44 protein-coding genes, 4 pseudogenes and 1 riboswitch are annotated in these 52,328 nt (G+C 70.9%); of the genes and pseudogenes, 34 read left to right on the plus strand and 14 right to left on the minus strand.

Annotation, left to right across the window (positions count from 1 at the left end; translation table 11 throughout):
• Nucleotides 1-660 precede the first annotated feature (660 nt).
• Nucleotides 661-942 (minus strand): hypothetical protein, encoded by a 282-nt coding sequence (locus tag FPZ41_RS12585; protein ID WP_152862083.1) that lies wholly within the window; start codon nt 940-942, stop codon nt 661-663.
• A gap of 158 nt (nt 943-1,100) precedes the next feature.
• Between FPZ41_RS12585 and FPZ41_RS12590 the strand changes: the two genes are divergently transcribed.
• Nucleotides 1,101-2,288: a CobW family GTP-binding protein gene (locus tag FPZ41_RS12590; protein ID WP_152862121.1), complete on the plus strand. Its 1,188-nt coding sequence runs from the start codon at nt 1,101-1,103 to the stop codon at nt 2,286-2,288.
• Nucleotides 2,289-2,331: 43 nt separating this feature from the next.
• Here FPZ41_RS12590 and FPZ41_RS12595 read toward each other — a convergent pair whose 3' ends face one another.
• On the minus strand, nt 2,332-4,785 hold the full coding sequence (locus FPZ41_RS12595) for a DNA gyrase/topoisomerase IV subunit A (protein ID WP_152862085.1): 2,454 nt from the start codon (nt 4,783-4,785) through the stop codon (nt 2,332-2,334).
• Between the two features lie 763 nt (nt 4,786-5,548).
• On the opposite strand from FPZ41_RS12595, the gene FPZ41_RS12600 reads away from it, so the two are divergent.
• From FPZ41_RS12600 to FPZ41_RS12615, 4 genes are all read left to right on the plus strand, one after another.
• A complete protein-coding gene (locus FPZ41_RS12600) occupies nt 5,549-6,925 on the plus strand; it encodes a M16 family metallopeptidase (protein ID WP_152862123.1) in 1,377 nt (458 codons plus the stop codon).
• Nucleotides 6,922-8,325, plus strand: coding sequence for a M16 family metallopeptidase (locus FPZ41_RS12605; protein ID WP_322620152.1), 1,404 nt, complete (start codon nt 6,922-6,924; stop codon nt 8,323-8,325). Before FPZ41_RS12600 ends, FPZ41_RS12605 begins: the two co-directional genes overlap by 4 nt.
• Nucleotides 8,326-8,536: 211 nt before the next feature.
• A riboswitch (cyclic di-AMP (ydaO/yuaA leader) is annotated at nt 8,537-8,703 on the plus strand.
• A 12-nt stretch (nt 8,704-8,715) separates the two neighbouring features.
• Nucleotides 8,716-9,489: a M23 family metallopeptidase gene (locus FPZ41_RS12610; RefSeq protein ID WP_152862087.1), complete on the plus strand. Its 774-nt coding sequence runs from the start codon at nt 8,716-8,718 to the stop codon at nt 9,487-9,489.
• A gap of 197 nt (nt 9,490-9,686) precedes the next feature.
• The gene (locus FPZ41_RS12615; protein ID WP_152862089.1) at nt 9,687-10,382 is read left to right on the plus strand and encodes a GntR family transcriptional regulator; all 696 of its coding nucleotides are present in this window, start codon (nt 9,687-9,689) and stop codon (nt 10,380-10,382) included.
• Nucleotides 10,383-10,539: 157 nt separating this feature from the next.
• Here the strand turns inward: FPZ41_RS12615 and FPZ41_RS12620 are convergent, their stop codons facing one another.
• Entirely contained in the window at nt 10,540-10,821 is a 282-nt protein-coding gene (locus FPZ41_RS12620) for an HPr family phosphocarrier protein (RefSeq protein ID WP_131564890.1), read from the minus strand.
• Nucleotides 10,822-11,030: 209 nt separating this feature from the next.
• Here FPZ41_RS12620 and FPZ41_RS12630 point away from each other — a divergent pair, with 209 nt between their 5' ends.
• The 7 genes and pseudogenes from FPZ41_RS12630 (at nt 11,031) to FPZ41_RS12660 (ending at nt 19,477) form a co-directional block, all read left to right on the plus strand.
• Nucleotides 11,031-13,865 carry a bifunctional acetate--CoA ligase family protein/GNAT family N-acetyltransferase gene (locus tag FPZ41_RS12630; protein ID WP_152862091.1) on the plus strand — a complete coding sequence of 945 codons (2,835 nt, stop codon included), beginning with the start codon at nt 11,031-11,033 and terminating at the stop codon, nt 13,863-13,865.
• 56 nt (nt 13,866-13,921) lie between these two features.
• Nucleotides 13,922-14,518 (plus strand): DUF5998 family protein, encoded by a 597-nt coding sequence (locus tag FPZ41_RS12635; protein ID WP_131564886.1) that lies wholly within the window; start codon nt 13,922-13,924, stop codon nt 14,516-14,518.
• Complete coding sequence (locus FPZ41_RS12640; protein WP_152862093.1) at nt 14,518-15,750, plus strand: alkaline phosphatase family protein; 1,233 nt, start codon at nt 14,518-14,520, stop codon at nt 15,748-15,750. The genes FPZ41_RS12635 and FPZ41_RS12640 overlap by 1 nt, the downstream gene beginning before the upstream one ends.
• A 79-nt stretch (nt 15,751-15,829) precedes the next feature.
• A complete protein-coding gene (locus FPZ41_RS12645; RefSeq protein WP_152862095.1) occupies nt 15,830-16,474 on the plus strand; it encodes a thymidine kinase in 645 nt (214 codons plus the stop codon).
• A gap of 115 nt (nt 16,475-16,589) precedes the next feature.
• Nucleotides 16,590-16,732, plus strand: a pseudogene (locus FPZ41_RS12650) (SDR family NAD(P)-dependent oxidoreductase); the annotation flags it as partial.
• A 128-nt stretch (nt 16,733-16,860) separates the two neighbouring features.
• Complete coding sequence (locus tag FPZ41_RS12655; RefSeq protein WP_152862097.1) at nt 16,861-17,688, plus strand: Rossmann-fold NAD(P)-binding domain-containing protein; 828 nt, start codon at nt 16,861-16,863, stop codon at nt 17,686-17,688.
• A 796-nt stretch (nt 17,689-18,484) separates the two neighbouring features.
• Nucleotides 18,485-19,477, plus strand: a complete 993-nt coding sequence (locus tag FPZ41_RS12660; protein WP_152862099.1) for an AraC family transcriptional regulator — start codon at nt 18,485-18,487, stop codon at nt 19,475-19,477.
• Nucleotides 19,478-19,775: 298 nt separating this feature from the next.
• Here the strand turns inward: FPZ41_RS12660 and FPZ41_RS12665 are convergent, their stop codons facing one another.
• Nucleotides 19,776-20,594 (minus strand): VOC family protein, encoded by an 819-nt coding sequence (locus FPZ41_RS12665; protein WP_152862101.1) that lies wholly within the window; start codon nt 20,592-20,594, stop codon nt 19,776-19,778.
• A 325-nt stretch (nt 20,595-20,919) separates the two neighbouring features.
• On the opposite strand from FPZ41_RS12665, the gene FPZ41_RS12670 reads away from it, so the two are divergent.
• The gene (locus FPZ41_RS12670) at nt 20,920-21,747 is read left to right on the plus strand and encodes a sulfurtransferase (protein ID WP_152862103.1); all 828 of its coding nucleotides are present in this window, start codon (nt 20,920-20,922) and stop codon (nt 21,745-21,747) included.
• A 217-nt stretch (nt 21,748-21,964) separates the two neighbouring features.
• On the opposite strand, the gene sepH is transcribed toward FPZ41_RS12670, so the two are convergent.
• From sepH to FPZ41_RS12685, 3 genes are all read right to left on the minus strand, one after another.
• Nucleotides 21,965-22,993 (minus strand): septation protein SepH, encoded by a 1,029-nt coding sequence (sepH, locus tag FPZ41_RS12675; protein ID WP_152862105.1) that lies wholly within the window; start codon nt 22,991-22,993, stop codon nt 21,965-21,967.
• Nucleotides 22,994-23,445: 452 nt separating this feature from the next.
• On the minus strand, nt 23,446-24,786 hold the full coding sequence (locus FPZ41_RS12680) for a D-arabinono-1,4-lactone oxidase (protein WP_152862107.1): 1,341 nt from the start codon (nt 24,784-24,786) through the stop codon (nt 23,446-23,448).
• Nucleotides 24,734-25,990 carry an MFS transporter gene (locus FPZ41_RS12685; RefSeq protein ID WP_322620153.1) on the minus strand — a complete coding sequence of 419 codons (1,257 nt, stop codon included), beginning with the start codon at nt 25,988-25,990 and terminating at the stop codon, nt 24,734-24,736. The genes FPZ41_RS12680 and FPZ41_RS12685 overlap by 53 nt, the downstream gene beginning before the upstream one ends.
• Before the next feature lie 170 nt (nt 25,991-26,160).
• Here FPZ41_RS12685 and FPZ41_RS12690 point away from each other — a divergent pair, with 170 nt between their 5' ends.
• A complete protein-coding gene (locus FPZ41_RS12690; RefSeq protein WP_152862109.1) occupies nt 26,161-27,288 on the plus strand; it encodes a ferrochelatase in 1,128 nt (375 codons plus the stop codon).
• 8 nt (nt 27,289-27,296) lie between these two features.
• Nucleotides 27,297-28,118 carry an inositol monophosphatase family protein gene (locus FPZ41_RS12695; RefSeq protein ID WP_322620154.1) on the plus strand — a complete coding sequence of 274 codons (822 nt, stop codon included), beginning with the start codon at nt 27,297-27,299 and terminating at the stop codon, nt 28,116-28,118.
• Nucleotides 28,119-28,228: 110 nt separating this feature from the next.
• Here FPZ41_RS12695 and FPZ41_RS47040 read toward each other — a convergent pair whose 3' ends face one another.
• Nucleotides 28,229-28,393, minus strand: a complete 165-nt coding sequence (locus FPZ41_RS47040) for a hypothetical protein (protein WP_165934996.1) — start codon at nt 28,391-28,393, stop codon at nt 28,229-28,231.
• 416 nt (nt 28,394-28,809) lie between these two features.
• Between FPZ41_RS47040 and FPZ41_RS12700 the strand changes: the two genes are divergently transcribed.
• The 4 genes from FPZ41_RS12700 (at nt 28,810) to FPZ41_RS12715 (ending at nt 32,446) form a co-directional block, all read left to right on the plus strand.
• On the plus strand, nt 28,810-29,463 hold the full coding sequence (locus tag FPZ41_RS12700) for a response regulator transcription factor (protein WP_322620155.1): 654 nt from the start codon (nt 28,810-28,812) through the stop codon (nt 29,461-29,463).
• Nucleotides 29,464-29,468: 5 nt separating this feature from the next.
• Nucleotides 29,469-30,710 carry a sensor histidine kinase gene (locus FPZ41_RS12705; protein ID WP_152862110.1) on the plus strand — a complete coding sequence of 414 codons (1,242 nt, stop codon included), beginning with the start codon at nt 29,469-29,471 and terminating at the stop codon, nt 30,708-30,710.
• A gap of 469 nt (nt 30,711-31,179) precedes the next feature.
• Nucleotides 31,180-31,476, plus strand: a complete 297-nt coding sequence (locus FPZ41_RS12710) for a DUF4193 domain-containing protein (protein WP_005481602.1) — start codon at nt 31,180-31,182, stop codon at nt 31,474-31,476.
• 13 nt (nt 31,477-31,489) lie between these two features.
• On the plus strand, nt 31,490-32,446 hold the full coding sequence (locus FPZ41_RS12715; RefSeq protein ID WP_322620156.1) for a hypothetical protein: 957 nt from the start codon (nt 31,490-31,492) through the stop codon (nt 32,444-32,446).
• A 128-nt stretch (nt 32,447-32,574) separates the two neighbouring features.
• Here FPZ41_RS12715 and FPZ41_RS12720 read toward each other — a convergent pair whose 3' ends face one another.
• On the minus strand, nt 32,575-33,036 hold the full coding sequence (locus FPZ41_RS12720; RefSeq protein WP_131563523.1) for a DUF3093 domain-containing protein: 462 nt from the start codon (nt 33,034-33,036) through the stop codon (nt 32,575-32,577).
• 170 nt (nt 33,037-33,206) lie between these two features.
• Between FPZ41_RS12720 and FPZ41_RS12725 the strand changes: the two genes are divergently transcribed.
• The 8 genes from FPZ41_RS12725 to FPZ41_RS12760 all read left to right on the plus strand — a co-directional run bounded on the left by FPZ41_RS12725 (nt 33,207) and on the right by FPZ41_RS12760 (nt 40,536).
• Nucleotides 33,207-33,791: a PaaI family thioesterase gene (locus FPZ41_RS12725; RefSeq protein WP_322620157.1), complete on the plus strand. Its 585-nt coding sequence runs from the start codon at nt 33,207-33,209 to the stop codon at nt 33,789-33,791.
• Nucleotides 33,788-34,303: a dUTP diphosphatase gene (gene dut / locus FPZ41_RS12730; protein WP_322620158.1), complete on the plus strand. Its 516-nt coding sequence runs from the start codon at nt 33,788-33,790 to the stop codon at nt 34,301-34,303. The genes FPZ41_RS12725 and dut overlap by 4 nt, the downstream gene beginning before the upstream one ends.
• A gap of 1 nt (nt 34,304) precedes the next feature.
• Nucleotides 34,305-35,066, plus strand: a complete 762-nt coding sequence (locus FPZ41_RS12735; protein ID WP_131563526.1) for a DUF3710 domain-containing protein — start codon at nt 34,305-34,307, stop codon at nt 35,064-35,066.
• Nucleotides 35,067-35,264: 198 nt separating this feature from the next.
• Nucleotides 35,265-35,945, plus strand: coding sequence for an ABC transporter ATP-binding protein (locus FPZ41_RS12740; protein ID WP_152862112.1), 681 nt, complete (start codon nt 35,265-35,267; stop codon nt 35,943-35,945).
• Nucleotides 35,946-36,074: 129 nt separating this feature from the next.
• Entirely contained in the window at nt 36,075-38,618 is a 2,544-nt protein-coding gene (locus tag FPZ41_RS12745; RefSeq protein ID WP_152862113.1) for a sensor histidine kinase, read from the plus strand.
• Nucleotides 38,615-39,325, plus strand: a complete 711-nt coding sequence (locus FPZ41_RS12750; RefSeq protein ID WP_152862114.1) for a response regulator — start codon at nt 38,615-38,617, stop codon at nt 39,323-39,325. Before FPZ41_RS12745 ends, FPZ41_RS12750 begins: the two co-directional genes overlap by 4 nt.
• A 56-nt stretch (nt 39,326-39,381) precedes the next feature.
• Nucleotides 39,382-39,780, plus strand: a complete 399-nt coding sequence (locus tag FPZ41_RS12755; protein ID WP_131563530.1) for an OB-fold nucleic acid binding domain-containing protein — start codon at nt 39,382-39,384, stop codon at nt 39,778-39,780.
• A 3-nt stretch (nt 39,781-39,783) separates the two neighbouring features.
• A complete protein-coding gene (locus FPZ41_RS12760) occupies nt 39,784-40,536 on the plus strand; it encodes a DUF3159 domain-containing protein (protein ID WP_322620159.1) in 753 nt (250 codons plus the stop codon).
• Between the two features lie 104 nt (nt 40,537-40,640).
• Here the strand turns inward: FPZ41_RS12760 and FPZ41_RS12765 are convergent, their stop codons facing one another.
• Complete coding sequence (locus tag FPZ41_RS12765) at nt 40,641-41,321, minus strand: potassium channel family protein (protein WP_152862115.1); 681 nt, start codon at nt 41,319-41,321, stop codon at nt 40,641-40,643.
• On the minus strand, nt 41,321-41,992 hold the full coding sequence (locus FPZ41_RS12770) for a potassium channel family protein (protein ID WP_131563533.1): 672 nt from the start codon (nt 41,990-41,992) through the stop codon (nt 41,321-41,323). The genes FPZ41_RS12765 and FPZ41_RS12770 overlap by 1 nt, the downstream gene beginning before the upstream one ends.
• A 724-nt stretch (nt 41,993-42,716) precedes the next feature.
• On the opposite strand from FPZ41_RS12770, the gene FPZ41_RS12775 reads away from it, so the two are divergent.
• From FPZ41_RS12775 to FPZ41_RS50225, 5 genes and pseudogenes are all read left to right on the plus strand, one after another.
• Nucleotides 42,717-44,771, plus strand: coding sequence for an APC family permease (locus FPZ41_RS12775; RefSeq protein ID WP_322620160.1), 2,055 nt, complete (start codon nt 42,717-42,719; stop codon nt 44,769-44,771).
• A gap of 157 nt (nt 44,772-44,928) precedes the next feature.
• Nucleotides 44,929-46,257: a class I SAM-dependent RNA methyltransferase gene (locus FPZ41_RS12780; RefSeq protein WP_152862116.1), complete on the plus strand. Its 1,329-nt coding sequence runs from the start codon at nt 44,929-44,931 to the stop codon at nt 46,255-46,257.
• Nucleotides 46,258-46,522: 265 nt separating this feature from the next.
• Nucleotides 46,523-46,579, plus strand: a pseudogene (locus tag FPZ41_RS50215) (hypothetical protein); the annotation flags it as partial.
• A gap of 168 nt (nt 46,580-46,747) precedes the next feature.
• On the plus strand, nt 46,748-46,975 hold the full coding sequence (locus tag FPZ41_RS50220; RefSeq protein WP_407698777.1) for an MmyB family transcriptional regulator: 228 nt from the start codon (nt 46,748-46,750) through the stop codon (nt 46,973-46,975).
• Nucleotides 46,927-47,237: pseudogene (locus FPZ41_RS50225) on the plus strand (MmyB family transcriptional regulator). The gene FPZ41_RS50220 and the pseudogene FPZ41_RS50225 overlap by 49 nt, the downstream one beginning before the upstream one ends.
• A 164-nt stretch (nt 47,238-47,401) precedes the next feature.
• Here FPZ41_RS50225 and FPZ41_RS12790 read toward each other — a convergent pair.
• Nucleotides 47,402-48,496, minus strand: coding sequence for a sensor histidine kinase (locus FPZ41_RS12790; RefSeq protein WP_152862117.1), 1,095 nt, complete (start codon nt 48,494-48,496; stop codon nt 47,402-47,404).
• 10 nt (nt 48,497-48,506) lie between these two features.
• Nucleotides 48,507-49,202, minus strand: a complete 696-nt coding sequence (locus FPZ41_RS12795) for a response regulator transcription factor (RefSeq protein WP_131570337.1) — start codon at nt 49,200-49,202, stop codon at nt 48,507-48,509.
• A 129-nt stretch (nt 49,203-49,331) separates the two neighbouring features.
• Here FPZ41_RS12795 and FPZ41_RS12800 point away from each other — a divergent pair, with 129 nt between their 5' ends.
• Both FPZ41_RS12800 and FPZ41_RS12805 read left to right on the plus strand, forming a co-directional pair.
• Nucleotides 49,332-49,988: a M15 family metallopeptidase gene (locus tag FPZ41_RS12800; protein ID WP_152862119.1), complete on the plus strand. Its 657-nt coding sequence runs from the start codon at nt 49,332-49,334 to the stop codon at nt 49,986-49,988.
• A 140-nt stretch (nt 49,989-50,128) separates the two neighbouring features.
• On the plus strand, nt 50,129-51,115 hold the full coding sequence (locus tag FPZ41_RS12805) for an endonuclease/exonuclease/phosphatase family protein (protein WP_152862141.1): 987 nt from the start codon (nt 50,129-50,131) through the stop codon (nt 51,113-51,115).
• Nucleotides 51,116-51,332: 217 nt separating this feature from the next.
• On the opposite strand, the pseudogene FPZ41_RS47045 reads toward FPZ41_RS12805, so the two are convergent.
• A pseudogene (locus tag FPZ41_RS47045) lies at nt 51,333-52,328 on the minus strand (hypothetical protein); the annotation flags it as partial.

Here is a 52,328-nt window from a genome sequence, read left to right on the forward strand (position 1 = left end):
CCGCGGCCCCCTGCGCCCCGCCCCGCGTCCCGTTGGCGGAACGGCCGCGTTTGAGTAGTTCTCCCGTGTGCCGCCCGTCTGTGTGACGTAAAAATTCGGGGCAACGCTGATCGTCGAAGGGAGTGGGCGTGCTCCATTGCAGGTCTGCAGTGGTCGGGCTGGTCGGACTGGCCGTTCTGGGGGCGGCCGGGTGCGGCGGCGGAGACCCGGGGCCGTCGGCGGCGATGGAGAAGGTGGTACTCAAGGAGTGCGGGCACTACCTCAGGCCCGAGACGGTCGCCGCCACCCTGGGCAGCAGATCGGACTACCGGAGCGATCGTGCGGGGCATCGGACCGCCCAGGCCGAACCGGTGGCCCCAGGGTGTGAGGCTCTGCCCATCAGCGGCCTCCGGCCGCGGGCCGCCCCCGCATTCCCGGACCACGGACACGATCCGTGCGCGCCGGACGCGGAGCGAACGCGGGGAACCAGGACGCCCAACACCGTTCGGGGCGTCCGGCTGAGCATGAGTCCCGGCAACGGGACTCACTCTCGCTCAGTCTCCAGGAACGGTCCGGGACAACATGGACCCCAAGCTCACTCTGAAGGCCGACCGCACCCATGGTTTCGAGCTCCTGGCCGATGTGCTGGCCGCTGCCGACACGTGAGCCAACGCCGCCCGCTCACAGCACGCCGTGCTCAACGGCACGCTGCAGCTGGGGGTCCGGCAGGCTCGCCGGTTCCGCGACATGGACTCCGTCCGGGAACTGCCGGGCGGCCGTGCCCGCCACCCGCAGCGCCAGCCGGGACTCGCCCACGCCGCCGACCACGGTCAACGTGACCAGGCGCGACACCGAGAGCATGCCTCGGACCTTCGTGACCTCCGTCCGCCCGCCGACCAGCGCGGTGAGCTCGGCCGGAACGGCGGTGGCCGGACCGACGGCCGCGTCCCTTTGCATGGTCACAACATAGTGATCCTCGCCCTTGTGGGGCCGACGCACGTGTGGTCGCGAACCATCGTTCACTTCGCGGGGATTCGGCCCGCTCGTATCCTGGGGCGACATTCATGTGGTGGGAGAGAGGGCGCGCGTTGAGCCAGTCGAACCGGGCCGACCAGTCGGACATGTCGTCGAGTCCGGATCCCCGGCAGATCACGGTGCCCGAGGGGTCACAGATCCCGGTCGTCGTCCTCGCAGGGTTCCTGGGCTCGGGCAAGACCACGTTGCTCAATCATCTGCTCCACCGGAGCGGGGGCAGCCGTATCGGGGCCATCGTGAACGACTTCGGTGCCATCGAGATCGACGCGATGGCCGTGGCCGGGGCGCTCGGAGACTCCACCGTCTCCCTCGGTAACGGCTGCCTGTGCTGTGCTGTCGACGTCAGCGAGCTCGATCTGTACCTTGAGCGGCTCGCCCGTCCCTCCGCCCGCATCGACGTCATCGTCATCGAGGCCAGCGGGCTCGCGGAACCGCAGGAACTCGTGCGCATGGTGCTCGCCAGTGAGAACCCGCGGGTCGTGTACGGCGGGCTCGTCGAGGTCGTCGACGCCGCCGAGTTCGAAGCGACCCGTGAGAAGCACCCCGAGATCGACCGGCACCTCTCGCTCGCCGACCTCGTCGTCGTCAACAAGCTCGACCGGGCCGCGGACGGCGAGCGTGAGCGGGTTCTGGGGCTCGTTCGTTCCCTCGGCGACGGCGCCGCCGTCGTGCCCGCCACGTACGGCCGCATCGACCCGGAGTTCCTCTTCGACCGCAGGCCGAACGAGGAGAGGATCGGGCAACTGTCCTTCGACGACCTCCACCGGCAGGCGGTGGGGGAGGGAGACGGAAGCGATGCGGGCCACCGGGACGGCGAGCACGGGCACGGTGAGCACTCCGGGCATCTCCACACCGCCTATGAATCGCTCTCCTTCACCTCCGAAGTGCCCCTCGGCCCGCGCCGGTTGATGAAGTTCCTCGACAGCCGGCCCGACGGGCTCTACCGCATCAAGGGGTACGTCGACTTCGGTGCCCACGACCGGGACAACCGGTATGCCGTGCATGCCGTGGGGCGGTTCCTGCGGTTCTACCCCGAGCCGTGGGCGCCCGGCGACCCTCGCCGCACCCAGCTCGTCCTCATCGGGTCCGGCATCGACACGCCGACCCTCGGCAAGGAGCTTCGGACCTGCGAGGACGGCGCCCCACACGCCGACGAGACGAGCATGTGGGGCGTCCTCCGGTACGTACAGGACCCCGATGAGGCTCAGGACCTCGATGAGCTTCGGGACACTGATGGGGTTCAGGACCCCGTCGAGCCGGGCTCCGAGGCCTAGAGACGAGCCGGGCTCCCGGCCTCAGAGCGGTCCGGCCGGCCGGTCAGACGGGTCCCGCGATCACCGACACCGTCTTCTGCAGCGACACACCCGAACCATCGCGGCGCGGGTCGGCCTCGGGCAGCTCGGCCGGGGTGCCGTTCTTCTGGGCGGCCCGTGCCGGGATCGGGCCCGCCCAGGCGAAGGACAGACAGTCCTCGCCCTTCAGGAACCGCTGACAGCGCACACCGCCGGTGGCGCGGCCCTTGCGCGGATACTGGTCGAACGGGGTCAGCTTGGCGGTCGTCTGGACCGAGTCGTCCAGGGTGCCCCGCGAGCCCGCCACGGTGAAGACGATCGCGTCCGCCGCCGGGTCCACGGCCGTGAACGAGATGACCTTCGCGCCCTCGGTGAGCTTGATGCCGGCCATACCGCCCGCCGGACGGCCCTGCGCGCGCACCTGTGAGGCCTGATAGCGCAGCAGCTGGGCGTCGTCCGTGATGAAGACCAGGTCCTCCTCGCCCGTGCGCAGCTCGACGGCGCCGACGATCCGGTCGCCCTCCTTGAGCGTGATGACCTCCAACTCCTCCTTGTTGACCGGGTAGTCGGGGACCACACGCTTGACGACGCCCTGCGCGGTGCCGAGCGCCAGGCCCGGCGAGGACTCGTCGAGCGTCGTCAGGCAGACCACCGTCTCGCCGTCCTCCAGGGAGAGGAACTCCGACAGCGGTGCGCCGCCCGAGAGGTTCGGCGCCGCCGCCGTCTCCGGGAGCTGGGGGAGGTCGATGACGTTCAGCCGCAGCAGGCGGCCCGAGGACGTCACGGCGCCCACCTCGCCCCGGGCCGTCGCCGGGACCGCGGAGACGATCACGTCGTGCTTGGTCCGCCGCTCGTCCTCGTCCGGTGCGAAGGGCTCGCTGTTCGCCGTACGCGCCAGCAGGCCCGTCGAGGAAAGCAGGACGCGGCACGGGGCGTCCTCCACCTGGAGCGGGACCGTGGGCGCGGGGGTGCCGGAGGACTCGAGGAGCACCGTGCGACGGGACGTGCCGAACTTCTTGGCCACCGCGGCCAGTTCGCCCGAGACCAGCTTGCGCAGCTCCGCGTCCGACTCCAGGATGCGGGTCAGCTCCGCGATCTCCGCGTTCAGCCTGTCCCGCTCCGACTCCAGCTCGATACGGTCGAACCTGGTCAGACGGCGCAGCGGCGTGTCCAGGATGTACTGCGTCTGGATGTCGCTCAGCGAGAAGCGCTCCATCAGGCGCTGCTTCGCCTCCGCCGAGTTGTCGCTGGAGCGGATCAGGCGGATCACCTCGTCGATGTCCACCAGTGCCGTGAGCAGGCCCTCGACCAGATGGAGCCGGTCGCGCCTCTTGCCGCGGCGGAACTCGGAGCGACGCCGTACCACGTTGAAGCGGTGGTCGAGGTAGACCTCCAGGAGCTCCTTCAGGCCCAGCGTGAGCGGCTGGCCGTCGACCAGCGCAACGTTGTTGATGCCGAAGCTCTCCTCCATCGGCGTCAGCTTGTAGAGCTGCTCCAGGACCGCCTCCGGCACGAAGCCGTTCTTGATCTCGATGACCAGGCGCAGGCCGTGCTGGCGGTCGGTGAGGTCCTTGACGTCGGCGATGCCCTGCAGCTTCTTGGAGCCGACCAGGTCCTTGATCTTGGCGATCACCTTCTCCGGACCGACGCTGAAGGGCAGCTCGGTGACGACCAGGCCCTTGCGCCGTGCCGTCACGCTCTCCACGGACACCGTGGCGCGGATCTTGAAGGTGCCGCGGCCCGTCTCGTACGCGTCCCTGATCCCGGAGAGGCCGACGATCCGGCCGCCCGTGGGGAGGTCGGGGCCCGGCACGTGCTTCATCAACGTGTCGAGGTCGGCGTTGGGGTGGCGGATCAGGTGGCGGGCCGCGGCGATGACCTCGCTCAGGTTGTGCGGCGGCATGTTCGTCGCCATGCCGACGGCGATGCCCGACGCGCCGTTCACCAGCAGGTTCGGGAACGCGGCGGGCAGCGCCACCGGCTCCTGCTCCTGGCCGTCGTAGTTGGGTGCGAAGTCCACCGTGTTCTCGTCGATGGACTCGGTCATCAGGCTGGTCGCGTCGGCCATCCGGCACTCGGTGTACCGCATGGCGGCCGGAGGGTCGTCGTTGCCCAGAGAGCCGAAGTTGCCGTGGCCGTCGACCAGCGGCACGCGCATGGAGAAGGGCTGGGCCAGGCGCACCAGGGCGTCGTAGATCGACGCGTCGCCGTGCGGGTGCAACTTACCCATGACCTCGCCGACGACGCGGGCGCACTTCACGTAGCCGCGGTCGGGGCGCAGGCCCATCTCGCTCATCTGGTAGACGATCCGGCGGTGCACCGGCTTGAGGCCGTCGCGGGCGTCCGGCAGGGCTCGGGAGTAGATGACCGAGTACGCGTACTCCAGGAAGGAGCCCTGCATCTCGTCGACGACGTCGATGTCGAGGATCCTCTCCTCGTACGCGTCGTCGGGCGGAGTCTTCGTGCTGCGGCGGGCCATCGCTGCTGCGGCTCCTTCACAGTCTTGCCGGGGCATGAACGGGATCTGACGGGCTCCATTGTGGCCCGACCCACCGACAACCCGGACCACGCCCCTTCCACAGGGGCCCCTCTCCGCCCCTCCCAACACGGCGGCGGAACGCCCGGAGCGCACGTTGGGGCGGGGGAGGAGGAAGTACGCCGGCACGGCGGAGAGGCGTCGCCGGGCGCTCACGTCAACATAGCGCCGTTCCCGCTCCCCCGGCCCGTACCCGGCCATGGTGCCGCACCCGCGCGCGGGACGGGGCGCGGGCTCTGGCCTGTTCCACCCGCGTGCGCAGGAGTGCGTTGGCCGGGCGCCCGGAGGTGTCCGAGCCCGTGCTCGTTCCCGGCACGCGGCGGTCCGGGTCCGCGCTCTTCCCCGGCTTCCGGCCCGTCCGGAGGAGGGCGCCCGCCCCAGGCGCGAGACGGCCTTCCCGCTGTTCCCGGAGTCGGCGGCGGGCGGCGCGGGACCGAGCCCGCCCGCGGTGCGGCGGTCCCGGAGCTGTCCTCGGAGCGGACATGCGACGGCGAAGGACCCGAGTTCCTCCCTGGCGTGCGACGGGCCCGGAGCCCGGTCGGCCCCGGCCTACGCGAGTCCCCGCTCTCCCGTCCGGGAGTCTCGCTCTGGGCGTACGGGAACCGGGAACTTCGCCAGCCGTCCGCACGCTTGCATACAGTGGCAGGACCGGCAGGAAGACGCGGTTTTCCACGACAGCTTCCGCGATGAAGGGACGTACATGCCCATGGGTCACACGGCCACAGCCGAGGCAGGCACCGGGGGCCTGACAGCGACCGAGCACCGCCTGGCCAATGGGCTGCGCGTGGTGCTCTCCGAGGACCACCTGACCCCGGTCGCGGCGGTGTGCCTCTGGTACGACGTCGGCTCCCGTCACGAGGTCAAGGGCCGTACCGGCCTCGCCCACCTCTTCGAGCACCTGATGTTCCAGGGCTCGGCCCAGGTGAAGGGCAACGGCCACTTCGAGCTGGTCCAGGGCGCGGGCGGCTCGCTGAACGGTACGACGAGCTTCGAGCGCACCAACTACTTCGAGACCATGCCCGCCCACCAGCTGGAGCTCGCCCTCTGGCTGGAGGCCGACCGCATGGGCTCGCTGCTCACGGCGCTGGACGACGAGTCCATGGAGAACCAGCGGGACGTCGTCAAGAACGAGCGCCGCCAGCGCTACGACAACGTCCCCTACGGCACCGCCTTCGAGAAGCTGACCGCCCTCTCCTACCCGGACGGCCACCCGTACCACCACACCCCGATCGGTTCGATGGCCGACCTGGACGCGGCCACGCTGGAGGACGCGCGCGCGTTCTTCCGCACCTACTACGCGCCCAACAACGCCGTGCTCTCCGTGGTCGGCGACATCGACGCGGAGCAGACGCTCGCCTGGATCGAGAAGTACTTCGGGTCCATCCCCGGGCACGACGGGAAGCCCGCCCCGCGGGACGGTTCGCTGCCGGAGACCATCGGCGAACAGCTGCGTGAGGTCGTGGAGGAAGAGGTCCCCGCGCGCGCGTTGATGGCCGCCTACCGGCTCCCGGAGGACGGCACGCGCGAGGCCGACGCGGCCGACCTGGCGCTGACGGTCCTCGGCGGCGGCGAGTCGTCCCGCCTCTACAACCGGCTCGTACGGCGCGACCGTACGGCCGTCGCCGCCGGGTTCGGCCTGCTGCGGCTGGCCGGGGCGCCCTCCCTGGGATGGCTCGACGTGAAGACCTCCGGCGACGTCGAGGTCCCGGTCATCGAGGCCGCCGTCGACGAGGAGCTCGCCCGGTTCGCCGCCGATGGCCCCACGGCCGAGGAAATGGAGCGCGCCCAGGCCCAGTTGGAGCGCGAGTGGCTGGACCGGCTCGGCACGGTCGCGGGCCGCGCCGACGAACTGTGCCGGTACGCCGTCCTGTTCGGCGACCCGCAGCTCGCCCTCACCGCCGTCCAGCGGGTGCTCGACGTGACCGCGGAGGAGGTCCAGGCCGTCGCCCAGGCCCGGCTGCGGCCCGACAACCGCGCGGTGCTCGTGTACGAGCCGATCACGGCCGGGAGCGGGGACGCCGACGAAGCCGACGAGACCGCCGAAGCCGCGGTGACCGACGAGAACGAGGAGTCGGCCAAGTGACCGAGCTCGCGACCATGGACTTCCACCCGCAGCCCCAGGCCGGCGACGCCAGGCCCTGGGCGTTCCCGGCGCCCGAGCGCGGCACGCTCGACAACGGGCTGACCGTGCTGCGCTGCCACCGCCCCGGCCAGCAGGTCGTCGCTGTCGAGGTGCTCCTCGACGCCCCCCTGGACGCCGAGCCCGCGGGCCTCGACGGCGTCGCCACGATCATGGCGCGTGCCTTCTCCGAGGGCACCGACAAGCACTCCGCGGAGGAGTTCGCCGCCGAGCTGGAGCGCTGCGGCGCCACCCTCGACGCGCACGCCGACCACCCCGGCGTACGTCTCAGCCTCGAAGTCCCCGTCTCGCGGCTTCCCAAGGCGCTCGGTCTGCTCGCCGACGCCCTGAGGGCCCCCGCGTTCGCGGACAGCGAGGTCGAGCGGCTGGTGCGGAACCGGCTCGACGAGATCCCGCACGAGACCGCCAACCCGGCCCGCCGTGCCGCGAAGGAGCTCTCCAAGGAGCTGTTCCCGGCGACCTCGCGCATGTCGCGTCCGCGCCAGGGCACCGAGGAGACGGTCGAGGGCATCGACTCGGCGGCCGTGCGTGCCTTCTACGAGAAGCACGTGCGGCCCGCCACGGCCACCGCGGTCGTCGTCGGCGACCTCACCGGCGTCGACCTGGACGCGCTGCTCGGCGACACCCTGGGCGCCTGGACCGGCTCCTCGGCCCAGCCGCGCCCCGTGCCCGCGGTGACCGCCGACGACACCGGCCGCGTCGTCATCGTGGACCGCCCCGGAGCCGTCCAGACGCAGCTGCTCATCGGCCGCGTCGGCGCCGACCGCCACGACCGTGTGTGGGCGGCCCAGGTGCTCGGCACGTACTGCCTCGGCGGCACCCTCACCTCCCGCCTGGACCGTGTCCTGCGCGAGGAGAAGGGCTACACCTACGGTGTGCGGGCGTTCGGCCAGGTGCTGCGCTCCGCGGCCCCTTCGTCCCCGGGAGGGGCTTCGGGCGCCGCGATGCTCGCCATCAGCGGCTCCGTCGACACGCCGAACACGGGCCCGGCCCTCGACGACCTGTGGACCGTGCTGCGTACCCTCGCCGCCGAGGGTCTCAACGACGCCGAGCGTGACGTCGCCGTGCAGAACCTCGTCGGGGTCGCCCCCCTCAAGTACGAGACGGCCGGCGCCGTCGCGAGCACCCTTGCCGACCAGGTCGAGCAGCACCTGCCGGACGACTACCAGGCGACGCTGTACCGGCAGCTCGCCGCGACCGGCACCGTGGAGGCCACCGCGGCCGTGGTGAACGCCTTCCCGGTGGACCGCCTCGTGACCGTCCTCGTCGGTGACGCCGCGCAGATCGAGGAGCCCGTCAAGGCGCTCGGCATCGGCGAAGTCTCCGTCGTACGCGCCGAGTAGAGCGCCCCCACGGGCCCAGCCGGGCCCACCCGCATCCGGGGTCCAGGTGACGAAAGAGTCACTGGGGCCCCGGATGTCCGTATTGCGGGGGAGGTTGCCTGTCTGCCCTGTGGTGTGCGCTACAAAACCCCTGCTTCGTTTGTGATTTCAAAGAGGGCCCGCTTAGCGTCTGTTCGGCTGTTCGTCAGCAGTGCGCCGCACCCGCGGCACCGGACAGTCATCGCCGAGTCCCCGAAACGGCGCGAGCCAGGGGAGCCGGGGACCCAATCGCAGTCCCTGGGGTGAATCGGGCGCCCTTCTCATGGTGAAGGGGGACCGTAGGAGACCTTCCTGCTCCGAACCCGTCAGCTAACCCGGTAGGCGAGAAGGAAGGAAAGGACCAGCCACTTCATGGCGTTCACCTGCGCCACCGGGAAGCACCGCCGCGCCGGCCGGATGAAGAACGCGACCACGAAGGTCGTCGGAGCCGCCGCGCTCACCACCACCGGCGTCATCGGCGCGCTGGCCGCCCCCGCCTTCGCCGCGGACGCCTCCGCCGGACAGACCGGGCTCACCCAGGCCATCGAGATCGGCGACGCGGTGGCCGAACAGATCGACGCCCAGGCCGTCGCCCAGCAGCAGGCCGCCGAGGAGGCCGCCGCGCAGAAGAAGGCCGAGGCCCTCGCGAAGCAGCGCGCGGAGGAGGCGGCCAAGGCGGCCAAGAAGGAGCGCGAGGCCAAGGCGCGTGCCGCCCGTGAGGCCGAGCGCAAGCGCCTCAACACCTTCGTCGCCCCGGTCAGCGGCTCGTACGTCTCGACCGGCTACAAGTCCGGCGGCGCCGCCTGGTCCTCCGGCAGCCACACCGGCATCGACTTCCACGCCTCCTCGGGCACGGTCGTCCGCGCGGTCGGCTCCGGCACCGTCGTCGAGGCGGGCTGGGGCGGCGCCTACGGCAACAACATCGTCATCAAGATGCACGACGGCACGTACACGCAGTACGGCCATCTGTCGTCCATCGGGGTCTCCGTCGGCCAGACGGTCACCCCGGGCCGGCAGATAGGCCTGTCCGGGGCGACCGGCAACGTCACGGGCCCGCACCTGCACTTCGAGGCCCGCACGACGGCCGAGTACGGCTCGGACATGGACCCCGTCGCGTATCTGCGCTCGCACGGAGTGAACGTCTGACCCCGCCAGGCCGCTGCTCACAGCGCGCGAGGCCCCGGCTCACCGAGCCGGGGCTTTCGTCGTTGTGACGTGCCTCCTGTCCAAAAAATATCCCTGGATTCCGGCCCGGCATCGGAATTTCCGGCCAACTGCAATAGAGTCGCTTGAGCGCACGTCAATCAATGGCGTTTCACGGGGATTAAGGCGGAGGTCCGGTCATGCGTATTCCGGCGCACTCGGTATGCACGGCGATCCGTGATGACATCGTCGCGGGTGTCTACGAGCGCGGCAGCCGGCTCACCGAGGAACTCCTCGCCCGCCGGTACGGCGTCAGCCGAGTCCCCGTCCGTGAGGCGCTGCGCACGCTGGAGGCCGAGGGCTTCGTCGTCACCCGACGGCACGCGGGCGCGTGTGTCGCGGAGCCCACCGAGCAGGAGGCCTCCGACCTGCTGGAGATGCGCATGCTGCTGGAGCCGCTGGGCGCCGCGCGCGCCGCCCAGCGCCGTACCGAGGCGCACCTGAAGGTGCTGCGGGGCCTGGTCAGGCTGGGGCAGGAGCGGGCCAGGCGGGGCAACAGCGATGACCTGCGCTCACTCGGCGGCTGGTTCCACGAGACGCTCGCCCAGGCCTCCGGCAGCCCCGCGCTGACCTCGACGCTCGCCCAGCTGCGCCACAAGATCGCCTGGATGTACGCGGTGGAGGCGCCCGCCGGCCCCGTCGAGTCCTGGGCCGAGCACGGCGGCATCGTCGACGCCGTGGCGCGCGGCGACAGCGAGCGGGCCCGCACGATCACGGCCCTGCACACCGAGCGCGCGACCGCCGCGCACCGTCTGCGATTTCCCGGGCAGGCCGACCGCGCCGAGCGTGTGAGGACTTCGCAACATCCCGTAAACATCACGGGCCTGCGGCATTAACAAGAGAGCCGTATACAAAGAGGGTCGAATTCGCCGGGGATTCGCGGGGGATTATTTCTGCTGCCCGCGAAGAGGAAATGCGAAGGGCCCGCCCGATAATTCGGACGAGCCCTTCGATGTGTGCGCGGGTGGCCTTTCGGGCCTATTGCCGCGTCACTCAGACGGTTTCGGGAAGCTCTTCGAGTCCCTCGGCGACCAGCTTCGCCAGGCGGTCGAGCGCGGCGTCCGCGCCCTCGGCCTCGGAGGCGAGCACTATCTCCTCGCCGCCCTTGGCGCCCAGGCCCAGCACACCCAGCATGGAGGCCGCGTTGACGGGGGTGCCGTCGGCCTTGGCGATCGTCACGGGGATACCGGAGGCCGTGGCGGCCCGGACGAAGATGGAGGCGGGACGGGCGTGGAGGCCCTCGGCCCAGCCGACGTTGACGCGGCGCTCAGCCATGTGTTGCTGCCCTTCAGGTGTCATCAGGTGTCTCAACCGGTCTGGACGGGGTTGTCCAGGCCGGTCTCCCGCTTTGTGAAGCGGGTCCGGATCGGGCCCACGGCCTGACCGCGATCCGGCTGTTGTGCGTCCCCCAGACTGCCCGGCGCCGTGTTCGTGCGCGAGACCGCCCCGCGCCGTTGTCGTACGCGGGTCCTACTCTGGGGCCCATGCAGACCTCGTCGGACCGGCGCGAGTACCCCGCCCACTGGGAGGCTGACGTGGTGCTGCGCGACGGCGGCACCGCGCGCGTGAGGCCCATCACCGTTGATGACGCCGAGCGCCTGGTCAGCTTCTACGAGCAGGTCTCCGACGAGTCGAAGTACTACCGCTTCTTCGCGCCGTACCCTCGCCTGTCCGCCAAGGACGTCCACCGCTTCACGCACCACGACTTTGTGGACCGGGTGGGACTCGCGGCCACGGTCGGCGGCGAGTTCATCGCCACCGTACGCTATGACCGCATCGACGCAGCGGGCATGCCCGCGTCAACGCCGGCGGACGAGGCCGAGGTCGCCTTCCTCGTGCAGGACGCCCACCAGGGGCGGGGCGTCGCGTCCGCCCTCCTCGAACACATCGCGGCCGTCGCCCGCGAGCGCGGCATCCGCCGCTTCGCCGCCGAGGTGCTCCCCGCCAACACCAAGATGATCAAGGTGTTCACGGACGCGGGGTACCAGCAGCAGCGCAGCTTCGAGGACGGCGTCGTCCGCCTGGAGCTCGACCTGGAGCCCACCGACCGCTCCCTCGCCGTGCAGCGCGCGCGGGAGCAGCGCGCCGAGGCCCGGTCCGTGCAGCGGCTGCTCGCGCCCGGCTCGGTCGCCGTCATCGGCGCGGGACGCGCGCCCGGAGGCGTGGGCCGTAACGTGCTCGCCAACCTCCTGGAGGCGGGATTCACCGGGCGCCTGTATGCCGTGAACAGGGCCGTTCAGGGCGAGGAGCTCGGCTCAGTCCCGGCGTACCGCTCCATCCGCGAGATCGCCGAGCCCGTCGACCTCGCGGTCGTCGCCGTCCCGGCCGAGCACGTCCCCGAGGTCGTCGCCGAGTGCGGCGAGCACGGCGTCCAGGGCCTCGTGGTCCTCTCCGCCGGGTACGCCGAGAGCGGCCCCCAAGGGCGCGAGCGCCAGCGCGGACTGGTGCGCCAGGCCCGCACCCACGGCATGCGCATCGTCGGGCCCAACGCCTTCGGGATCATCAACACCTCGCCCGGCATCAGGCTCAACGCCTCCCTCGCCCCCGAGATGCCGCGCCCCGGACGGATCGGCCTCTTCGCCCAGTCCGGAGCCATCGGCATCGCCCTGCTGTCCCGGCTCCACCGGCGCGGGGGAGGAGTCACCGGCGTCACGGGCGTGTCCACCTTCGTGTCGTCGGGCAACCGCGCGGACGTCTCCGGCAACGACGTGCTCCAGTACTGGTACGACGACCCGGACACCGACGTTGCCCTCATGTACTTGGAGTCCATCGGCAATCCGCGCAAGTTCACCCGCCTCGCGCGCCGCACGGCCGCGGCCAAGCCGCTGGTCGTGGTCCAGGGTGCGCGCCACGGCGGTGCGCCACCCCAGGGGCACCCCGTACGCGCCACGCGGCTGCCGCAGGCCACCGTCTCCGACCTGCTGCGACAGGCCGGCGTGATCCGCGTGGACACGATCACCGAGCTCGTCGACACGGGCCTGCTGCTGGCCCGCCAGCCCCTGCCCGCCGGTCCGCGCGTGGCGATCCTCGGCAACTCGGAGTCGCTGGGACTTCTGACGTACGACGCGTGCCTCGCCCAGGGGCTCGGCCCCCTGCCGCCGCTGGACCTCACGACCGGGGCATCGGCGGGGGACTTCCACGCGGCCCTGGCGCGAGCGCTGGCGGACGACGCGTGCGACGCCGTGGTCGTGACGGCCATACCGGCGGTGGGTGAGACGCCCGCCGCCGACGAGGCCCTCGCCGACGCGCTCCGCTCGGCGGCGGCCGCCGCCCCGGCCAAGCCGGTCCTCGTGGTCCACGTGGAGCTGGGCGGACTCGCGGACGCCCTCTCCCGGGCCGCCGGCACGGCACCCCACGCCGTACCGCTCCCCGACGAACGGCCGGCACGCGCGCGCGTGGAGGACGTCCCGCCCCCGGATGACGCTCTGCCCCCGGACGCACTGCCCCCGGAGGACGCCCGCCTCATCCCCGCCTACCCCGCCGCCGAGCGCGCCGTCCGGGCCCTCGCCGAAACCGTGCGGTACGCACAGTGGCGCCGCGACGCCACGGACCCCGGGAAGGTGCCGGAGTACGAGGACATCGACGAGAAGGGCGCCGCCGACCAGATCGAGGCGCTCCTCGCGCGCGGGGAGGGGCTCACGCTCGGCACCGATCAGACGTGTGCGCTCCTCGCCCGGTACGGCATCCCGGTGCGCGAGGCCCGGCCCGCGCCCACCCCGGACGAGGCCGTCGCGGCGGCGCGCGCCCTCGGCTACCCCGTGGCCCTCAAGGCCACCGCCCCGCACCTGCGGCACCGCGCCGACCTGGGCGGCGTACGGCTCGACCTGACGGACGAGGGGCAACTGCGCCGCGCGTACGCGGAGTTGACCGGCCTCTTCGGGAAGCCCGAGGAGCTGCGGCCCGTCGTGCAGGCCATGGCCCCACGCGGTGTCGACACGGTCGTACGGGCCGTGATCGACCCGGCGGCCGGAGCCGTGGTCTCCTTCGGGCTCGCGGGGGCCGCCTCGCAGCTGCTCGGCGACACGGCGCACCGACTGATTCCGGTCACAGACCGGGACGCGGCCTCACTGGTCCGGTCGATCCGGACGGCACCGCTCCTCTTCGGCTGGCGCGGCTCGGCACCGGTCGATGTCGCCGCCCTCGAAGAGCTGCTCCTGCGGGTGTCCCGACTGGTCGACGACCATCCGAAGGTTGTCGCGGTCTCCCTGGAGCCGGTCGTCGTCGCTCGGTACGGCCTGAGCGTCCTCGGCGCCACCGTACGGCTGGCGCGCCCGCCCGCCCGCGACGACCTCGGCCCCCGTACGCTTCCGGTGTACTGATCCGACCACGACAGTCACGGCAGAGCGGTCCCTCGCAGTCAGTGTGCCCCCGTAGGATGGACGTCATGGCCAAGACCAGTACGACGACTCAGGGGCTGCGGGCGGCGATCGAGCGCAGCGGCTACTACCCGGCCCTCGTGGCCGAGGCGGTGGAGGCCGCCGTCGGCGGCGACGCCGTCCGGTCGTACCTGGTCCATCAGGAGACGACGTTCGACGCCAACGAGGTGCGTCGGCACGTCACGGTGCTCGTCCTCACCGGCAACCGCTTCATCGTGAGCCACACCGACGAGCAGACCGCGGACAGCACGTCCCCGACGCCGTACGCCACGACGTCCACCGAGTCCGTGAAGCTCGGCCGGATCTCGTCGGTCGTCGTCAGCCGGGTGGTCGCCAACCCGGAGTCGTACTCGCCGGGCACACTGCCCCGCGAGGTGGTCCTGACCATCGGCTGGGGCGCCGTCTCCCGTATCGACCTGGAGCCCGCGGCCTGCGGCGACCCCAACTGCGAGGCGGACCACGGCTACACGGGCAACTCGACGGCGGACGACCTCAGCCTGCGTGTCAGCGAGGCCGGGGACGGCCCGGAGACGGTGCGCCAGGCCCTCGCCTTCGCCCAGTCCCTCTCCGAGGCGACCGCGGACACCGCCCGCTGATGTCCCACGCGTCCCCGCCCACCGCCCCCGACCCGGGGCGCTCGGTGCCCGCGCCTCTCTGGGACGAGCCCGAATCCCTCGATGTGAGCTCGGCCCCCGTGCCCGAGTACGGCACCGGCTCGCTGGCCGACCTCCTGCCGACCCTCGCGGCGGGCATGGAGGTCCCCGGCACGACCGCCGCCATGACGGAACTGACCGCGGCCGACCGGAACTGCGTCTTCCTGATCGACGGGCTGGGCTGGCAGCAGCTGAAGGAGCACCCGGACGAGGCCCCCTTCATGACCTCGCTGCTCGCGTCGTCGCGGGGCGGCACCGGCCGCCCGATCACCGCGGGCTACCCGGCGACCACCGCGACCTCCCTCACGTCCGTCGGCACGGGCCTGCCCCCGGGCGCGCACGGGCTGCCCGGTTACACGGTCCGCAACCCCGAGACCGACGAGCTGATGAACCAGCTCCGCTGGACCCCCTGGACCGCACCGCGGGCGTGGCAGCCGTACCCCACGGTCTTCCAGCTGGCCGCCGCGGCCGGCGTTCACACCGCCCAGGTCTCCTCGCCGGCCTTCGAGACCACCCCGCTCACCCAGATCGCACTCAGCGGCGGAACCTTCCACGGACGGCTCTCCGGCGAGGAGCGCATGGACCTGGCGGCCGAGCAACTGGCCGCCGGAGACCGCTCGCTGGTGTACACCTACTACTCCGAGGTGGACGGCAAGGGCCACCGCTTCGGTATCGACTCCGACGCCTGGCGCGGGCAGCTGATGTACGTCGACCGGCTGGTCCAGCGCCTGGCGGAGCAACTCCCGCCGCGTACCGCCCTGTACATCACCGCCGACCACGGCATGATCGACATCCCGTTCGACGAGCAGCACCGCATCGACTTCGACGAGGACTGGGAACTGCGCGCCGGGGTCGCCCTGTTGGGCGGCGAGGGGCGGGCCCGCCACGTGTACGCGGTGCCGGGTGCCGAGGCGGACGTCCTGACCTGCTGGCGCGAGGTACTGGGCGAGCAGTTCTGGGTGGCGTCCCGCGACGAGGCCATCGCGGCGGGCTGGTTCGGCCCGACGGTCGACGAACGCGTGTACGCGCGCATCGGTGATGTCGTGGCCGCGGCCCGCGACGACGTACTGATCATCGCGTCCGAACGGGAACCGAAGGAGTCCGCGATGGTCGGCAACCACGGCTCGATGACGCCCGTGGAACAACTCATCCCGCTCCTGGAAGTACGCACCTGAAGCCTCCCGTCCGCAGCGCGGCGTCCGTGCCGGGCGCCCGGTCCTGCCCCGAACCCCTCTGAAAGGTCCTCGCCCTCCCATGCCCGAGCTGGTGTTCTTCTCCGGAACGATGGACTGTGGGAAGTCGACTCTGGCGCTTCAGATCGCGCACAACCGTTCGGCTCGCGGTCTGCAGAGCCTGATCTTCACGCGGGACGACCGCGCGGGGGAGGGCAAGCTGTCCTCGCGCCTGGGCCTGGTGACCGAGGCGGTGGAGGCCACGCCCGAGCTGGATCTCTACGTCTTCGTGGTGGAGCGCATGTCGCGGGGCGGCAAGGTCGACTACATCGTCGTGGACGAGGCCCAGTTCCTGTTGACCGAGCAGATCGACCAGCTGGCCCGGATCGTGGACGACCTGGACCTCGACGTGTTCGCGTTCGGCATCACCACGGACTTCCGGACCAGGCTCTTCCCCGGTTCGCAGCGGCTGATCGAGCTGGCGGACAGGGTGGAGACGCTCCAGGTCGAGGCGATGTGCTGGTGCGGGGCACGGGCCACCCACAACGCCCGCACGGTGGGTGGCGAGATGGTCGTCGAGGGTGAGCAGGTCGTGGTGGGGGACGTGGGCATGGGGACCGTCGGGTACGAGGTTCTGTGCCGTCGCCATCATCGCAAGCGGATGACGAGCGCGACGGCGCACGCGGCGGCACTGTCTCCCGACGTGCTGCCGGTCACGTCGGGGTGACCTACCAATGCCGCGGTGACGCCGGGGAGTTCGGGGTTGGTCCGGTGTCGCTGGTGGTCCGTCAGGATTGTTCCAGCGCCAAGTCGTGTGATTGGTACGTCAGTTCGGGGACGGGATCATCAGCATCGCCTCCACTGCCGGGAAGCAGGGCGTCCTCATGGGGGCGCCGTTCACCGCGTCCAAGCACGCTGTCGTCGGTTTCACCCGGGCACTGGCAAGGAACTGGCCCCGGCCGGGGCCACGGTGAACGCCGTCTGCCTCGCGGATGAGGTGGCGGCGATGGTCGTCCACCTGGCCGGGCCGCCCCGGCATTCTTGAGACGATTGCGTATGGAACTGAGCTTGGAAGCTATGTTCCGTCCAGGGTGATCGCGCTTCACTGGAGCCATGACCCACAGCACGAAGAACGACAACCTGACCCTCGTCATCGGCGGCACGGGCAAGACCGGTCGCCGGGTGGCGGACCGGCTCACCTCACAGGGGCGCCCGGTCCGCATCGGCTCCCGCAAGGGCGAGCGGCCCTTTGTCTGGGAGGACCCCGGCACCTGGGGACCGGCCCTGGACGGTGTCGGCTCGGCTTACGTCACCTACTACCCCGACCTCGCCTTCCCTGGCGCGAGCGAGACCATCGCGGAGTTCTCGCAGTTCGCCGTCGCCCACGGCACGCGCCGGCTCGTCCTGCTCTCCGGCCGGGGCGAGGAGGGCGCCGTCGCCTCCGAGGACTCACTGAAGAAGTCAGGCGCCGACTGGACCGTCGTGCGGTGCGACTGGTTCAACCAGAACTTCAGCGAGAGCTTCTTCCTGGAGCCGGTTCTGGCCGGGGAGCTCGCCCTCCCCACCGGCGAGTGCGTGGAGCCCTTCGTCGACGCCGACGACATCGCCGACGTGGCGGTCGCCGCGCTCACCGACGACCGGCACATCCACGCCACATACGAACTGTCCGGACCCCGCCTGCTCAGCTTCCGCGATGTGGCGGACGAGCTGTCCGCGGCCACCGGCCGCACCATCACCCACATCCCCGTCTCCAGCGACGACTACCGAGCGGCTCTCGTCGAGGCGGGCCAGCCGGCGGAGTTCGCCGACCTCTTCGCGATCATCCTGGACGGCCGCAACGCCAGCCTGGTGAACGGCGTCCAGGAAGTACTGGACCGCGAACCGCGCGACTTCTCCGCCTACGCGCGGGACACCGCCGCCACCGGCGTGTGGAACGCATAGAGCCTGTCCGGCGCACCGCCGGCGGACAGGTCCCGGACACCCGGCGCAAGCGGTCAGGGGCCATGCGGGACCTGGGCATCTGCCGGGTCCGGACTCGGGGCACCGCGCGTCGGGGCACCAGACGAAAACAGTGGGAAGAGATGGACGCGCCGCTGACGACCGAGGGTGGTCTGGCCCCGCTGCCCCCGTCATCTGCACGGCTTCGCCCTCACACGCATCGCGATGCGGCGGGGTTCCGGGAGAATCGTGTCGGTTGTTCCCCTGTTGACCACCGCCGGTTTGCCCGCCGCGGCCGACTGGTGGCGGCAACTGTGCAGCATCATCGACTGGCACCACAACACCGAGGACGACATTCTGTGGCCCTGCCTGGTCGAGTGGCTGCCGAGCTTCGCCGCCCACTCCCACCGGAGGGTCCAGGAGCAGGTGTGCCTGCCGGTCTTCACCCAGGTGCCCGCCGACGCCATGCAGGCCCCGGTCCGTCTCCTCGGCCGCACGGCTCCGCGGCATCACCCGGCCGCGCTGACGGCGCGCCCGGGCTGCCGCCCGCCACCGAACCGCACATCAGCCGTACTCTCGCCACCGGCCTCGCCGCCACCCTGCTGCGCGCGGCGAGTTCGAACGCCTGTGGCGCACCGCCAACGTCCTGCGCACCGTCAGCTGCGCCGCCGCGCTCGGCGTACTCGCCCGGACCGTCCTGTCGCGTGCCCGCACCTCCCCGGAGCCTGTCCGGCCGCCCAAGTGATCATGTGGCCGTGTGGTCTGCTGCGAGGGGACGGACACCTTGTACTTTGACGGGATGGACACCTTGACCGGTCTGCTGGAGAGCCCCAAGGCCCGTGGTGCGTTCCTGCTGAAGTCCGTCTTCCAGCCCCCCTGGGGGATGCGCATCGAGGACCGGGCGCCCCTGTCGGTCGTGACGATGCTGCACGGTGACGCCTGGGTGCTGCCCGACCGCGGCCGTCCGCTCCTCCTGCGCCCCGGTGACGTGGCCGTGCTGCGCGGCCCCGACGCCTACACCATCGCCGACCACCCGGACACCGAACCGCGCATCGTCGTCGGCCCGGAACAGCGCTGCCAGACCACCGACGGCCAGGACGTCACCGAACGCATGGCCCTGGGCGTGCGCACCTGGGGGCAACCCCACCGCGCCGGCTCCTCCGTGATGCTCAGCGGCACCTACCAGGCCCCCAGCGAGATCGGCGCCCGCATCCTGTCCGCCCTGCCCGTGCTGCTGGTCCGGCCCGCCTCCGCCGGGCCCGACCCGCTCGTCGGAGTGCTCGCCGAGGAGATCGACAAGGACGAGGTCGGCCAGGAGATCGTCCTGGACCGGCTGCTCGACCTGCTGCTCATCAACGTCCTGCGCACCTGGCTCGCGGACCCGGAGTCCGGAGCGCCGCCCTGGTTCAGGGCACAGAGCGACCCGGTCGTGGGTCCCGCCCTGCGGCGGCTGCACGAACAGCCCCACCTGCCCTGGACGGTGGCCTCGCTCGCCGACTCGGTGGGCGTCTCGCGCGCCGGTCTCGCCCGGCACTTCACCCAGCTGGTCGGGGAGCCCCCGATGTCGTATCTGACGGGCTGGCGGCTCACGCTCGCCGCGGACATGCTGCGCGATCCGGACGCGACCGTGGCCAGTGTCGCCCGGCGGGTCGGATACAGCGGGGCCTTCGCTCTGAGCGCGGCCTTCAAGCGGGTCCGCGGCGTCAGCCCGCAGGAGTTCCGCAAGGGCGCCGGAAGGCGGACGGTGCGCCCGACCGGGCTGTCACCCCAGACCGTGGTCCTCGAGCGCTGATCGCACCCCGTCACCGGCCCGGCGGGTCACCGGCCCGCGAGGGGTCACTCCCGGCGGGCCGGTACGGTGACCGCCGCGAGCAGCAGCCCGTCCCGCGCGACCCAGTGCCCGGTGTACTGCGTCCGTGCCGCGGCAGTCTCGTCGCAGTACCAGGCCACGGCGCCGGCGCGCGCGATGGCCGCCGGGGCGCGCGACGGTGCGTACCGTACCGGCCCACGATCATCGGGACGTCAGCCGAAGAGGCCCTGGCCCGGCGTGAGTGCGGGTGAGCGGTCGCAGCCGGGCGCCGGGCCCCGGCTCAGCGCCCTGTGCGGCCCTCTGTGCGGCCCTGCGTGTGGATCAAGGAGAACACCGCGCCCTCCGGGTCCGCGACCGTGGCCACGCGGCCGTGGGGTGTGTCCCGGGCGGGCTTGAGGAGATGGCCCCCGAGGTCGGTGACGCGGGTGACCGCCTCGTCGGTGTCGGCGACCTCGAAGGAGGTCAGCCAGTGGGGGCCCCGGTCGCGGGGGAGGGATCTGCCGACGCCGTGGATGCCGGCGACCGGCCGGCCCTCGACGCGGAGGGTCACGTAGTCGACGTCGGCGGCGGCGAGCGACTCCTCCTCGTGGCCGAAGACCGTCTCATAGAACTTGGCGACGCCGATGGCGTCGCGGGTGAAGAGTTCGTTCCATGCGGGCGTGCCGGGGACGCCCGCGACGGCGGTGCCGAGGTGGGCCGCGGCCTGCCAGATCCCGAAGACGGCGCCCGAGGAGTCCGAGGCGATGGCCATGCGGCCCGCGTCGGCGGCGTCCAGGGGGCCCACGCCGACCGTGCCGCCGCAGTGCCGCACCATCGCGGCGGTCTTGTCCACGTCGGCCGAGGCGAGGTAGGGCGTCCACGCGATGGGCAGATGACGGTCGGACGGCAGTTGACCGATCCCGGCCACCTCGTGTCCGTCGAGCAGAGCCCTTACGTACGGGCCCAGTTGCTGCGGTCCCGGCCGGAACTCCCAGCCGAACAGCGCCCCGTAGAAGTCCTGGGTGGCGGCCATCCCGTGCACCATCAGACTCACCCAGCATGGTGTGCCGGGCGGATACGTTTCACCGTGCAGGCCGGCCGAACCCCGTGCCTCGGTCATCGTCACTACTCTCCTCGGCCCCTCGCGGCGGCCGTGTCGCCGCCGCTCACCGAACGCGCATACCGCCTTCACGCGCGTGCGCGTCCCCTGCTGATGCTCGCACCACCCGTGGCGCGGCTCGTCCCTGCCGCGCCGCCGCGGTTCGGCGAACTACGGGGAAGGGTGCCCGAATTGCGGCTTCCCGTCCGATGGTGCGCCTGCCGCGTGGGTCCTGCGGATGTACAGCATGTGCCCGATCCCGTACGCCTCGTGATCGGGCCTGTCCGGCCGAGCACAGTAGCCGGACCTGGGCGACAGGGCCACCCCGTGCGCAAGGATGGGGTCCATGAAAGCCATCATCTCCGCAGCCGGACTCGCGACTGAGCTCACGGGCCCGACCCCGCCGGTCCTTCTCGACGTCCGCTGGCAGCTGGGCGGCCCGAACCTGCGACCCGAGTACGAGAAGGCGCACATCCCGGGCGCCGTCTTCGTCGACCTGGATGCCGAACTCGCAGGTCCCGCGGGCGCCCGCGGCCGGCATCCGCTGCCGGACACGGAGGTCTTCGGCGCCGCGATGCGGGCGGCCGGGGTCTCGGCGGACCGGGACGTCGTGGTGTACGACGGCGGGCTCGGCTGGGCCGCCGCGCGCGCGTGGTGGCTGCTGCGCTTCACCGGACACCCGTCGGTACGCGTCCTCGACGGGGGCCTCGCGGCCTGGGACGGCCCGTTGACCTCGGAGGTCCCCGAACCGGTTCAGGGAACCTTCGCACCGGCTCCGGGCGCCCTGCCGCTGCTGGACGCCGACGGTGCCGCCGCGCTCGCCCGCACCGGACTGCTTCTCGACGCGCGGGCGCCCGAGCGGTACCGCGGTGACGTCGAGCCCATCGATCCCGTCGCCGGACACATTCCGGGCGCCGTCTCGGCACCCACCACGGAGAATGTGGCCGAATCCGGTCGGTTCCTGCCCGCCGCCGAACTCGCCGACCGCTTCAGGGCACTGGGCACGTCCGGTGCCCCGGAGGTCGGTGTCTACTGCGGGTCGGGTGTCTCGGGCGCCCACGAGGTCCTCGCGCTGGCCGTCGCCGGCATCCCTGCCGCCCTGTACGCCGGCTCGTGGTCGGAGTGGAGCCAGGACGGCAACCGCCCGGTGGCGACGGGCCCGGATCCCCAGTGATCTGCGCGGCCGCCAGGTGACATCGGTCGGCTCCCGCTGATGCCCGGCATGCCATGGGGTCCGCATCTGAACACGACGTGGGGTCCGCATCTGAACACGACGTGGGGCCCGCATCTGAACGATGCGGGCCCCACGGACGTACCTGTGACCAGTCGACTGGTCCTGATCCTTCGAGTCCCGGTTCTTCTGGTCCGTGCTTCTGGTTCTGCCTGTTCCGCTAGTCCTGCTTCTTCCGACGTGTACCGAACACGATTTCGTCCCAGCTCGGCACCGCCGCGCGCCGGCCCGGACGGACGCCGTCCGCCTCGGCCTGGCGGTCGGTGGAGCCGACGAGGCGCTCGCGATGGCTGGCCACCGAGCGCGGCATGAGTACGTCCGCGTAAGCGGAACCGGCCGAGGCCGCGGGAGCCGGTGGCTCCTCCGCCTCGGGCTCCGGCGCGGGCTCCTCCTGCGTCTCCGCGGGCCGCTCGGGCACCACGAGGTCGCCCCGGTAGCTGGGCACGGCCTCCAGGATGCTGGTGAGCGAGTCGCGTTCGTCCGTGCTCTCCTCGGCGGGCTCGGACGCCTGGGAGGGCAGGACGGGGCGTTCCGTCGGGCGGTCCAGGGGGCGGTCCCGTGGCAGCCGGGCGATCCGCGGTACGAACGGGAAACTCGGCTCGGCCGCCCCGAGGTCGTCGGACTCACCGATCAGCGAGCGCGCCTCGTCGTCGACGGCCTGGACGAGCCGCCGGGGCGGGTCGTACGTCCAGGTCGCCGAGTGCGGCTCACCCGCGACCCGGTAGACCAGCAGCACCTCCCAGGTGCCGTCGTCGCGGCGCCAGGAGTCCCACTGGGCGGTTTCCTTCTCGGCGCCGCGCAGGAGCAGCCGCTCCTGGACGGCCTCGCCGAGCTGAGGACCGGCCGCGTTCTCACCGGGGCGCCGCACCGGAGTCTTGCGCGCCCGCTCGGCCATGAAGGCGCGCTCGGCGAGCACGGGACCCTCGAAGCGGCGTACGCGGTCGACGGGGATGCCGGCGAGCTGCGCGACCTCCTCGGCCGACGCACCGGCGCGTATACGGGCCTGGATGTCACGGGGGCGGAGATGGCTCTCCACCTCGATCTCGATCTGGCCGAGGCGTGGCCGGTCGCCGCGGACGGCGGCGCGGAGCCGCTCGTCGATCGGGAGTGTGTACTCCGTTGCGTCGGCAGCCTTCAGCACCAGCCGTGTGCCGTCATTTGAGACGGCCACGACACGCAGTTCGGGCATGGGGACCTCCCGGGTGGTGCCTGCCGACGTCACGTGCGTCGCTGCTTCCGCTAGTCGAGTGTGGCCTGCCCGGGTGCAGCCTGCCACAACCTTGCCGAGTTGCCCGGCGTGTCGGGCGTTGGCCCTGGGTCGCCGTTATGGCACGGTTACCTTTTCGCAACGCTAAGTGACGAATCTCATCACCCTGTGCAACGATCCCCCTCCCGGCGGTCCTCGAAGGCCCCGGACACCCTGGCGGGAGTCCGGATCCAGGGCTCGCAACAGTACTCCATTCGGGCCACTTGCGTGGATCGGCACGCCGCCCAACTTCTCGCAAGGGGTGCGAGTTGGTCGACCGAAGCGCCGTTTTCCGTGGCGATAGAGCATGATGCACCGCATGAAACCGGTGGAAACGGGATGAATCCCCTCGCTCATGCGTCCCGCTCTCGCGCAGCCGCACGGGCCAGGGGTGGCTACGGGCCCAACACCCTCCGCAGGTAGTCGTTCTGGAAGCGGCGATCGGGGTCCAGCCGGTCACGGAGCGCGGTGAACTCGCCGAAGCGGGGATAGACACCGGAGAAGTAATCGGCGTCGCGCGTGTGGACCTTGCCCCAGTGCGGGCGCCCCTCGTGTGCCGTGAAGATCCGCTCTGCCGCGGTGAAGTACGCCCGGTAGGGCGTGCCCTTGAACATGTGGACGGCGACGTACGCGCTGTCGCGGCCCGACGCCGTGGAGAGCGTGATGTCGTCGGCCGGGGCCGTGCGGACCTCCACGGGGAAGCTGACGCGCAGGGGGGAGCGGTCGACCATCGCCTTCAACTCCCGCAGCGTGTCCACCAGTGCCGCACGCGGCACGGCGTACTCCATCTCCACGAAGCGCACCCGTCGCGGAGACGTGAAGACCTTGTAGGGAATGTCGGTGTACGTGCGCGCGGACAGGGCACGGCTGGAGATCCGGGCGATCGTGGGCACCGTGGCGGGGACGGCGCGGCCGACCCAGTTGGCCACCTGGAAGACGCCGTTGGAGAGGAACTCGTCCTCGAACCAGCCGCTGAGCGGGGGGATGGGCTTCTCGGGGCCCGCGCTGCGGTTGTTGCGCTTGGTGTTGGTGTTGCCGGTGTGCGGGAACCAGTAGAACTCGAAGTGCTCGTTCTCGGCCCAGAGTTCGTCGAACTCCGCGAGGACCCTGTCGAAGGCCATCGGTTCCTCGCGGGCCGTGAGCAGGAAGAGGGGCTCCACGGCGAACGTGATCGCGGTGACGATCCCCAGGGCGCCGATGCCTATTCGGGCGGCCGCGAGGATCGCGCGTTCCTCGGCGGTCCCGTTCTCGGAGCAGGTGAGGACCGAGCCGTCGGCGGTCACCAGCTCAAGTCCCTTGATTTGCACGGCGATCGAGGCCGACTCGCGGCCGGTGCCGTGGGTGCCGGTACTGGTCGCGCCCGACACCGTCTGTTCCATGATGTCGCCCATGTTCGTGAGCGACAGTCCCTCGCGCGCGAGGGCCATATTGAGACGCTTGAGCGGGGTGCCGGCCTCGACGGTGACCGTCATGGCGTCGCGGTCGATCCCGCGTATGCCGGTCAGCAGTTGAGGGCGGATCAGCACACCGTCGGTCGCGGCGGCCGATGTGAAGGAGTGCCCGGTGCCGACGGCCTTCACCCTCAGGCCGTCCTCGGCGGCCTGCCGTACGGCCGCGGACAGTTCGTCCACGGAGGCGGGTGTGACCTCGCGTACCGGCCGGGCGGTGACGTTCCCGGCCCAGTTACGCCATGTTCCGCTGCTCGTGCTCGTCGTGCCGCTCGCTGTGCTGCTCATGGGCTCCTCCCCGCTGCGCAGCCGGCCTGCGCAGCCGGCGGTACCCGAGGAAACCGACCGTGACCGCGACGGCACCGGACACCGCCGGAACCCCGTACCCGGCGTCCGCTCCGGCGGCGTCGATCACCCAGCCGGACACGGAGGAGCCGAGCGCGACCCCGACCGCGAGTCCGGTGCTCACCCAGGTCATGCCCTCGGTCAGTTGCGCGCGTGGTACGTGCTCTTCGATGAGGGACATCGTCGTGATCATCGTGGGTGCGACGGACAGGCCCGCGACGAAGAGCGCCACAGCCAGAAACGGCAGGTTCCCGACCAGTAGGAGGGGGATCATACTCACGGCCATGCCGCACACGCCCAGCAGCCACCGGCGTTCAGGGGCTCCCGCGAAGCGCAACAGGCCGAAGACGATCCCCGCGAGGCAGGATCCCGCCGCGTACACGGAGAGGACGACACTCGCGGCGGCCTTGTGGCCCCGCTCGTCGGCGAAGGCCACGGTGACCACGTCGACGGCTCCGAAGATCGCCCCGGTCGCCACGAAGGTGCCCACCAGAACCTGAAGGCCGGGGGAGCGCAGCGCCGACCGTCCACCGCCGCCGTGGTGTTCGCGCGGGTGCGGTGCGGGCTCGGTTGCGCGCTGGGCCGTCAGCCAGAACACGCCGACCGCGAGGAAGCAGGCGGCGAGCAGCGGCCCGGCCTCCGGGAACCAGGCCGTGGACAGCCCGATGGAGAAGATCGGCCCGAAGATGAAGCAGACCTCGTCCACCACGGACTCGAAGGAGTACGCGGTGTGCAGGTGCGGGGTGCCCCGGTAGAGCGTCGCCCAGCGTGCGCGGGTCATCGCCCCGATGCTGGGGGTGCAGCCGACGCCCGCCGAGCAGACGTAGAGCACCCAGTCCGGCCACCCGTGGTGCGCGGCGAACAACAGCCCGGCCGCCGCGGCCATCGTGAGGAGGGTCGCCGGGCGCAGCACCCGGCGCTGCCCGTACTGGTCCACCAGGCGGGAGACCTGAGGCCCGGCCACGGCTGCGGACAGGGCGATGGTCGCCGACAGCGCGCCCGCGAGCCCGTACCGGCCGGTGAGCTGGGAGACCATCGTCACCACGCCGATGCCCATCATCGACAGCGGCATCCGGCCGAGGAGACCCGCGGCGGTGAAGCCCTTGGTGCCGGGGGCGGCGAACAGGGCGCGGTAGGGGCTGGGCACGTGGGTCTCCGGGTCTGCCGTGGGACCGGTCGGCTGGATGGGCCGATCCCGTAAGGCGCGAATACAGCTGACACAGCTTACGGGTACGGCACGCCCCCTGCACCCGCTCACGCCCCCCGGAACAAGGGCCGGGAACCCGGCTGTCACGGGTGGGTGGCAGGATCGTAGTCATGCCCGACGCACGCGACGCGACCCCCTACGACGCCCTGCTGCTCCTCTCGTTCGGAGGACCCGAGGGCCCGGACGACGTGGTCCCCTTCCTGGAGAACGTGACGCGGGGACGCGGCATCCCCAAGGAGCGGCTCAAGGAGGTGGGGCAGCACTACTTCCGGTTCGGCGGGGTCAGCCCCATCAATGGCCAGAACAGAGCGCTGCTCGACGCTCTCCGCAAGGACTTCGCCGAGCACGGCCTGGACCTGCCGGTCTACTGGGGCAACCGCAACTGGGCGCCGTACCTGACGGACACCCTGCGCGAGATGACCACCGACGGCCGCCGCCACGTCCTCGTCCTCGCCACGAGCGCGTACGCGTCGTACTCGGGCTGCCGCCAGTACCGCGAGAACCTCGCGGACGCGCTCGCCGCCCTGGAGGCGGAGGGCTTGGAGCCGCCGAAGGTCGACAAGCTGCGGCACTACTTCAACCACCCCGGCTTCCTCGAACCCATGATCGACGGCCTCGTGGAATCCCTCGCCGACCTCCCCGAGGAGGTACGGGACGGCGCCCACATCGCGTTCACCACGCACTCCATCCCGACCGCGGCCGCGGACACCTCAGGCCCGGTCGAGGACCACGGGGACGGCGGCGCGTACGTCGCGGAGCACCTGGACACCGCCCGGCTGATCGCCGACGCCGTGCGCGAGCGGACCGGTGCCGACCACCCCTGGCAGCTGGTCTACCAGTCGCGTTCCGGGGCGCCGCACATCCCGTGGCTGGAGCCCGACATCTGCGACCACCTGGAGGAGCTGCACGGCGCCGGAGTGCCAGCCGTCGTGATGGCGCCCATCGGGTTCGTCTCGGACCACATGGAGGTCCTGTACGACCTCGACACGGAGGCCACGGCCAAGGCCGAGGAGCTGGGTCTGCCCGTGCGACGCTCGGCCACCGTGGGCGCGGACCCGCGCTTCGCCGCCGCGGTCCGGGACCTGGTCCTCGAGCGCGCCGCGACCGAACGCGGCGCGGACGTGACCCCCTGTGCCCTCGGGGCGCTCGGCCCGAGCCACAACCTGTGCCCCGTGGGCTGCTGCCCGGCCCGCACCCCCCGTCCCGCCGCCGCCGGCGCCGACAGCCCGTACGCGTGAGGAGCATCGTGACCGACAAGTCAGCAGAGCAGCGGGGCCCTCTGCGGGCCGAGCTTCTGGAGATCGCGCTCGACGCGGCCACCCGCGCGGGCGCCTTCCTCCGCGACGGCCGCCCCGCGGACCTCGGCGTGGCCGCCACCAAGACCAGCGCCGTCGACGTCGTCACCGAGATGGACATCGCCTCCGAGAAGCTGATCACCGGCCTGCTGGCCGAGCGCCGGCCGGACGACGGCGTGCTCGGCGAGGAGGGCGCCAGCGTCGAGGGCAGCAGCGGCGTCCAGTGGGTGATCGACCCGCTCGACGGCACCGTCAACTACCTGTACGGCCTGCCCAGCTGGGCGGTGTCCATCGCGGCCCGGCTGCACGGCGAGACGGTCGTCGGCGTGGTCCACGCCCCGCTGCGCGGCGAGACCTTCCGGGCGGTCCTGGGGGAGGGGGCGTATGTGAACGGCCGCGTCGCGCGCGTGCGGCCCGCCGCCGCCCTGGACGTCGCCCTCGTGGGCACCGGATTCGGCTATCTGGCCGACCGCCGGGCCAGGCAGGCCGAGGTGCTCCGCGAACTGCTCCCCCACGTGCGCGACATCCGGCGCGGCGGCTCGGCCGCGATCGACCTGTGCGACGTGGCGGTGGGCCGCCTCGACGGCTTCTACGAGCGCGGACTGAACCCCTGGGACTACGCGGCGGGCGACCTCATCGCCCGGGAAGCGGGCGCCCTGACCGGCGGCCGCCCCGGAGAGCCTCTCTCGACCGACCTGACCGTCGTGGCTCCACCCGGCCTCTTCGAGCCCCTCCAGGCCCGCCTGGAGGCGCTGGGAGCGTGGCACGACTGACGGCGCACACGGCACGGCGTACGACGCCGGCTGACACCCCGTGAACGCCGAGCGGGGCCCCGGCACTGGATCGATGCCGGAGCCCCGCTCGGACGAGCCGGTCAGACGCGTTACGCACTGACCTCCACACCGTGTTCGGCGGCGAGACGGTGCAGGTCGTCGAGTTCGCCCTGCTCGACCTCCACGAGGAAGTCGTCGCCCGTCTCGCGAGCCCGCGTCAGGTCGGACTCGGTTGCCCTTATGCGCTGCAAAAGTCCTGCGGTGAATGCGTCCATGCTGCGCCCCCTCGTCCTGGGTCGTGGGTCGGTGGCACGGGGGTGTGCCGTTCGGAAGGGGCGATCACGTCTCTTGTGGATGCCCAGCGCTGCCCGTGCTGGGCGGCGACGGTGCCGGACACCCACGCCCGCCCTGCGGAAAGCGGATCGCGACGTACCGCATGGTGGTGCGGTACAAGCAGAGTGTGATCGCGGGGTGTAAAGCCGTCCTCCCCCCACACCGTTCCGGGGAAACCTCAACCGGACGAGATTTTCTCGTTTGCCCGGACTCCCGCGTTCCTCGCGCGCGGCCCGCACTCTGACTTACCGCCGACTTATGGCCGAAAAGGGCAGGATGGAGGTCACACACCCACGAAGACCCTGCTCGCGTGCGCCGCGGATGCGCCACGCGGGTGGACAGAGGAAGGACAAGCGACGTGCGCGTACTCGTCGTCGAGGACGAGCAGCTGCTCGCCGATGCGGTGGCCACCGGACTGCGCCGGGAGGCCATGGCCGTCGACGTCGTGTACGACGGTGCGGCCGCCCTGGAGCGCATCGGCGTCAACGACTACGACGTGGTCGTCCTCGACCGCGACCTTCCCCTCGTGCACGGTGACGACGTCTGCCGCAAGATCGTCGAGCTCGGCATGCCCACGCGCGTGCTGATGCTCACCGCGTCCGGCGACGTCAGCGACCGTGTCGAGGGCCTGGAGATAGGCGCCGACGACTATCTCCCCAAGCCGTTCGCCTTCAGCGAGCTCACCGCACGCGTGCGTGCCCTGGGGCGCCGGACGAGCGTGCCACTGCCACCCGTCCTGGAGCGCGCCGGCATCAAGCTCGACCCCAACCGCCGCGAGGTCTTCCGCGACGGCAGGGAGATCCAGCTCGCCCCCAAGGAGTTCGCCGTCCTGGAGGTGCTGATGCGCAGCGAGGGCGCCGTCGTCTCCGCCGAGCAGCTCCTGGAGAAGGCCTGGGACGAGAACACGGACCCCTTCACCAACGTCGTGCGCGTCACCGTGATGACCCTGCGCCGCAAGCTCGGCGAGCCCGCGGTCATCGTCACCGTGCCCGGCTCCGGTTACCGGATCTGATCCCGATGGCCGCGACACCCGCGCCGCCCAAGGCGCCCCCGAAGCCCACCTGGGACCCGAGGAAGCCGGAGCCGCCGTTCCCCTGGCTGCGCCCGACCATCCGGATAAGGCTCACGCTGCTGTACGGCGGCATGTTCCTGATCGCCGGGATCCTGCTGCTGTCGATCATCTATCTGCTGGCTGCCCAGGCCATCCACGAGGGCAGTGGCCAGTCGTTCCAGATCTCCGGCAGCGGCGTCACCATCCGCAGCGACACCTGCCCGGAGCTGAACAACGCGACCACCGACGACGCGCGCAACGCCGCGCTGAAGGCGTGCAACGACGCCCTGAAGCAGCACGCCCTCGACGGCCTGCTCAGCCGCTCGCTGCTGGCCCTGCTGGGCCTCGCCGTGATCGCGTTCGCCTTCGGCTACGCGATGGCGGGCCGGGTGCTCACGCCGCTCGGCCGGATCACCCGCACCGCGCGCGCGGTGGCGGGCTCGGACCTGTCCCGGCGGATCGAGCTGGACGGCCCGGACGATGAACTGAAGGAGCTGGCGGACACCCTCGACGACATGCTGGAACGGCTGGAGCGGGCCTTCACGGCCCAGCAACGGTTCGTCGGGAACGCCTCGCACGAGCTGAGAACCCCGCTCGCGATCAACCGCACGCTCCTGGAAGTGCATCTGTCCGATCCGAACGCTCCCATGGAGCTGCAACAGCTCGGCAAGACGCTGCTGGCCACCAACGAACGCAGCGAGCAGCTCGTCGAGGGCCTGCTGCTGCTCGCCCGAAGTGACAACCAGATCGTCGAGCGCAAGCCCGTGGACCTGGCGGAGGTCGCCTCGCAGGCCGTCGACCAGGTGCACGCCGAGGCGGAGGCCAAGGGCGTGGAGATCCGCGGCGAGCGCGCCCCGGCGGTCGTCCAGGGCAATGGCGTCCTGCTGGAGCGGATCGCTCTGAACCTCGTCCAGAACGCCGTCCGGTACAACGTGCCGGAGAACGGGTGGGTCGAGGTGGCGACCGAGTTCCAGCATGGCCAGGCGGTCCTGGTCGTCGCGAACACCGGGCCGGTGGTCCCCGCGTACGAGATCGACAACCTCTTCGAGCCTTTCCGGCGGCTGCGCACCGAGCGCACGGGGAGCGACAAGGGAGTGGGCCTCGGCCTGTCGATCGCCCGATCCGTGGCCCGCGCGCACGGCGGCCACATCGCCGCCCGTCCGCGCGAGGGAGGTGGACTCGTGATGCGGGTCACTCTGCCGACCTGAAAGTCGGGCGGCCTGAGGGTCCAGAGGGGCGCGAGATCCGGCCGACCTGAGATGCGGGAGGCCGTGCTGATCTGACATCATGCCGCCGACACAAAGACGGCGTTCGCTTTGGGCGGAATTTTCCTCGCGCGCAAGCGTGGAGATCGTGTGTGATCGATCACAGGGGCGAATTTCCAGCCATCTACTCTCCGTGATCATGTGACTGTCGGAAAGCCGGGAAAATCCGGGTTTTCGACCATCTTGATCACGGGAAGTACACGGTGAGACGCCTTTGAAGTGCGGCCCATGGACCGTGTACGGTCCCGTTCGCCATCCAAGCCGATCACTCTTGAGGGGTCCGGTTGGGTGTCGATTGAGTAACAGACCTTGATGTGAGGCAAAATCTCCGCCTCGGGTCGGGCACAAGTCCGGCCTCTCACGCGTTACGTGCGCTGGAGACACCGTAGACACCCAGAGGGGGAGAGCGACAATGGCAACGGATTACGACACCCCACGCAAGACCGATGACGACGTCGATTCGGACAGCCTGGAAGAACTCAAGGCCCGGAGGAACGACAAGTCGACCTCGGCGGTCGACGTCGACGAGTTCGAGGCCGCCGAAGGCCTGGAACTGCCCGGCGCCGACCTCTCGAACGAGGAGTTGGCCGTCCGGGTCCTGCCCAAGCAGCAGGACGAGTTCACCTGCATGAGCTGCTTCCTGGTCCACCACCGCAGTCAGCTGGCCCGCGAGAAGAACGGCCAGCCGATCTGCCGCGACTGCGACTGAGGCGGGGTCGGCCGTGACTGGCTCGACCCCTCCCTGGAAGCGCCGCTTCCGCAAGGAGGCGGACGAAGAGCCGTACGACGGCTCTCACGGCGTGCGTGATGAAGGGCGGGGCTCCTCCGAACCCGGAGCCTCGCTCGAACGCACGTCTGGCACGGCGTCGGGGGGCGCCCAGGACGCGAACACCGCGGACGCGCAGCCGGGCCTTCCGGTCCCGGTGGACTCTCCGGCGCCGGCCGGCCGGCCTCGCACGGAGGTCGTCAGGGACGCACTCTGGCAAGGCATCGAGGGCGCCCGTAAAGGCGGCAGCCGGGCCAGGGCCGCCCTGGCGCAGCTCGCCGACCGCATCGTCGACATAGCCCCGCGGATTCCCGTGCGGGACCTCGCGACCCTGCGCAGGCAGTTCCCGGACCTGGGGCCCGAGGAGATCGCGGACAGACTCGTCGCCGGCGCGGCCAACGCCACGTCGACGGTGGGCGCCGGAATCGGAGCCGCCGCGATGCTGCCGGTGCCGCCCGCGATGCCCACGGAACTGGCCGCCGAGATCACGGGGGTCGCCGCGATCGAGCTCAAACTGATCGCCGAGCTGTACGAGGTGTACGGGGTACGGCCGCCGGGGAACCTGAAGCAGCGCAGTACCGCCTATCTGAGCTCCTGGACCGGGGAGCGCGGGATCGACGTGGTCAAGCCGTCGACGATCAACGCCGCGCTGGGCAGCCAGATGAAGCGGGAGCTGCGCCAGCAGATCATGAAGCGCACGATGCGCAATCTGCCGAACCTGATGCCGTTCATGGTGGGGGCGGCCGTCGGAGCGGTCATGAACCGCCGCGACACCAAGAACCTCGCCGAGCGCATCCGCAAGGACCTCCGCAGAATCCAGGTCCCCTGGGACGCGCTGCCCGAGCTGCCGCCGCTGGAGAAGCCGGCGGATCCGCTGCGGGTGGGAGAGATCCCGAAGGAGCTGGGCCGCTGACACCGGCTGCCGTACTCGGCAGCCGGGCCACTACGGCGGGCGAGACCGCCTCTGGGCCCCGCACAGCCCCGCACGGGACACCGCCGTACAGAGACAGCCCGAGACCCGGATGTACCGCTCTCGGCGGCCTACACCGTGGTGCGAGCCGTTTCCAGGGCCGCTGACAGGCGCTCGGGCTCCCGTGTCGAGAGGTACACGTAGGGCGTGGGGTCCGCCGGGTCCGTGACCGGGATGCGCAGGGCCGTGGGGATGTAGGCACGCAGGAGCATGAAGGCACGCGGATCCGCCTTGTGCGTGCGCCAGGCGCGGGCCTCCTCCGGGTCCAGGACCTCGGCGTCGCCGAGTGCGCTCACCGGGATCTTCGCTTCGCCCGCGATCAGCGCGCCGCCGACCACACGGACACGGACCGAGCCGTAGGAGCTGGCCACGACCGCCGAGACCGCCGTGCCCCCGACCAGCCCGCCCAGCAGCGGGAGCGTGCCGAAGGGAAGCAGGATCAGAGCCATGGCCACGCCGACCAGAGCGCAGATCAGCCACCAGGAGCGGGGCGCGGTGAGACGTTCTTCGTACGGCGACGCGGAGGGCTGCATGGCGACAAGCTTGGCACGGTGCCTGACTTGTGCAGGATTCGGGGCGGTCCGCGCGAAGCGCTGTCGGACCGCACCGCGGTGGGCGGCGGATGATGGCCGGGGCGGTCTGCGCGGAGCGCTGTCCGGTACGGCGGTGGTGGGAGGCGGGCGGGCAGGTAAGGTCTGCGGCTGTGAGTGGTAGTTCCTCAGCCCTGAAGCCTCCGGCCGACGCCCTGGCGCCCGTGCGGCACCCCGCGGCGCCCGCCCCCGGCGAGCTGCTCGGGGCGCACTACGGCCAGTGCTTCGGATGCGGGGGCGAGCAGCCGCACGGGCTGCTCCTGGAGGCCAGGGCCGGTGAGGGCGTTTCGCTGACCGCCGAGTTCACCGTGCAGCCCGCCCATCAGGGCGCCCCGGGCCTCGCCCACGGCGGTGTGCTGGCGACCGCGCTCGACGAGACCCTCGGCTCGCTCAACTGGCTGCTGCGCACCATCGCCGTGACCGGGCGGCTCGAGACGGACTTCGTGCGGCCCGTGCCCGTCGGCACCGTGCTGCATCTGGAGGCCCGCGTGAACGCCGTGGCCGGACGGAAGATCTACTCGACCGCCACCGGGCGTATCGGCGGCCCCGACGGCCCCGTCGCAGTCCGCGCCGACGCCCTCTTCGTCGAGGTGAAGGTCGACCACTTCATCGACAACGGCCGCCAGGAGGAGATCCGGGCGGCCATGGACGACCCGGACCAGGTCCGGCGTGCCCGCGCCTTCGAGGTGAACCCGTGAGCCGTACGCCCGTGAACGTGCTGATCCGGCGCGTCGACGCGGAGGTTCCCCTTCCGGAATACGCGCACCCCGGGGACGCCGGCGCGGATCTGCGCACCACCGAGGCCCGTGAACTGGCGCCGGGGGAGCGAGCGGTTCTGCCCACCGGGGTGTCGATCGCCCTCCCTGAGGGGTACGCGGCCTTCGTGCACCCACGTTCCGGTCTCGCAGCCCGCTGTGGTGTCGCCCTCGTGAATGCCCCGGGGACGGTTGATGCCGGGTACCGTGGGGAGATCAAGGTGATCGTGGTGAATCTCGACCCGCACCAGCCAGTGCGGTTCGAGCGCTTCGACCGGATTGCCCAACTGGTCGTCCAGCAGATCGAGAAGGTTCGCTTCCAGGAGGTGGCGGAGCTTCCCGACTCGGCGCGGGCCGACGGGGGTTTCGGGTCCACTGGCGGTCATGCCGCCGTGGGCGGCAGAACGGGTGGGAATCGATACGCTTCGGTCGTATCCGACCGGGAAGGACAGTGACGTGTTCGGACGTCGCAAGAAGAAGGGTGCCGCCGAGGACGCGGCCGGCGAGGCCGAGCAGGTCGTCGACAGCGTCGACACCGAGGCGGACGAAGAAGGCGAGCGCGAGCGCGTACGGCTGGAGCCCGCGCCGCGCCCAGAAGGACCCTGGGACAGCTCCGAGGTGCGCGAGCCCGGCGAGGGCCGGGTCGACCTGGGCGGCCTTTTCGTGCCCGGGGTCGACGGCATGGAGCTGCGGGTCGAGGTCGCGGGCGACGCGATTGTCGCGGCGACCGTCGTGCTACGCGACAGCGCCGTCCAGCTGCAGGCCTTCGCCGCGCCCAAGCGCGAGGGCATCTGGGGCGAGGTGCGCGAGGAGATCGCCACCGGCATCACGCAGCAGGGCGGAGTCATCGACGAGGTCGAGGGCCCGCTGGGCTGGGAGCTGCGGGCGCAGGTGCCGGTGCAGCTGCCGGACGGGACGGGCGGCTTCCAGGTCGTACGGTTCATCGGTGTGGACGGGCCGCGCTGGTTCCTGCGGGGAGTGATCTCCGGCCGGGGCGCGGTGGAGCCGGAGACCGCGGGGCTGCTGGAGCAGATCTTCCGGGACACGGTCGTCATCCGCGGTGAGGGCCCGATGGCCCCCCGCGACCCGATCGTCCTGAAGCTGCCGAACGACGCGCAGATGGTCCCCGAGGGCGTCCAGCAGGAGGAGCAGGGGTCCCGCTTCGCCGGCGGCATGGGTCAGCTGCAGCGCGGACCGGAGATCACCGAGGTCCGCTAGCCCTGAGCATGCACGGGACCGCATGGGCCGTACCCCGACGGGTGCGGCCCATTGTCATGTCCGAACTCTTCGCGCCTCGTGAGCTGTCGGCGCTCGGGGCGGGTGACGCAAGGGGGCCTCGGCGTGCGTCGAACCATTGATCGGCCGGGTGCCCGGTGACCATACTGGGCGTTCGGCCGACGGGGAGGGCGAGGGGCCATGGGGGACACGATGGTGCGCGTCGAGAACGTGCACCGCTCGTACGGCAGCGGCGCGGCCGCCGTGCACGCGCTGCGCGGCGTCTCCTTCGACGTGCCGCGCGGTGAACTCGTCGCCCTCAAGGGCCGTTCCGGGTCGGGGAAGACCACCCTGCTGAACCTCGTCGGCGGGCTCGACGAGCCGGACGAGGGGCGGATCACCATCGACGGGCTCGATCTGTCCGGGCTGGGCGAGGACGGGCTGCTTCAGCTGCGCCGGGACCGCGTCGGGTTCGTGTTCCAGTCCTTCGGGCTGATCCCCATCCTCACGGCCGCCGAGAACGTGGGCGTGCCCCTGCGGCTGCGCCGGACCGAGCCCGCCGAGCGCGAGGAACGGGTCGAGCTGCTGCTCTCCCTCGTGGGCCTCGCCGACCACGCCGAGCAGCGGCCCGGCGAGCTGTCGGGCGGCCAGCAGCAGCGCGTGGCCATCGCCCGCGCGCTCGCCAACAACCCCTCGCTCCTCATCGCCGACGAGCCCACCGGCCAACTCGACGCCGAGACCGGCCACGCCGTCATGGAGCTGCTGCGCGCCGTCGTCCGCAGCGAGCAGGTCACCGCGTTGGTCGCCACGCACGACGCGACGCTCCTCGATCTCGCCGACCGCGTTCTGGAACTGCGGGACGGGGAGATCGTGGAGGCCTGACCCCGGTCATCGCTGCGTCAGAGTTCCGTCAAAGAGCGATCACGGCCCACCCCGTCGCCCTCTTTGTCGTGATTGTTGGCCGTAAGGTCGACGCTGCGTGCACAGCTGTGACGGGAAGACAATGAGGCCATGGGACGCGGCAAGCTTCGGATCTACCTCGGTGCGGCACCGGGCGTCGGCAAGACGTACGCCATGCTCTCGGAGGCGCACCGCCGCGTGGAGCGGGGCACCGACTGCGTGGTCGGCTTCGTGGAGCACCACGACCGGCCGCGCACCGAGGTGATGCTGCACGGCCTGGAGCAGGTTCCGCGCCGGGAGCTGGCCTACCGCGATGCCGTGTTCACCGAGATGGACGTGGACGCCGTGCTCCGGCGTGCCCCGGCCGTCGCCCTGGTGGACGAGCTCGCTCACACCAACGTGCCGGGCTCCCGCAACGACAAGCGCTGGCAGGACGTCGAGGAGCTGCTCGCGGCGGGCATCAACGTGATATCGACCGTCAACATCCAGCATCTGGAGTCTCTCGGTGACGTCGTCGAGTCGATAACGGGTGTACGGCAGCGGGAGACCCTCCCCGACGAGGTGGTGCGGCGGGCGGACCAGATCGAGCTGGTCGACATGTCGCCGCAGGCGCTGCGTCGCCGTATGGCGCACGGCAACATCTACAAGTCCGACAAGGTCGACGCGGCCCTCTCCAACTACTTCCGCCCGGGCAACCTCACCGCCCTGCGCGAACTGGCGCTGCTGTGGGTGGCCGACCGCGTCGACGAGTACCTGAACGAGTACCGCAGCGAACACCGGGTGTCGGCGATCTGGGGTTCGCGGGAGCGGATCGTGGTCGGCCTGACGGGCGGGCCGGAGGGGCGGACGCTGATCCGCCGGGCGGCACGGCTGGCGGAGAAGGGCGCCGGGGGCGAGGTGATGGCCGTCTACATCGCCCGCAGCGACGGGCTGACCTCCGCCTCGCCCAAGGAACTCGCCGTGCAGCGCACGTTGGTGGAGGACCTGGGCGGCACCTTCCACCACGTGGTCGGCGACGACATCCCGGCGGCTCTGCTGGACTTTGCGCGCGGGGTGAACGCCACCCAGATCGTGCTGGGGGTGTCGCGCCGCAAGAGCTGGCAGTACGTCTTCGGGCCGGGGGTCGGCGCGACGGTCGCCCGGGAATCCGGGCCGGACCTGGACGTCCACCTGATCACGCACGCCGAGGCGGGCAAGGGACGCGGACTGCCCGTCGCCCGGGGCGCGCGCCTGGGCCGGGCCCGGGTCATCACGGGCTGGCTGACCGGAGTCCTCGGCCCGGTCGTCCTCGCGCTGCTGCTCAACACCGTCGACCTCGGCCTCGCCAACGACATGCTGCTGTTCCTGGCGGTGACCGTGGCCGCCGCGCTCGTCGGCGGCCTGTATCCGGCGCTCGCCGCGGCGGCGTTCGGCTCGCTGCTGCTGAACTACTACTACACGCCGCCGCTGCACCGGCTGACCATCGCCGACCCCAGGAACATCGTCGCCCTCGCGATCTTCGTCGGTGTCGCCGTGTCGGTCGCCTCCGTGGTCGACCTGGCGGCCCGACGCACCCATCAGGCCTCCCGGTTGCGCGCCGAGTCCGAGATCCTCTCGTTCCTCGCGGGCAGCGTGCTGCGCGGCGAGACCAGGCTGGAGGAACTCCTGGAACGGGTCCGGGAGACCTTCGGCATGGAGTCGGTGGCCCTCCTGGAGCGGGAGAGCGACGTGGCGCCGTGGACCTGCGCGGGCCGTGTGGGCGGTGGACTGGTGGTCGGGCGCCCGGACGACGCGGACGTGGACATGCCGGTCGGCGACCACATGGCGCTCGCGCTGTCCGGGCGCGTCCTGCCCGCCTCCGACCGCCGGGTGCTCGCCGCCTTCGCCGCGCAGGCCGCCGTCGTACTGGACCGTCAGCGGCTCCAGCACGAGGCCGAGCAGGCCCGCGCGCTGGCCGAGGGCAACCGCATCCGCACCGCGCTGCTCGCCGCCGTCAGCCACGACCTGCGCACCCCGCTCGCCGCCATCAAGGCCGCCGTGTCCTCCCTGCGCTCCGACGACGTGGCCTGGTCGGAGGAGGACCAGGCCGAGTTGCTCGAAGGCATCGAGGAGGGCGCCGACCGGCTCGACCACCTCGTGGGCAACCTCCTGGACATGTCACGCCTGCAGACCGGCACCGTCACCCCGCTGATCCGCGAGATCGACCTCGACGAGGTGGTGCCGATGGCACTCGGCGGGGTGCCCGAGGACAGTGTGGAGCTGGACGTGCCCGAGACCCTGCCCATGGTCGCCGTGGACGCGGGACTGCTGGAGCGGGCGGTCGCCAACATCGTCGAGAACGCCGTCAAGTACAGCCCGCCCGGAGCACGCGTCCTGGTGGCCGCGAGCGCGCTCGCGGACCGCGTGGAGCTCCGCGTCGTCGACCGCGGCCCCGGTGTCCCCGACGACGCCAAGGACCGCATCTTCGAGCCCTTCCAGCGCCACGGCGACGCCCCGCGCGGAGCCGGCGTGGGACTGGGCCTCGCCGTCGCCCGCGGGTTCGCCGAGGCGATGGACGGCACGCTGAACGCCGAGGACACCCCCGGCGGCGGACTCACCATGGTGCTCACCCTCCGGGCTGTGGACGCGCTCCAGGCCCCCGCACGACTCGCAGAACCGGAAAGGCAGGTCTCATGAGCCCTGAGGGGACCCCCCAGACCGTCACGAGGGTGCTCGTGGTCGACGACGAGCCGCAGATAGTGCGCGCCCTCGTGATCAACCTGAAGGCACGCAGTTACGAGGTCGACGCGGCCCATGACGGCGCCACCGCGCTCCGGCTCGCCGCCGCCCGCCACCCCGACGTCGTCGTCCTGGACCTCGGCCTGCCCGACATGGACGGCGTCGAGGTGATCAAGGGGCTGCGCGGCTGGACCCGGGTGCCGATCCTGGTCCTGTCCGCCCGCCACTCCTCCGACGAGAAGGTCGAGGCGCTCGACGCGGGCGCCGACGACTACGTGACCAAGCCCTTCGGCATGGACGAGCTCCTCGCCCGCCTCCGCGCCGCCGTCCGCCGGGCCGAGCCCATCGGAGGCGGCGGGGACGACGTGGTCGTGGACACCGACGAGTTCACCGTCGACCTGGTGGCCAAGAAGGTCAACAAGGGTGGCAGGGACGTGCGCCTCACACCCACGGAATGGCATCTGCTGGAGGTCCTCGTCCGCAACACCGGCCGCCTGGTCAGCCAGAAGCAACTCCTCCAGGAGGTCTGGGGGCCGTCGTACGGCACGGAGACGAACTACCTCCGGGTCTACATGGCCCAGCTCAGGCGGAAACTGGAGGCGGACCCGTCGCATCCGAAGCACTTCGTCACGGAGCCGGGCATGGGTTACCGGTTCGAGAAGTAGGGCGTGACCGTACGCGGGCTCATCCCGTGTCGGTGGCCCCCGGTAGGCTTTCCGGTATGAGTGCTGCCCCTCGTTCCGACAAGCCGGCGGGCCGCTTCCGGCGCATGCTCGACCGGCTCTCCTCGTCCCAGGAGGACCTGGAGTCCGAGGAGCTGCGCGAGGACGCGGACACGGCGGGTTGCACGCGCATCTGCGACTGTCACGACCGCCAGATAGTGACGGTTACTGGTACCTTGCGCACGGTCACGCTGCGCCCGAGGGCCGGAGTCCCGGCCCTGGAGGCCGAGCTGTTCGACGGTTCGGCCGCCCTGGACGTGGTGTGGCTCGGCAGGCGCTCCATCGTCGGGATAGAGCCGGGGCGCAAGCTGATCGCATCCGGCCGGATCTCGATGAGCCGGGGCCGTAGAGTGCTGTTCAACCCTAAGTACGAACTGAGACCGCTCGGACGGGAGTAGCCGGTGACGTCGCTCGACAAGCCGACCGAAGACGCCCAGGACGATTCGAGGGCGGTGACGGAGGCCGCGCTGTTCGAGGCGTTCGGTGGCGTCCGGGGCATGGTCGAGACGGTCCTGCCCGGCCTGCTCTTCGTCACGATCTACACGATCAACAAGGACCTGCACTCGTCCGCCATCGCGGCCCTCGTCGTCTCGCTGCTGCTCGTGGTGGTCCGTCTGGTGATGAGGGACACCATGAAGCACGCCTTCAGCGGTGTCTTCGGTGTCGCCTTCGGCGTGGTCTTCGCGATGATGACCGGCAACGCGAAGGACTTCTACCTGCCGGGCATGCTCTACACGCTGGGCCTCGCCCTCGCGTACATCATCACGACGCTCGCGGGCGTGCCGCTGCTCGGTCTGATCCTCGGCCCGGTCTTCAAGGAGAACCTCTCCTGGCGCACCCGTAACCCCGGCCGCAAGAAGGCGTACACGAAGGCGAGTTACGCCTGGGGACTGATCCTGCTCGGCAAGTGCGCGATTCTGTTCCCCCTCTACTGGTGGGCGGACACGACCCAGCTCGGCTGGGTGCTGATCGCGTTGAAGATTCCGCCGTTCCTGCTGGCGGTGTGGCTGACGTGGGTCTTCCTGGCGAAGGCCCCGGCCCCCATCGACGTCTTCGCCGAGATGGAGGCGGAGGAGCGCGCGGAGGAGGAGCGCCGGGCCGCGGAACGGGAGCAGGACGAAGCGGCCGCGGGCCGTCACCGCCGAGAGATGTAACGCCGTTCGCCTGTATGTGGATGGGGGCGCCCGGAGATCTCCGGGCGCCCCCATCCACATACAGGCGAACGTACGACACGTACGGGCCGACGTAAGAGCGGCAGTCAGCCCGTCGCGTCGTCCTGGCGCCGTACCGACAGCAGGTCCTCCAGCTGTTCCTCACGCGCCTGGGCGGCCACGAACAGCAGCTCGTCGCCGGCCTCCAGGGAGTCCTCCTGGGTCGGGGTGAGAACGCGGGTGCCGCGGATGATGGTGACCAGGGAGGTGTCCTCGGGCCATGCGACCTCGCCGACCTGGGTGCCGGCCAGGGCCGACTCCGGGGGGAGGGTGAGCTCGACGAGGTTGGCGTCGCCGTGGCTGAAGCGGAGCAGGCGGACCAGGTCGCCGACGCTGACCGCCTCCTCCACCAGGGCCGACATCAGGCGGGGGGTCGAGACGGCCACGTCCACGCCCCAGGCCTCGTTGAACAGCCACTCGTTCTTGGGGTTGTTGACGCGGGCCACGACGCGCGGGACGCCGTACTCGGTCTTGGCCAGCAGCGAGACGACGAGGTTCACCTTGTCGTCACCGGTCGCCGCGATGACCACGTTGCACCGCTGCAGCGCGGCCTCGTCCAGCGAAGTGATCTCGCAGGCGTCGGCCAGCAGCCACTCCGCCTGGGGGACGCGCTCGACCGAGATGGCGGTCGGCGCCTTGTCGACGAGAAGGACCTCGTGGCCGTTCTCCAGCAGTTCGCCGGCGATCGAGCGGCCGACCGCGCCGGCTCCGGCAATGGCGACCCTCATCAGTGACCGCCCTCCTCATCGGGCCCCTCGGCGAAGGACGCCTCGACCTTCTCGACATCGTCCGTGCGCATCATGACGTGCACCAGGTCGCCCTCCTGGAGCACCGTCTGCGAGGTGGGCAGGATGGCCTCGCCCAGCCGGGTGAGGAAGGCGACGCGGACGCCGGTCTCCTCCTGCAGCTTGCTGATCTTGTGGCCCACCCAGGCCGTCGAGGCGTGCACCTCGGCGAGCTGCACGCCACCGGTGGGATCGCGCCACAGCGGCTCGGCTCCCGAGGGCAGCAGCCGGCGCAGCATCTGGTCGGCGGTCCAGCGGACCGTGGCGACCGTCGGAATGCCCAGCCGCTGGTAGACCTCGGCGCGGCGTGGGTCGTAGATACGTGCTGCCACGTTCTCGATGCCGAACATCTCACGGGCCACCCGCGCGGCGATGATGTTCGAGTTGTCACCGCTGGAGACGGCGGCGAACGCGCCCGCCTCCTCGATGCCCGCCTCGCGCAGGGTGTCCTGGTCGAAGCCGACTCCGGTGACTCGACGGCCGCCGAACCCGGAGCCCAGCCGCCGGAAGGCGGTCGGGTCCTGATCGACCACCGCGACCGTGTGCCCCTGTTGCTCCAGGGTCTGGGCGAGAGCGGAGCCCACTCGTCCGCAGCCCATGATGACAATGTGCACGGCCTACACCACGCTTTCCACAGGCCGTCTGGCCCGTGTCCATGTCTTGCTCATGTCCTTCTCTCGGCTCGGCGGGCGACACGTGCGGCCGGCTTGCGGGCCGCCAGGCAACATCATGCCGGTGAATTCCGGCCGTTGCCCCGGCCGGGGCAACGGGTGCCGGCTGCCGGATGCCTGTGTCCAACGTATCTGCCCGACCGCACGGGCCGATGACGGGCCCGGTGTCCCCGGTGGCGATCCGGCCACCGAGGCCCACGCGAGTCGAACACAAGAGCTATTGTCCGTCCGTCGTGAGGCGTGACACATCACGGACCACATCACGGACCACATCACGGCCCGCATGACGGACAACATGCGACGGCCGGGGCCTCATGGAGAACTCGCCCGGGGAGCCTCAGCGGCGGCTGATGCTGCGGATGCTGACGACCGTCAGGACAGCGAGACCGACGAGCGCGGCGGCGGCGCCGATGAGTTCGGCGGCGGCCCCGATGAGGTCCGCGGCATGCGTCATGAAGTCTCCAGGGCGGGTGGGAGGCGGATTTCGTCATGTGGGAGGTGGTTTTCGTCATATAGCCATGGGGACGCCGTCCGTGCCGGAATCCGCAGCCCGCCTCCGCCCTCGATTCACTCGGAGGGCAGACGGCGGGACGGGCCGCCGTCGGACGACCGGTCGGGGGTGGGGGAGGCTGGGCTCCCCGCACCCGGACCGCTTACGATCCCTTGCGTGTCCAAACTGACCGACGTGCCCAAACGGATCCTGATCGGGCGCGCATTGCGCAGTGACCGGCTGGGGGAAACCCTCCTGCCCAAGCGCATCGCACTCCCCGTCTTCGCTTCCGACCCGCTCTCCTCCGTGGCGTACGCGCCGGGCGAGGTGCTGCTGGTCCTCTCCATCGCGGGCGTGTCGGCGTACCACTTCAGCCCCTGGATCGCGGTCGCGGTCGTCGTGCTGATGTTCACCGTGGTGGCGTCGTACCGGCAGAACGTGCACGCGTACCCCAGCGGCGGCGGCGACTACGAGGTGGCGAACACCAACCTCGGCCCGAAGGCCGGCCTCACCGTCGCCAGCGCGCTGCTCGTCGACTACGTCCTCACCGTCGCCGTCTCCATCTCCTCCGGTGTGGAGAACCTCGGCTCCGCCATCCCCTTCTTCGTCGAGAACAAGGTGCTGTCCGCCGTCGGCATCATCGTGCTGCTGACGCTGATGAACCTGCGCGGGGTGAAGGAGTCCGGGAAGCTCTTCGCGATCCCGACGTACGTGTTCGTCGCGGGCGTCTTCGTCATGATCGGCTGGGGCGCATACCGCGGTCTGGTGCTCGGCGAGACGATGGAGGCGCCCACCGCCGGCTTCGAGATCAAGGCCGAGCACCAGGGGCTCGCCGGCTTCGCGCTGGTCTTCCTGCTGCTGCGCGCGTTCTCCTCCGGCTGTGCCGCGCTCACCGGTGTGGAGGCGATCTCCAACGGCGTGCCCGCCTTCCGCAAGCCCAAGTCGAAGAACGCGGCCACCACGCTGGCGATGATGGGCCTGCTCGCCGTCACCATGTTCTGCGGCATCATCGGTCTGGCCATGGCGACCAACGTCCGCATGGCCGAGAACCCCGCTCACGAACTGCTGGAGAACGGCGTCCCGGTCGGTGACGGCTACGTCCAGAACCCCGTGATCTCCCAGGTCGCGGCCGCCGTCTTCGGCGACGGCACGTTCTTCTTCGTCCTGCTCGCCGCCGCCACCGCCCTCGTCCTGTTCCTCGCCGCCAACACCGCGTACAACGGCTTCCCGCTGCTCGGCTCGATCCTCGCCCAGGACCGCTACCTGCCGCGCCAGCTCCACACCCGCGGCGACCGGCTCGCGTTCTCCAACGGCATCGTGCTGCTCTCGGGCGCGGCCGGACTGCTCGTGTGGATCTACGGCGCCGACTCAACGCGCCTGATCCAGCTGTACATCGTGGGGGTGTTCGTCTCCTTCACGCTCAGCCAGACCGGCATGGTCCGGCACTGGAACCGTCACCTGAGGACGGAGCGGGACCCGGCCAAGCGGAGGCACATGGTCCGCTCCCGGGCCATCAACACCTTCGGCGCGTTCTTCACGGGGCTGGTGCTGGTCGTCGTCCTGGTCACCAAGTTCACGCACGGTGCGTGGGTGGCGCTGGTGGGCATGGTGATCTTCTACGCGACGATGACGGCGATCCGTAAGCACTACGACCGGGTCGCCGACGAGATCGCGGCACCGGAGGGCCCGAGCGACGACGCCGTGCGCCCGTCCCGTGTCCACTCGGTGGTCCTGATATCGAAGATCCACCGTCCGACACTGCGCGCCCTCGCCTACGCCAAGCTGCTGCGCTCGCACACCCTGGAGGCCCTCAGCGTCAATGTCGATCCGGCCGAGACCAAGGCGCTCCAGGAGGAGTGGCACCGGCGCGGCATCGACGTACCGCTGAAGGTCCTGGACTCGCCGTACCGCGAGATCACGCGCCCGGTCATCGAGTACGTGAAGGGGCTGCGCAAGGAGTCCCCGCGCGACGTGGTGTCCGTGATCATCCCCGAGTACGTGGTCGGCCACTGGTACGAGCACCTGCTGCACAACCAGAGCGCCCTGCGGCTGAAGGGCAGGCTGCTGTTCACCCCGGGCGTGATGGTCACCTCGGTGCCGTACCAGCTGGAGTCCAGCGAGGCGGCGCGGAAGCGGGCCCGCAGGCGGCAGGAGTGGAACGCACCGGGCGCGGTGCGCCGAGGCGTCGCGGAACGGCCCAGGGAGACCAAGGCACCCAGCACCAGGAGCTGACCCGCACCGGCTGAGCGACGGGCTTGTGGTGAACGGCCGGGTGACACCCACGTAGACTTGTGGGCTGTTGTCCGGCCGCCGGCCTTTTCACGTCGTCGCGTGTCTGCGCACGTCTTCGCCCCTAACGTCTTGCTCAACGTCTTGGAGTCACCCCGCCATGCAGGCAGAAGAGAAGAAATCGCTGGTGGGGGAGGAGTACGAGGTCGAGATCGGCCCCGTCGCCCACGGCGGCCACTGCATCGCCCGTACCTCCACGGGCCAGGTCCTCTTCGTCCGGCACGCGCTGCCCGGTGAGCGGGTCGTCGCGCGGGTGACGGAGGGCGAGGAAGGGGCGCGTTTCCTGCGCGCCGACGCGGTGGAGGTGCTGTCGGCGTCCAAGGACCGTATCGAGGCCCCCTGCCCGTACGCCGGGCCGGGCCGCTGCGGGGGCTGCGACTGGCAGCACGCCAAGCCGGGCGCCCAGCGGCGGCTCAAGGGCGAGGTCATCGCCGAGCAGCTGCTGCGGCTCGCGGGCCTCACACCCGAGGAGGCGGGCTGGGACGGCACGGTGGTGCCGGCCGAGGGCGACAAGCTTCCGGCGGGCGAGGTCCCGGCGTGGCGCACACGGGTGCAGTACGCGGTGGACCCCGACGGCCGGGCCGGTCTGCGCCGCCACCGCTCGCACGAGGTCGAGCCGGTCGACCACTGCATGATCGCGGCTCCCGGAGTGACCGAGCTGGGCATCGAGAAGCGCGACTGGACGGGCATGGCGTCCATCGAGGCGATCACGGCGACGGGTTCGCAGGACCGACAGGTGATCCTGACGCCGAAGCCGGGAGCGCGACTGCCCATCGTGGAGCTGGACAAGCCGGTGTCGGTGATGCGGGTCGGCGAGAAGGACGGCGGCGTCCATCGCGTCCACGGCCGCCCCTTCGTACGCGAACGCGCGGACGGCCGTACGTACCGGGTCGGCAGCGGCGGCTTCTGGCAGGTGCACCCCAAGGCGGCCGACACCCTCGTCACCGCCGTGATGCAGGGACTGCTGCCGCGCAAGGGCGAGATGGCCCTGGACCTGTACTGCGGGGCGGGCCTCTTCGCGGGCGCCCTCGCGGACCGGCTCGGCGACAAGGGCGCGGTCCTCGGCATCGAGTCCGGCAAGCGTGCGGTGGAGGACGCCCGGCACAACCTCGCCGCGTTCGACCGCGTCCGCATCGAGCAGGGCAAGGTCGATTCGGTCCTCCCGCGCACCGGCATCACCGAGGTCGACCTCATCGTCCTGGACCCGCCCCGCGCGGGCGCGGGCCACAAGACGGTCCAGCACCTTTCGTCACTGGGCGCGCGAAGGATCGCCTACGTGGCCTGCGATCCGGCCGCGCTGGCACGGGACCTGGCGTACTTCCGGGAGGGCGGGTACCGGGTGCGGATGCTGCGGGCGTTCGATCTGTTTCCGATGACGCATCATGTGGAGTGCGTGGCGATTCTGGAGCCCGCCGCGAAGGGCTCCTGACCTGCAGATTCATGGATCCGGTAGATCTGCTCGACCTGTTTCCGGATCCTGGGCGAGTACATCGTGTGGGCCGGATGCAGGCACAGGCGGTACCAGGGTCTGCACGCCGCGCGGCGTGCAGACTTGCGGTATGGACAAGCAGGAGCTTGGGGCGTTCCTCCGTAGCCGTCGCTAGCGGCTCCGGCCGGAGGACGTCGGCCTCCCCTCCGGACCGCGACGCCGGACACCGGGTCTTCGCCGCGAGGAGGCGGCGGTCCTCCCGTACATCTCCACGGAGTACTACATCCGGCTCGAGCAGGGCAGGGCGCCGCGACCGTCGGGCGAGGTCCTCGCGGGGATCGCAGGCGCGCTGCGGCTGACCGACGCCGAGTCCGACCACCTCCACGTCCTCGCGGGTACCGCGCCGACCCGCGCCCGGCTGCACCGGCGCGATGTCCGCCCGAGCATCCTCGCGCTCCTCGAGCGGCTGCCGCAGACGGCCGCTATGGTCATGTCCGCCGCGTTCGAGGTGCTCGCGTGGAACGACCTCGCGGCCGCGCTCATGGAGGACTTTTCCGGGCTCGCCCCGAAGGACCGCAATCTCGCGCGCCGGGCATTCCTCGGGTCGGAGCGCGCCGATGCGACGCTGTACGGATTTCCGACGCCGCCGAGTTCCGGCACCGAGTGGTCATGGAGCTCCGCGCCACCCTCGCCCGCTACCCGACGGATCCCGCGGTGACCGGCCTTGTCGACGAGCTCCGCAACGCCAGCCCCGACTTCGCCCGGCTCTGGGAGCGGCACGACGTGCAGGCCGCGCCGATGCTCACGAAAACCTTCCGCCCCCGGTCGTCGGGGAGATCACCGTCGACTGCGACACGCTCACGCTCACGGACCGCGACCAGCACCTCGTGCTCTACAGCGCGCCGCCAGGATTCCCTGACACTGAGGCTCTGGCTCTTCTCAACGTACTTGGAGCCGAGGCCGGTGATTATCCGCGGTAGCGTCGGGGCCGACCCGGAGGCATGGAGCGAGGGCGGCCCCGGCACCGTGCGGCGGTGTTCAGCACCTCCAACTCCCACCCCGACCAGCCATCACGTCGTGGTTCGAGGCTCCGTGCTCGCGTCGCAGATTTCCTGTAGTGGCGGCGCACCACTTCCCGGATTCGTTACCTGTCGGAGTGCCGGTCTGTCGCGGGTAGTTCCACAGCGACGCGGATTCCGCCGGCAGGGCGCGGGGTGAGGGTGAGTGTTCCGTCGTGTGCGTGGGTGATGGTTTTGACGATGGCCAGGCCGAGGCCGACGCCTGCGTGGTCGGTGCGTATGCGTTCGGTGCCGCGCTGGAAGGGTTCGGTGAGGGTCGAGACCAGCTCTGGGGTGAGCTTCTCGCCGGTGTTTTCGACAGTGAGCACCACAGTCCTGGGGCGGACGCTGGTATTGACCCACACGGTGCCCTGCGCAGGCAGGTTGTGGACGATCGCGTTGTGCACGAGGTTCGTGGTCAGCTGCAGCAGGAGCGCCGGCGATCCGATCGTGGGGGTGATGTCGCCGCGGGTCTCGATGGTGACGCCGTGCTTTTCCGCGAGGGGGAGGAGTGTTTCGGTGGCTTCTTCCGCCATGAGGGACAGGTCGACGTGTTCTCGGGTGAAGGACCGTTGGTCAGCGCGGCTGAGCAGGAGCAGCGCCTCGGTGAGGTCGATCGCTCGGGTGTTGACGGCGTGGAGGCGGTCGATGATTTCGCCGGTGTCGCGGTTCGGATCGGTGCGGGCCACGTCGAGAAGTGCCTTGGAGACCGCGAGCGGGGTGCGCAACTCGTGAGAGGCGTTGGCCGCGAATCTCTGCTGTTCGGCGACGTGTGCTTCGAGCCGCTCCAGCATGCTGTCGAAGACGTCGGCGAGTTCGCGGAACTCGTCTTTGCGGCCCGGTAGCCGGATTCGGTGGGAGAGCGATCCGGTCGAGGCCAGGCGGGTGGCGCCCGTGATGCGAGTCAGCGGGCCGAGCATCCGGCCGGCGAGGATCCACCCTCCCCCGAGGCCGAGCACCAGCAGGAATGCCAATACTGCGGCTGCCCTCGGAGCGAAAACGCGCAGAAGGTTGGACCGGATGGGAAAAACACCATGGGAGGTGCCAGTGGAGCCGGGGATGATGAGTGCACGTTCGGGGACGTAACGCAGGAGGAACAGCCACACAGCCGCGAGCAGCAGGGCGCCGGCAAGCATGATGAATCCGGTGTAGCTGAGGGTGAGTTTGAGGCGAACACTCAACCCAGGGGCTCTATCCACGCTCGCCTCCCTTGTGACCGGCCTCCGGCTGCGTGTCGATGCGGTAGCCGACGCCTGGCACGGTGGCGATGATCCAGGGTTCTCCGAGACGCTTGCGCAGTGCCGAGACGGTGATGCGCACGGCGTTGGTGAACGGGTTGGCGTTCTCGTCCCACGCGCGTTCCAGGAGTTCTTCGGCACTGACGACACCGCCGTCGGCGACGACGAGGACTTCGAGCACTGCGAACTGCTTTCTGGTCAGCGCGACGTAGCGGCCGTCCCGGTAGACCTCTCTGCGGAACGGGTCAAGGCGCAGACCTGCGATCTCCCGCACGGGAGGCCTGCTGTGGGCGCGCCTGCGGTCGAGTGCTCTGAGCCTGAGCGCGAGCTCTTGCAGTTCGAACGGCTTGGTGAGGTAGTCGTCGGCGCCGAGTCCGAACCCTGAGGCCTTGTCGTCGAGACGGTCGGCCGCGGTGAGCATGAGGATCGGCATGTCGCTGCCGGAGGCGACGATGCGTGTGGCGATCTCGTCACCGGACGGTCCGGGGATGTCGCGGTCGAGGACGGCGATGTCGTAGGCGTTGATGCTCAGCAGTTCCAGAGCGGTGTCGCCGTCACCTGCGATGTCGGCCGCGATCGCTTCGAGGCGCAGGCCGTCGCGGATGGCTTCTGCCAGATAGGGCTCGTCCTCGACGATCAATACACGCATGCCATTGAGGCTACGAGCCGGCACATATCGTCGGTATATCGAAAACCACATACGTGCCGGCAACACCGCCCTGTCTTCACTGGCGGTATGCGTCACACCCCACCATCAGCACGAACAAGAAGCCGCCGCATGCGCCGGCTTCTTGTCGTGGGCCTGATAGTCGTCATCGGAGCCATCGCCGTAGTCCTCGGATACCAGCTGCCGAATTCCTCGTTCCCCTCGGCGGCGTCACCGTCCCGCTCGGTCGCACCACTGTCCCGTCCGGTCGCACCACCGTCTCCCTCTGGCGCACCGCTCACTCATACGTATCGCAGTGAGCGCCGTGGTGCGCTCGGCGAGGCCGGCGGTGTCGTCCCCGACGGCGTGACGGTCTTCGACGACGACATTCCGGCTGTGGCCAACATCGATCCAGCACTGCTCAAGGCCCTCTGCCGGGCTGCGACGGCTGCCGCGGACGACGGAGTCGAGTTCCACGTCAACAGCGGCTGGCGTTCCCCGGAGTACCAAGACCATCTTCTTCGCGAGGCGGTCTCCACGTACGGGTCCGAAGACGAGGCCGCCCGATGGGTGGCCACCGCGGCGACGTCTCCTCATGTGTCGGGGGACGCGGTCGACATCGGGCGCTCCACGGCGACGGCGTGGCTGTCCGAGCACGGTGCCGCATACGGGCTGTGCCAGATCTACAAGAACGAACCCTGGCACTACGAGCTGCGCGGCAACGCCAGCGATCGTGGTTGCCCGCGCATGTACGCCGACCCCACCCAGGACCCGAGGATGCAGCAGTGACCAGCACTTTTCATACGGGTAGCACCGACGGTGGGCGAGGACGGACGATGACGCAGGTGGACACGGCGGAGCCTGCACAGGCGGGTGGCGGCCACCGGGATACCGGCTCCACCACCTGGCGCGCGGGCATCCGCCGGGCGATGCACATCGCCTCCCGGCCGGGGCCGTGGAAGCGCGGCCCGCTGCTCGCGGCGCTGGCGCTGCTGCTGGGCCTGTTCATGCTGCTGCACGACAGGATCCCGAACCGGATCGGCGGCCTCGGCAGCCTGGCGGAGACCTTCCTGCCGTGGTTCGGTCTGTTCATCCCGGTGCTGGCGGCCGGGGCGCTGTGGCGCCGCTCCGCCTCCGCGGTGGTCGCGCTGCTGCTGCCGGTCACGGTATGGCTGAGCCTCTTCGGCGGTCTGCTCAGCGACAAGTCCCACTCGGGCAGCGCCCTCACCGTGGCCAGCCACAACGTCGGCGCCGACAACCCCGACCCGGCCGGCACCGCTCGGGACCTGGCCGCCTCCGGCGCGGACGTGCTGGCCCTGGAGGAGATCACCCCGCAGGCGAAGCCGCAGTACGAGAAGGAGCTGGAGAAGGCGTACCCGTACCACACGGTGCAGGGCACGGTCGGGCTGTGGAGCAAGCTGCCGCTGTCGGACACCCAGCCGGTCGACACCAAGATGGACTACGGGCCGCTGGGGGACACCAAGCCGGTCGACAGCAAGATGGCCTACAACCGGGCGCTGCGCACCACGGTGGCCACGGACCAGGGTCCGCTGGCGGTGTATGTGGCCCACCTGGGGTCCGTACGCGTGCTTCCCAGGAATGGCTTTTGGACGGACAGCCGGGACCGCGGCGCGCAGGCGCTCGCCGAGGCCGTCGCCGCCGAGCCGAACGAGCGGGTGGTGCTGCTCGGCGACCTGAACGGCACCACGGACGACCGCGCGTTCGCCGGCATCACCTCGCGGCTGCACTCGGTCCAGGACACGGCCGGGGACGGCTTCGGCTTCAGCTGGCCGGCGAAGTTCCCGGTGGCGCGCATCGACCAGATCCTGGTCCGCGGCGTGGAGCCGGCGAGCTCGTGGGTACTGCCGGCCACCGGCAGCGACCACCTGCCGGTGGCGGCCGGAATCAGCTGGTGAACGGCGCGTCAAGGCTCCAGATCCGCCCCGCGCGCAACGACGACCGGATCCTGGTGCGGCCGCACCGCGGCACGCCGATCCCGCTGCTGTGCGGTCAGCGGCCGGGGCCGCCGCCTTCTGCCCGGTCGGAGTGGGCGGTTCACGGTGAGGCGAACTCCTCGTGCCGGGGCCGAGGTGGGGACACAGCCGCGCGGGTGGTGTTGTTGCGGTCCGGCGGTTACTTGGCGATCAGGACCAGGGCGGCCCGGCCGTGCAGCCGGTAGACGGTGCCGGTGCCGCCGATCAGGGCCTCGCTGCCGGGGCGGGTGACCTGGTCGGTGCCTTCGGCCCAGGTGGAGGTGTCGGTGACGCGGTACCAGGTCTTGCCCGCCCCGGGGGACGGGAGTGTGAAGTCGACGTCGCCCGACCAGCCGTTGTAGGCGACGTAGATCGCGCTGCTGGGATCGCCGAGTTCGGTGCCGTCGTAGCGCCATGCGAGGGCGTGGTTGTCGGGGTTGCCCCAGTAGGTGCCGTCGGGTGCGCTGCCTGCTGGGGTGAACCAGTCCAGTTCGCCCATGCCGTTGCCGTTGCCGTCTGCGGGACTGTAGAAGTCCGCCGGGCGCAGGGCCGGGTGTGCCTTGCGGAAGGCGATCATGCGCTCGGCATAGGTGCGGAAGGTGCTCTGGTCGGCGGTCCGGTTCGTGGTGAGCCAGTTGGCCGAGGAGTCCAGGTTGTAGGGGTTGTTGTTGCAGTTGGTCGAGCGCAGGTACTCGTCGCCGCCCGTCATCATCGGCGTACCGGCGGACAGCATCAGCAGGGCGAGGCCGTTGCGGGCGGCCTTGCGTTGATCGGCCGCGTTGCCGGACTGGTCCCAGGACAGGTTGTGGTCCGAGCCGCCGTCGGACGGGCCATAGGGCCAAGGCTGGTTGTTGTTCCTCGTGTTGCAGCGGTACAGGTCGGCGAGGGTGAACCCGTCGTGCGCCACCGTGAAGTTGACGGAGTTGAAGGGTGCGCGGCCGTTCGGCTGGTAGAGGTCGGAGGAGCCGGCGAAGCGGGTGGCCAGGTCGCTGGGGGTGACGTTCTCCACGCCCAGCGCGTTCTGGTCGCGGCGCACGGTGTCACGGAACTTGTCGTTCCATTCGGACCATCCGGCCGGGAAGTTGCCGACCTGGTAGGTGCCGCTGCCCAGGGCCCAGGGCTCGGCTATCCAGTCGGTGCCGGATCCGCCTGGGGC

The sequence above is a fragment of the Streptomyces acidicola genome (assembly GCF_009377235.1).
GTDB classification, from domain to species: domain Bacteria; phylum Actinomycetota; class Actinomycetes; order Streptomycetales; family Streptomycetaceae; genus Streptomyces; species Streptomyces acidicola.

Coding starts and splice junctions, on each gene's coding strand:
- FPZ41_RS12590 (WP_152862121.1), top strand. CDS start 1,101: ATGTCGTCGAGTCCGGATCCCCGGCAGATCACGGTGCCCGAGGGGTCA.
- FPZ41_RS12595 (WP_152862085.1), bottom strand. CDS start 4,785: ATGGCCCGCCGCAGCACGAAGACTCCGCCCGACGACGCGTACGAGGAG.
- FPZ41_RS12600 (WP_152862123.1), top strand. CDS start 5,549: ATGGGTCACACGGCCACAGCCGAGGCAGGCACCGGGGGCCTGACAGCG.
- FPZ41_RS12610 (WP_152862087.1), top strand. CDS start 8,716: ATGGCGTTCACCTGCGCCACCGGGAAGCACCGCCGCGCCGGCCGGATG.
- FPZ41_RS12615 (WP_152862089.1), top strand. CDS start 9,687: ATGCGTATTCCGGCGCACTCGGTATGCACGGCGATCCGTGATGACATC.
- FPZ41_RS12620 (WP_131564890.1), bottom strand. CDS start 10,821: ATGGCTGAGCGCCGCGTCAACGTCGGCTGGGCCGAGGGCCTCCACGCC.
- FPZ41_RS12630 (WP_152862091.1), top strand. CDS start 11,031: ATGCAGACCTCGTCGGACCGGCGCGAGTACCCCGCCCACTGGGAGGCT.
- FPZ41_RS12635 (WP_131564886.1), top strand. CDS start 13,922: ATGGACGTCATGGCCAAGACCAGTACGACGACTCAGGGGCTGCGGGCG.
- FPZ41_RS12640 (WP_152862093.1), top strand. CDS start 14,518: ATGTCCCACGCGTCCCCGCCCACCGCCCCCGACCCGGGGCGCTCGGTG.
- FPZ41_RS12645 (WP_152862095.1), top strand. CDS start 15,830: ATGCCCGAGCTGGTGTTCTTCTCCGGAACGATGGACTGTGGGAAGTCG.
- FPZ41_RS12655 (WP_152862097.1), top strand. CDS start 16,861: ATGACCCACAGCACGAAGAACGACAACCTGACCCTCGTCATCGGCGGC.
- FPZ41_RS12660 (WP_152862099.1), top strand. CDS start 18,485: ATGGACACCTTGACCGGTCTGCTGGAGAGCCCCAAGGCCCGTGGTGCG.
- FPZ41_RS12665 (WP_152862101.1), bottom strand. CDS start 20,594: ATGACCGAGGCACGGGGTTCGGCCGGCCTGCACGGTGAAACGTATCCG.
- FPZ41_RS12670 (WP_152862103.1), top strand. CDS start 20,920: ATGAAAGCCATCATCTCCGCAGCCGGACTCGCGACTGAGCTCACGGGC.
- sepH (WP_152862105.1), bottom strand. CDS start 22,993: ATGCCCGAACTGCGTGTCGTGGCCGTCTCAAATGACGGCACACGGCTG.
- FPZ41_RS12680 (WP_152862107.1), bottom strand. CDS start 24,786: ATGAGCAGCACAGCGAGCGGCACGACGAGCACGAGCAGCGGAACATGG.
- FPZ41_RS12690 (WP_152862109.1), top strand. CDS start 26,161: ATGCCCGACGCACGCGACGCGACCCCCTACGACGCCCTGCTGCTCCTC.
- FPZ41_RS47040 (WP_165934996.1), bottom strand. CDS start 28,393: ATGGACGCATTCACCGCAGGACTTTTGCAGCGCATAAGGGCAACCGAG.
- FPZ41_RS12705 (WP_152862110.1), top strand. CDS start 29,469: ATGGCCGCGACACCCGCGCCGCCCAAGGCGCCCCCGAAGCCCACCTGG.
- FPZ41_RS12710 (WP_005481602.1), top strand. CDS start 31,180: ATGGCAACGGATTACGACACCCCACGCAAGACCGATGACGACGTCGAT.
- FPZ41_RS12720 (WP_131563523.1), bottom strand. CDS start 33,036: ATGCAGCCCTCCGCGTCGCCGTACGAAGAACGTCTCACCGCGCCCCGC.
- FPZ41_RS12740 (WP_152862112.1), top strand. CDS start 35,265: ATGGGGGACACGATGGTGCGCGTCGAGAACGTGCACCGCTCGTACGGC.
- FPZ41_RS12745 (WP_152862113.1), top strand. CDS start 36,075: ATGGGACGCGGCAAGCTTCGGATCTACCTCGGTGCGGCACCGGGCGTC.
- FPZ41_RS12750 (WP_152862114.1), top strand. CDS start 38,615: ATGAGCCCTGAGGGGACCCCCCAGACCGTCACGAGGGTGCTCGTGGTC.
- FPZ41_RS12755 (WP_131563530.1), top strand. CDS start 39,382: ATGAGTGCTGCCCCTCGTTCCGACAAGCCGGCGGGCCGCTTCCGGCGC.
- FPZ41_RS12765 (WP_152862115.1), bottom strand. CDS start 41,321: ATGAGGGTCGCCATTGCCGGAGCCGGCGCGGTCGGCCGCTCGATCGCC.
- FPZ41_RS12780 (WP_152862116.1), top strand. CDS start 44,929: ATGCAGGCAGAAGAGAAGAAATCGCTGGTGGGGGAGGAGTACGAGGTC.
- FPZ41_RS50220 (WP_407698777.1), top strand. CDS start 46,748: ATGTCCGCCGCGTTCGAGGTGCTCGCGTGGAACGACCTCGCGGCCGCG.
- FPZ41_RS12795 (WP_131570337.1), bottom strand. CDS start 49,202: ATGCGTGTATTGATCGTCGAGGACGAGCCCTATCTGGCAGAAGCCATC.
- FPZ41_RS12800 (WP_152862119.1), top strand. CDS start 49,332: ATGCGCCGGCTTCTTGTCGTGGGCCTGATAGTCGTCATCGGAGCCATC.
- FPZ41_RS12805 (WP_152862141.1), top strand. CDS start 50,129: ATGCACATCGCCTCCCGGCCGGGGCCGTGGAAGCGCGGCCCGCTGCTC.